Source organism: Vibrio sp. Y176, assembly GCF_033438945.1.
This window is the reverse complement of the sequence record NZ_JAWOQS010000004.1, coordinates 304,373-361,632: the sequence shown is the minus strand read 5'-3', so window position 1 is coordinate 361,632 and position 57,260 is coordinate 304,373. Positions and strand designations below refer to the sequence as shown.

General features: G+C 41.7%; 58 protein-coding genes (1 of these 58 cut by a window edge). 40 read left to right on the top strand and 18 right to left on the bottom strand.

Annotated features, from left to right (window positions below; translation table 11 throughout):
• Positions 1-515: the 5' portion of a nucleoid occlusion factor SlmA gene (slmA, locus tag R7O13_RS12895; RefSeq protein WP_005379386.1), read on the bottom strand. The gene continues 76 nt to the left of window position 1, outside the view; only the first 515 of its 591 coding nucleotides appear in the window; it begins with the start codon at positions 513-515; its stop codon lies off the left edge, out of view.
• Positions 516-686: 171 nt separating this feature from the next.
• Positions 687-1,886: a bifunctional phosphopantothenoylcysteine decarboxylase/phosphopantothenate--cysteine ligase CoaBC gene (gene coaBC, locus R7O13_RS12890; RefSeq protein WP_154204912.1), complete on the bottom strand. Its 1,200-nt coding sequence runs from the start codon at positions 1,884-1,886 to the stop codon at positions 687-689.
• Positions 1,887-2,079: 193 nt separating this feature from the next.
• On the opposite strand from coaBC, the gene R7O13_RS12885 reads away from it, so the two are divergent.
• The 8 genes from R7O13_RS12885 to R7O13_RS12850 all read left to right on the top strand — a co-directional run bounded on the left by R7O13_RS12885 (position 2,080) and on the right by R7O13_RS12850 (position 8,417).
• Entirely contained in the window at positions 2,080-3,753 is a 1,674-nt protein-coding gene (locus R7O13_RS12885; protein ID WP_213869616.1) for a methyl-accepting chemotaxis protein, read from the top strand.
• Positions 3,754-3,867: 114 nt separating this feature from the next.
• Complete coding sequence (radC, locus tag R7O13_RS12880) at positions 3,868-4,542, top strand: RadC family protein (protein ID WP_025768320.1); 675 nt, start codon at positions 3,868-3,870, stop codon at positions 4,540-4,542.
• A gap of 302 nt (positions 4,543-4,844) precedes the next feature.
• A complete protein-coding gene (gene rpmB, locus R7O13_RS12875; protein WP_005384783.1) occupies positions 4,845-5,081 on the top strand; it encodes a 50S ribosomal protein L28 in 237 nt (78 codons plus the stop codon).
• Positions 5,082-5,094: 13 nt separating this feature from the next.
• Positions 5,095-5,265, top strand: coding sequence for a 50S ribosomal protein L33 (gene rpmG, locus R7O13_RS12870; RefSeq protein WP_004410866.1), 171 nt, complete (start codon positions 5,095-5,097; stop codon positions 5,263-5,265).
• Between the two features lie 272 nt (positions 5,266-5,537).
• Complete coding sequence (locus tag R7O13_RS12865) at positions 5,538-6,014, top strand: hypothetical protein (protein ID WP_047103885.1); 477 nt, start codon at positions 5,538-5,540, stop codon at positions 6,012-6,014.
• 102 nt (positions 6,015-6,116) lie between these two features.
• Positions 6,117-6,926: a bifunctional DNA-formamidopyrimidine glycosylase/DNA-(apurinic or apyrimidinic site) lyase gene (gene mutM / locus R7O13_RS12860; protein WP_213867105.1), complete on the top strand. Its 810-nt coding sequence runs from the start codon at positions 6,117-6,119 to the stop codon at positions 6,924-6,926.
• An 86-nt stretch (positions 6,927-7,012) separates the two neighbouring features.
• Positions 7,013-7,495 carry a pantetheine-phosphate adenylyltransferase gene (gene coaD, locus R7O13_RS12855; RefSeq protein ID WP_017820709.1) on the top strand — a complete coding sequence of 161 codons (483 nt, stop codon included), beginning with the start codon at positions 7,013-7,015 and terminating at the stop codon, positions 7,493-7,495.
• Positions 7,482-8,417 carry a glycosyl transferase family 90 gene (locus tag R7O13_RS12850; protein ID WP_065275023.1) on the top strand — a complete coding sequence of 312 codons (936 nt, stop codon included), beginning with the start codon at positions 7,482-7,484 and terminating at the stop codon, positions 8,415-8,417. The genes coaD and R7O13_RS12850 overlap by 14 nt, the downstream gene beginning before the upstream one ends.
• Positions 8,418-8,448: 31 nt before the next feature.
• Here R7O13_RS12850 and R7O13_RS12845 read toward each other — a convergent pair whose 3' ends face one another.
• The 3 genes from R7O13_RS12845 to R7O13_RS12835 are packed head-to-tail and all read right to left on the bottom strand — an operon-like array spanning position 8,449 to position 11,092.
• On the bottom strand, positions 8,449-9,237 hold the full coding sequence (locus tag R7O13_RS12845) for a glycosyltransferase family 2 protein (protein ID WP_017634986.1): 789 nt from the start codon (positions 9,235-9,237) through the stop codon (positions 8,449-8,451).
• On the bottom strand, positions 9,234-10,001 hold the full coding sequence (locus tag R7O13_RS12840; protein ID WP_047103887.1) for a glycosyltransferase family 2 protein: 768 nt from the start codon (positions 9,999-10,001) through the stop codon (positions 9,234-9,236). The genes R7O13_RS12845 and R7O13_RS12840 overlap by 4 nt, the downstream gene beginning before the upstream one ends.
• A 35-nt stretch (positions 10,002-10,036) precedes the next feature.
• Complete coding sequence (locus R7O13_RS12835) at positions 10,037-11,092, bottom strand: glycosyltransferase family 9 protein (protein ID WP_318303994.1); 1,056 nt, start codon at positions 11,090-11,092, stop codon at positions 10,037-10,039.
• Between the two features lie 107 nt (positions 11,093-11,199).
• Between R7O13_RS12835 and R7O13_RS12830 the strand changes: the two genes are divergently transcribed.
• The 13 genes from R7O13_RS12830 to R7O13_RS12770 all read left to right on the top strand — a co-directional run bounded on the left by R7O13_RS12830 (position 11,200) and on the right by R7O13_RS12770 (position 21,755).
• Positions 11,200-11,607 carry a diacylglycerol kinase gene (locus R7O13_RS12830; RefSeq protein ID WP_005395798.1) on the top strand — a complete coding sequence of 136 codons (408 nt, stop codon included), beginning with the start codon at positions 11,200-11,202 and terminating at the stop codon, positions 11,605-11,607.
• Between the two features lie 11 nt (positions 11,608-11,618).
• Complete coding sequence (locus R7O13_RS12825; protein ID WP_318303993.1) at positions 11,619-12,329, top strand: 3-deoxy-D-manno-octulosonic acid kinase; 711 nt, start codon at positions 11,619-11,621, stop codon at positions 12,327-12,329.
• Between the two features lie 144 nt (positions 12,330-12,473).
• Positions 12,474-13,538 carry a dTDP-glucose 4,6-dehydratase gene (rfbB, locus tag R7O13_RS12820; RefSeq protein WP_318303992.1) on the top strand — a complete coding sequence of 355 codons (1,065 nt, stop codon included), beginning with the start codon at positions 12,474-12,476 and terminating at the stop codon, positions 13,536-13,538.
• Positions 13,538-14,410, top strand: coding sequence for a glucose-1-phosphate thymidylyltransferase RfbA (gene rfbA / locus R7O13_RS12815; RefSeq protein WP_025504096.1), 873 nt, complete (start codon positions 13,538-13,540; stop codon positions 14,408-14,410). Before rfbB ends, rfbA begins: the two co-directional genes overlap by 1 nt.
• Positions 14,411-14,440: 30 nt before the next feature.
• Positions 14,441-15,529, top strand: coding sequence for a DegT/DnrJ/EryC1/StrS family aminotransferase (locus R7O13_RS12810; RefSeq protein WP_021453859.1), 1,089 nt, complete (start codon positions 14,441-14,443; stop codon positions 15,527-15,529).
• 24 nt (positions 15,530-15,553) lie between these two features.
• On the top strand, positions 15,554-17,089 hold the full coding sequence (locus R7O13_RS12805; protein ID WP_318303990.1) for an amino acid adenylation domain-containing protein: 1,536 nt from the start codon (positions 15,554-15,556) through the stop codon (positions 17,087-17,089).
• Positions 17,090-17,093: 4 nt separating this feature from the next.
• The gene (locus R7O13_RS12800; RefSeq protein WP_031827230.1) at positions 17,094-17,321 is read left to right on the top strand and encodes a phosphopantetheine-binding protein; all 228 of its coding nucleotides are present in this window, start codon (positions 17,094-17,096) and stop codon (positions 17,319-17,321) included.
• Positions 17,322-17,324: 3 nt separating this feature from the next.
• Positions 17,325-18,392: a ketoacyl-ACP synthase III gene (locus R7O13_RS12795; protein ID WP_318303987.1), complete on the top strand. Its 1,068-nt coding sequence runs from the start codon at positions 17,325-17,327 to the stop codon at positions 18,390-18,392.
• On the top strand, positions 18,393-18,608 hold the full coding sequence (locus R7O13_RS12790) for a phosphopantetheine-binding protein (RefSeq protein ID WP_021453150.1): 216 nt from the start codon (positions 18,393-18,395) through the stop codon (positions 18,606-18,608). It abuts the gene before it with no gap.
• A 5-nt stretch (positions 18,609-18,613) separates the two neighbouring features.
• Positions 18,614-19,354, top strand: coding sequence for an SDR family NAD(P)-dependent oxidoreductase (locus R7O13_RS12785; protein WP_033905964.1), 741 nt, complete (start codon positions 18,614-18,616; stop codon positions 19,352-19,354).
• Positions 19,347-20,222 (top strand): formyltransferase family protein, encoded by an 876-nt coding sequence (locus R7O13_RS12780; protein ID WP_213872023.1) that lies wholly within the window; start codon positions 19,347-19,349, stop codon positions 20,220-20,222. Before R7O13_RS12785 ends, R7O13_RS12780 begins: the two co-directional genes overlap by 8 nt.
• A 3-nt stretch (positions 20,223-20,225) precedes the next feature.
• The gene (locus tag R7O13_RS12775) at positions 20,226-20,855 is read left to right on the top strand and encodes a NeuD/PglB/VioB family sugar acetyltransferase (RefSeq protein ID WP_318303985.1); all 630 of its coding nucleotides are present in this window, start codon (positions 20,226-20,228) and stop codon (positions 20,853-20,855) included.
• Positions 20,856-20,894: 39 nt separating this feature from the next.
• A complete protein-coding gene (locus tag R7O13_RS12770; protein WP_318303984.1) occupies positions 20,895-21,755 on the top strand; it encodes a glycosyltransferase family 2 protein in 861 nt (286 codons plus the stop codon).
• A gap of 28 nt (positions 21,756-21,783) precedes the next feature.
• Here R7O13_RS12770 and waaA read toward each other — a convergent pair whose 3' ends face one another.
• The 9 genes from waaA to R7O13_RS12725 all read right to left on the bottom strand — a co-directional run bounded on the left by waaA (position 21,784) and on the right by R7O13_RS12725 (position 30,937).
• Positions 21,784-23,052, bottom strand: coding sequence for a lipid IV(A) 3-deoxy-D-manno-octulosonic acid transferase (waaA, locus tag R7O13_RS12765; protein WP_318303983.1), 1,269 nt, complete (start codon positions 23,050-23,052; stop codon positions 21,784-21,786).
• Positions 23,046-24,101: a lipopolysaccharide heptosyltransferase II gene (gene waaF, locus R7O13_RS12760; protein ID WP_318303982.1), complete on the bottom strand. Its 1,056-nt coding sequence runs from the start codon at positions 24,099-24,101 to the stop codon at positions 23,046-23,048. The genes waaA and waaF overlap by 7 nt, the downstream gene beginning before the upstream one ends.
• Positions 24,098-24,820 carry a glycosyltransferase family 25 protein gene (locus R7O13_RS12755; RefSeq protein WP_053807624.1) on the bottom strand — a complete coding sequence of 241 codons (723 nt, stop codon included), beginning with the start codon at positions 24,818-24,820 and terminating at the stop codon, positions 24,098-24,100. The genes waaF and R7O13_RS12755 overlap by 4 nt, the downstream gene beginning before the upstream one ends.
• The gene (gene lpxM / locus R7O13_RS12750) at positions 24,817-25,803 is read right to left on the bottom strand and encodes a lauroyl-Kdo(2)-lipid IV(A) myristoyltransferase (RefSeq protein ID WP_017634970.1); all 987 of its coding nucleotides are present in this window, start codon (positions 25,801-25,803) and stop codon (positions 24,817-24,819) included. The genes R7O13_RS12755 and lpxM overlap by 4 nt, the downstream gene beginning before the upstream one ends.
• 127 nt (positions 25,804-25,930) lie before the next feature.
• Entirely contained in the window at positions 25,931-26,872 is a 942-nt protein-coding gene (gene rfaD, locus R7O13_RS12745; RefSeq protein WP_005379462.1) for an ADP-glyceromanno-heptose 6-epimerase, read from the bottom strand.
• 141 nt (positions 26,873-27,013) lie between these two features.
• Positions 27,014-29,212, bottom strand: coding sequence for a YjbH domain-containing protein (locus tag R7O13_RS12740; RefSeq protein ID WP_318303979.1), 2,199 nt, complete (start codon positions 29,210-29,212; stop codon positions 27,014-27,016).
• Between the two features lie 2 nt (positions 29,213-29,214).
• Complete coding sequence (locus R7O13_RS12735; RefSeq protein ID WP_318303978.1) at positions 29,215-29,976, bottom strand: YjbG polysaccharide synthesis-related protein; 762 nt, start codon at positions 29,974-29,976, stop codon at positions 29,215-29,217.
• Complete coding sequence (locus R7O13_RS12730) at positions 29,973-30,647, bottom strand: YjbF family lipoprotein (protein ID WP_318303977.1); 675 nt, start codon at positions 30,645-30,647, stop codon at positions 29,973-29,975. The genes R7O13_RS12735 and R7O13_RS12730 overlap by 4 nt, the downstream gene beginning before the upstream one ends.
• Positions 30,648-30,712: 65 nt before the next feature.
• Positions 30,713-30,937 (bottom strand): hypothetical protein, encoded by a 225-nt coding sequence (locus R7O13_RS12725; RefSeq protein WP_054576855.1) that lies wholly within the window; start codon positions 30,935-30,937, stop codon positions 30,713-30,715.
• 649 nt (positions 30,938-31,586) lie between these two features.
• Here R7O13_RS12725 and R7O13_RS12720 point away from each other — a divergent pair.
• From R7O13_RS12720 to galU, 16 genes are all read left to right on the top strand, one after another.
• Positions 31,587-32,102: a porin family protein gene (locus tag R7O13_RS12720; protein ID WP_017634964.1), complete on the top strand. Its 516-nt coding sequence runs from the start codon at positions 31,587-31,589 to the stop codon at positions 32,100-32,102.
• Between the two features lie 66 nt (positions 32,103-32,168).
• Positions 32,169-34,871, top strand: a complete 2,703-nt coding sequence (locus R7O13_RS12715) for an SLBB domain-containing protein (RefSeq protein ID WP_318303976.1) — start codon at positions 32,169-32,171, stop codon at positions 34,869-34,871.
• A gap of 305 nt (positions 34,872-35,176) precedes the next feature.
• On the top strand, positions 35,177-36,148 hold the full coding sequence (locus R7O13_RS12710) for a Wzz/FepE/Etk N-terminal domain-containing protein (protein ID WP_054576857.1): 972 nt from the start codon (positions 35,177-35,179) through the stop codon (positions 36,146-36,148).
• Between the two features lie 164 nt (positions 36,149-36,312).
• Complete coding sequence (locus R7O13_RS12705; protein WP_137281665.1) at positions 36,313-37,017, top strand: cytidylyltransferase domain-containing protein; 705 nt, start codon at positions 36,313-36,315, stop codon at positions 37,015-37,017.
• Entirely contained in the window at positions 37,014-38,057 is a 1,044-nt protein-coding gene (locus R7O13_RS12700; RefSeq protein WP_054576859.1) for an N-acetylneuraminate synthase family protein, read from the top strand. Before R7O13_RS12705 ends, R7O13_RS12700 begins: the two co-directional genes overlap by 4 nt.
• Before the next feature lie 2 nt (positions 38,058-38,059).
• A complete protein-coding gene (gene neuC / locus R7O13_RS12695; protein ID WP_137281666.1) occupies positions 38,060-39,181 on the top strand; it encodes a UDP-N-acetylglucosamine 2-epimerase in 1,122 nt (373 codons plus the stop codon).
• A complete protein-coding gene (locus R7O13_RS12690) occupies positions 39,181-40,305 on the top strand; it encodes a polysaccharide pyruvyl transferase family protein (RefSeq protein ID WP_318303973.1) in 1,125 nt (374 codons plus the stop codon). Before neuC ends, R7O13_RS12690 begins: the two co-directional genes overlap by 1 nt.
• Positions 40,306-40,339: 34 nt before the next feature.
• Positions 40,340-41,596 (top strand): lipopolysaccharide biosynthesis protein, encoded by a 1,257-nt coding sequence (locus R7O13_RS12685; RefSeq protein ID WP_054576862.1) that lies wholly within the window; start codon positions 40,340-40,342, stop codon positions 41,594-41,596.
• Positions 41,566-42,513: a hypothetical protein gene (locus R7O13_RS12680; RefSeq protein ID WP_137281668.1), complete on the top strand. Its 948-nt coding sequence runs from the start codon at positions 41,566-41,568 to the stop codon at positions 42,511-42,513. Before R7O13_RS12685 ends, R7O13_RS12680 begins: the two co-directional genes overlap by 31 nt.
• 84 nt (positions 42,514-42,597) lie before the next feature.
• A complete protein-coding gene (locus tag R7O13_RS12675) occupies positions 42,598-43,662 on the top strand; it encodes a hypothetical protein (RefSeq protein ID WP_054576864.1) in 1,065 nt (354 codons plus the stop codon).
• Positions 43,646-44,410 (top strand): glycosyltransferase family 2 protein, encoded by a 765-nt coding sequence (locus R7O13_RS12670; protein ID WP_054576865.1) that lies wholly within the window; start codon positions 43,646-43,648, stop codon positions 44,408-44,410. Before R7O13_RS12675 ends, R7O13_RS12670 begins: the two co-directional genes overlap by 17 nt.
• Position 44,411: 1 nt before the next feature.
• Positions 44,412-45,329 (top strand): NAD-dependent epimerase/dehydratase family protein, encoded by a 918-nt coding sequence (locus R7O13_RS12665; RefSeq protein ID WP_054576866.1) that lies wholly within the window; start codon positions 44,412-44,414, stop codon positions 45,327-45,329.
• Positions 45,330-45,332: 3 nt separating this feature from the next.
• Positions 45,333-45,881 carry a sugar transferase gene (locus R7O13_RS12660; protein ID WP_054576867.1) on the top strand — a complete coding sequence of 183 codons (549 nt, stop codon included), beginning with the start codon at positions 45,333-45,335 and terminating at the stop codon, positions 45,879-45,881.
• 168 nt (positions 45,882-46,049) lie between these two features.
• On the top strand, positions 46,050-47,996 hold the full coding sequence (locus R7O13_RS12655; protein ID WP_137281669.1) for a polysaccharide biosynthesis protein: 1,947 nt from the start codon (positions 46,050-46,052) through the stop codon (positions 47,994-47,996).
• A 137-nt stretch (positions 47,997-48,133) separates the two neighbouring features.
• The gene (locus R7O13_RS12650; RefSeq protein WP_054576869.1) at positions 48,134-49,300 is read left to right on the top strand and encodes a nucleotide sugar dehydrogenase; all 1,167 of its coding nucleotides are present in this window, start codon (positions 48,134-48,136) and stop codon (positions 49,298-49,300) included.
• A gap of 67 nt (positions 49,301-49,367) precedes the next feature.
• Positions 49,368-50,246 (top strand): UTP--glucose-1-phosphate uridylyltransferase GalU, encoded by an 879-nt coding sequence (gene galU, locus R7O13_RS12645; protein ID WP_137281670.1) that lies wholly within the window; start codon positions 49,368-49,370, stop codon positions 50,244-50,246.
• Between the two features lie 153 nt (positions 50,247-50,399).
• On the opposite strand, the gene R7O13_RS12640 is transcribed toward galU, so the two are convergent.
• The gene (locus R7O13_RS12640; RefSeq protein ID WP_318303969.1) at positions 50,400-51,758 is read right to left on the bottom strand and encodes an MBL fold metallo-hydrolase; all 1,359 of its coding nucleotides are present in this window, start codon (positions 51,756-51,758) and stop codon (positions 50,400-50,402) included.
• 292 nt (positions 51,759-52,050) lie between these two features.
• Positions 52,051-52,821, bottom strand: a complete 771-nt coding sequence (tpiA, locus tag R7O13_RS12635; RefSeq protein WP_005384863.1) for a triose-phosphate isomerase — start codon at positions 52,819-52,821, stop codon at positions 52,051-52,053.
• Positions 52,822-53,090: 269 nt separating this feature from the next.
• Here tpiA and R7O13_RS12630 point away from each other — a divergent pair, with 269 nt between their 5' ends.
• The 3 genes from R7O13_RS12630 to R7O13_RS12620 all read left to right on the top strand — a co-directional run bounded on the left by R7O13_RS12630 (position 53,091) and on the right by R7O13_RS12620 (position 55,709).
• Positions 53,091-53,438 carry a 5-carboxymethyl-2-hydroxymuconate Delta-isomerase gene (locus R7O13_RS12630; protein WP_017820736.1) on the top strand — a complete coding sequence of 116 codons (348 nt, stop codon included), beginning with the start codon at positions 53,091-53,093 and terminating at the stop codon, positions 53,436-53,438.
• 162 nt (positions 53,439-53,600) lie between these two features.
• Entirely contained in the window at positions 53,601-54,023 is a 423-nt protein-coding gene (locus R7O13_RS12625) for a DUF805 domain-containing protein (protein ID WP_033905993.1), read from the top strand.
• Between the two features lie 1,392 nt (positions 54,024-55,415).
• Complete coding sequence (locus R7O13_RS12620; RefSeq protein WP_025768346.1) at positions 55,416-55,709, top strand: GIY-YIG nuclease family protein; 294 nt, start codon at positions 55,416-55,418, stop codon at positions 55,707-55,709.
• On the opposite strand, the gene R7O13_RS12615 is transcribed toward R7O13_RS12620, so the two are convergent.
• The gene (locus R7O13_RS12615) at positions 55,703-56,053 is read right to left on the bottom strand and encodes a DUF3135 domain-containing protein (RefSeq protein ID WP_053303351.1); all 351 of its coding nucleotides are present in this window, start codon (positions 56,051-56,053) and stop codon (positions 55,703-55,705) included. The genes R7O13_RS12620 and R7O13_RS12615 overlap by 7 nt on opposite strands.
• Positions 56,054-56,213: 160 nt before the next feature.
• A complete protein-coding gene (locus R7O13_RS12610) occupies positions 56,214-56,834 on the bottom strand; it encodes a metalloregulator ArsR/SmtB family transcription factor (protein WP_318303966.1) in 621 nt (206 codons plus the stop codon).
• Between the last annotated feature and the right edge of the window lie 426 nt (positions 56,835-57,260).

Genomic DNA, 57,260 nt, shown 5'->3' with positions numbered 1-57,260 from the left:
ACAAAGCGGTTTAGGCTCCCCTCAACTTGTCCCAGAATTTGCGCAGCTAGGATGCGCTCTTCGACAGGGAAAGACTTCCCTTCACGAATCTTACGTTCACGCAGGATTTGGCGCAATTGTGTTTCTATACGCTCAAAGAGTTGATTGATGCGTTCACGTAGACGTTCATTTTCAAACATTAGAGCATGACCCGACAAAATGCGTGTCAGACCTGGGTTACGTTCAGAGAACGCCAAAATAAGGTGCATCACCATACGAATACGCTCTAGTGTATCTTTTTCGTCGTCTAGAATACGGTTGATGCGTGTCATCAAGGCTTCTTCAATGAACTCAATCAACCCTTCGAACATGCGCGCTTTACTTGGGAAATGACGATACAGCGCGGCTTCTGAAACGCCGACTTGCTTGGCCAGTTTTGCCGTAGTAATGCGTGAAGCGCCATCTGTTGATTCAAGCATTTCTGCCAATGCTTGTAAGATCTCTTCACGACGGTTGGATTTTTTACTGCCGGCCATTAGTTACTTCCTTTCAAAATACAAAGTTGAGCGGAGGGGATTATAAGACGCTATTTCGCCTCAAACTAGACCACTAAGGGTGGAATGGGAGATTTAACACCCTTAGTTGTCATTTTTGTACCAAATTTATGCCAGCTTTTGTAAAAAATTGGCAGGGTTTTCAAACGTTAGTTACATCAATTGATGCATTTTTTCGAGAATTTTAAAGCTCAATGCTTCTTTTGATTCTAAAGCGAGCGCAAGTTCACCTTCAGGCCAGTAAAGGGTAATCGCGTTGTCGTTGCTGTTAAATCCTTGCCCTGCAACCGAAACGTCGTTTGCACAGATCATATTGAGGTTTTTCTTTGTTAACTTGCCTCGAGCATAGGTCTCTACATCATTGGTTTCAGCCGCAAAACCGACGGTAAACGGACGCTTCTCCGTCATTGCTGCCACAGATGCAACAATATCAGGATTTTTAACCATATTAATGACCATTTCGTCGTTGTCTTCTGTCTTTTTCAACTTTTGAGACGCGATCGTTTGTGGGCGGTAGTCGGCAACGGCAGCGCAGCTAATAAACGCATCATGCCTGTTTGCATGTGTCATAACGGCTTCGTGCATCTCTTGTGCACTGGAAACATTTATGCGCTCAACACCTACGGGCGTATTTAAACTGACAGGACCGCTCACGAGGGTGACTTTTGCTCCCATCTGCGCTGCGGCGCTCGCCAATGCATAGCCCATTTTCCCAGAGCTATGGTTAGTAATGTAACGCACTGGATCAATCGCTTCGCGAGTTGGTCCGGCGGTAATGAGTATCGACTTACCTTCTAGCAATTTTGGTTGAAAGAACTGTTCACATAGATGTACTAGCTGCATTGGTTCCAGCATTCGACCTGGTCCTACATCACCACAGGCTTGCTCTCCTGCCGCAGGGCCCCAGATGTGCATACCACGACGCGCTAACGTAGCGATGTTCTCTTGGGTTGCGATATTGCGATACATCTGTTGATTCATCGCAGGAGAAACAGCAACAGGGGAATCCGTCGCGAGCACGAGCGTAGTAAGTAAATCGTTCCCCATGCCTGCGGACATGCGTGCGATTAAGTCCGCGGTCGCTGGCGCTAATAGCACTAAATCTGCCCATTTGGCCAATTCAATATGACCCATAGAGGCTTCCGCTGCTGGGTCTAGTAAACTGTCCGAGACAGGACGGCCCGAAACGGCTTGCATGGTTAAAGGGGTAATGAACTCTTTTGCGGCTTTCGTCATTACAACTTGAACTTGCGCTCCTCTCTCTATGAGGCGACGGGTTAGCTCCGCACATTTATACGCGGCAATACCGCCACTGATGCCGAGTAGAATTTTCTTTCCTGCTAGTGTTTGCATGTGAGATCTCCAATTTGATGACCGGATTTTAACACAATTCAAAGTCTGACCGCCCGAGCATATATAACGAGAAGATAATTCACATCAAACTCCAGAGTATTAATCTGACCGAGGAAGGGAAAATTCTCGCCTACCTCACAGACAAGTTGCGCGGAGTTTGCAAGTCTGAAAAGAAAAAGAGGTAGTGGAAACCATGGTGTTGAAAAGTCGAAACAAATTGCTGCTGATAACCCTAATTCCGCTGTTGTTGATCACCACGTTGATCTCAGTGGTGTATTACATCAACAGCAGTAAAAGTTTGGAAGCGGAGCTGGCAAGAGACAGGCAAGAGCTCATCGAAACGAAAAAGAAAGAGTTACAAGCCTATATGATGATGGGCGTGACGGCGATAAAACCGTTATACGACACGGATGTAAATGGAAGTAATAAAGAGGCAGCAAAAGAAATTCTGAAAGCCATGCGCTTTGAAAGCGATGGCTACTTTTTTGCCTACGACTCTCAAGGTGTGAATACGTTGCACGCCATCAAACCTGCATTAGAGGGTAAAAACCTTTACGACTTAAAAGATGAAAATGGGGTCGCAGTTATTGCGGGCTTGATTGACGCTTCTCAAAAAGGGGATGGGTTCCTCTATTTCTCGTGGCATAAACCGACCATTGACGCACAAGCGCCTAAGTTGGGCTATGCAGAATATCTATCGAAATGGGACTGGGTTTTAGGTACTGGCGTTTATATTGATGACATCGACCAGCAAGTTGCGATGCACAGAGAGTTAAAGACTCAAGAGCTAAAAGAGCATACGTTATCTGCCGTGTTGATTTCCGTTATTGGATTGATCATTACCAGTGTTCTCACCAGTATCGTGGTGTCTAAAGGCATTCAGCCATTACAACATGTCGCGGCTTCATTAAAAGATGTTGCCGCAGGCGGCGGTGACTTAACGGCTCGTTTAAAAGTCGAAAGTCAGGATGAAGTCGGTGAAGTGGCGGCCGCGTTTAATGAGTTTATGGATAAGCTGCACCCACTGATGCAGGACATTCATCGCTCTGCGACGACAGTACAGACCGTTTCTCAAAGCCTGAACACTCAGACCAGCCAAGCGAGCGGTCAAATGCAGGATCACTGTTTAGAGACGGACAAAGTCGTGACGGCAGTGACGCAAATGAGCATGACTGCCAAAGAAGTAGCCAGCAATACCAATGCGACCGCGCAGGCAATTGACGATGCCAACAGTCAAGTCACCGCCGCTCAGCATGAGGTCGAGCAAGCAATAGAAGGCATTACCGAACTCGTGACGGAGATAGACAGCACGTCAGATGCAATTTCTGAGTTGAGTTTACAGACCGAAAAAATAACCAAAGTGCTGGATGTGATTGGCGAGATAGCCGAGCAAACGAATTTGTTGGCCCTAAATGCGGCGATTGAAGCGGCTAGAGCCGGTGAGCAAGGTCGAGGGTTTGCCGTCGTTGCGGATGAAGTGCGCTCGTTAGCCAGTCGTACGCAAAATAGTACTCATGAAATTGGCGACATGCTCAAGCAGCTACAAAATGGTGTATCAAGAGCGGTCAGTACGATGTCGGTGAGCCAAAAACGAGGTGTCAAAACGGCGGAAGAATCTGCGCTCATTCAGCAATCTCTTTCTGGTGTTCATCATTCTATCGGAACAATTCGAGATATGGGTATTCAAACCGCGTCTGCCGCAGAAGAACAAAGTGCGGTTGCAGAAGACATCAACCAAAACTTAGTGGCTATTCAACAGATCGTGAACAACATTAATGAGACGTTGCAGCATGCCGAGTCAATCAGCACGCAGCTATCACAGTCTGGAACGGAAATTCACGGCTTGGTTGGCAACTTTAAACTCTGATGAACTGTTAAGTTGCATGGAAAGCACTGATGGTACGAAGAAAGCGAAAGTCATACTCGACTTTCGCTTTTTGTTTTGTGGAATAGGGACACTTTCCATATAAAGAGACATCAGATGATACTGAAAGCTTTGCCAAATGAGTCCATGCCCAGAGAGAAGCTACTGCAACGAGGGCCGCAAGCTTTGACCGATGCCGAACTGCTGGCCATCTTCTTGCGCACAGGCACCCGCGGAATGAACGTGATTGAGCTTGCAGACTTCCTTATTCAAGACTTTGGTTCGCTCAGACAACTATTTTCAGCATCAGAAGAAGAGTTTTGTCGTCACAAAGGATTAGGGCAAGCCAAGTATGTTCAGTTGCAAGCGGTACTAGAAATGACACAACGTTACTTGGCGGAGACGCTAAAGCGTGGTGATGCCTTAACCAGCCCCGACCAAACTAAGTTATATCTGTCTTCTATTTTAAGGGATCGGCAAAGAGAGGCTTTTTATATTCTTTTTCTCGATAACCAGCACCGAGTGATAAAAGATGAAATTTTATTTGAAGGAACGTTGGATGCAGCGTCGGTGTATCCGAGAGAAGTTGTTAAGCGTGCTCTGCATCATAACGCGGCGGCTTTGATTTTGGCGCACAATCACCCTTCAGGCGTTGCTGAGCCGAGCCAAGCTGACAGAAGGATTACAAGGCGTCTCACCGACGCATTAGCATTGGTGGATATTCGTATTTTGGACCATTTCGTCATCGGAGATGGGGAAAGTGTCTCTTTTGCTGAAAGAGGCTGGATATAACTGTGCGTTTTTTAGGTTGTTAGTTGCTAAAAATCTGCTATCATCCACGCCACTAAATTTTTAACTGAATTCAGCTTGGACTGCTAAAAAAATCTGCTGTCTAAAAAAAGATCACGAAAACCTGTAAAAAGGATCTGTTCGGGTCTTGAGCAATGCATATCAAGTTAGTATAATGCGCGACCTTTGATAGCCTTGTATGGATTTTCCATAGCGGTTCTTAACCTCTAACTTCTTTTCGAGAGATAGAGAGGTTCGGCCACCAAGGTTGATATCGAGCTGAAACGATTTTGGAGAAGACATTCATGTCACGAGTATGCCAAGTAACTGGTAAGCGTCCAGTAACGGGTAACAACCGTTCACACGCACGAAATGCTACTAAGCGTCGTTTTCTGCCGAACCTACAAACTCATCGTTTCTGGGTAGAGAGCGAAAAACGTTTTGTTAAACTACGTCTATCTGCTAAAGGTATGCGCATCATCGACAAGAAAGGTATTGATACTGTTCTTGCAGACATGCGTGCACGTGGCGAAAACGTTTAAGAGGAAATAAGCAATGGCAAAGAAAGGCGTTCGTGAGAAAATCCGTCTAGTATCTTCTGCAGGTACAGGCCACTTCTACACAACTGATAAGAACAAGCGTAACATGCCAGGCAAATTTGAGATCAAAAAGTTTGATCCAGTAGTTCGCCAGCACGTTATGTACAAAGAAGCAAAAATCAAATAATTGGTTTCAGTCTCTTTGATGAATTGAAAAACCCAACTTTCGAGTTGGGTTTTTTATTACGTGAATAAAAGTGCTGAAGAAAAGGTTCAGTACGTCATCGGGTTATAAGGCACTGCTGAAGTTATTCTACTGGTCCGACTCTATACTCGAATTTTTGATTGATCGCCTCTGCCGCTTAGTCACCACTCCCTACACACTTGCACACCGTTGTTCTAGTCAAGCTCAATACTCTTTGGTAATTTACTCATAACTATAAGAGAGTAGAGATGGTTATGCGTGTGAGTCCGGCTCGTCGCCGCCGATGGAACAATATTCTTATTCTGGGCATTATCGCGTTTATAGTGATCTTAAATGCGCCGATGTGGATCAAAACTTACCTATTAACAGCCCAAGCAGACCCTTACCCAAATGTACTTCGCTCCGACTATACGGTGGAGTCTTTGTACTATAGTGGCTGGGAGTTTGAACTGCATGATGGACGGTGGCAATCCAACATCAAAGTTGATGCACCGATCAGTGAGCTTGTATCACGCTGGCAATCATTGGAAGGGACCGAGCTTACCTCAGAACAGTACGACCATTTAAAACCTAACCTAGCGGTACCTGAAACGGTAGAAGTCTGGTATCAGGATCTCGAAGAGCCGCAGCGGGTGACTTTCTTTCGTTTACCTGATTTTTGGCTATTTAAAACCTGGCAAGACAAATGGGTCGCTATCTCCGTTGATGAAAACTACCTTATGCCAGAGTAAAGCCTTTTTGCGTCTATACCCCTAATAAGCTTCCCTATTTATCGTTTTTCTTTTCGATTATGCTAGCAGCGAGAACTATTAGCCGGTGAATTGGAGAATCTAATGCCTGAGTTGCCAGAAGTTGAAGTCAGTCGTATGGGGATTAGCCCCCACATGGTTGGACAAACGATCCAGTCGTTTACTTTTCGAACGCCTAAATTGCGCTGGGATATTCCTACAGAGCTTAAAACATTGGAAGGGCAGGTGATCCGTGCGATTAGCCGTCGTGCGAAATACTTACTGATCGAGACAAACACAGGTACAGCCATTGTTCACTTGGGCATGTCTGGGTCTTTACGTGTCCTAGATGCTGACTTTCCGCCAGCAAAGCACGATCATGTGGATCTCAAACTAAGCAGTGGAAAAATACTGCGTTATAACGATCCGCGTCGTTTTGGGGCATGGCTGTGGTGTGCTCCTGGCGAGTCACATGCTGTGCTAGCAAACATGGGGCCTGAGCCTTTAACTGAAGAGTTCAATGCGGAATATGTAGCGGAGAAAGCTAAAAATAAGCGTGTCGCCGTCAAGCAGTTCATCATGGACAACAAAGTCGTGGTTGGTGTCGGAAATATCTACGCGAATGAGTCGTTGTTTAAATCTCGAATTCACCCTTCAAGGCCTGCAGGTAAGCTAACTTCTCAAGAGTGGGGGTTACTTGTTGAAAATATCAAAATGACACTTGAGATTGCCATTACGCAAGGTGGGACTACGCTGAAAGATTTTGCGCAAGCCGATGGAAAGCCGGGTTACTTTGCACAAGAGTTATTGGTTTACGGAAAAGCCGGAGAGCCATGTCCAGAGTGCGGCGAACGACTTCAAGAGCTAAAGATTGGCCAACGTAATACCTTCTTTTGTAGTGAGTGTCAGAAGTAAGTCGAGCTATTATCGAGCTTAAGTTGTTGTAATCTTGCGTTCGAGCCTCAATAATTCAATCAGTTTCGAATAACTTAGTAAATTATATGAAAGTCATTTATCCGGGCACTTTTGATCCAGTGACTAATGGTCACCTCAATCTAATAGAACGTACTCACGAAATGTTTGATGAGGTTGTGATTGGCGTAGCCGCAAGCCCATCGAAGAACACTATGTTTTCATTGGAAGAGCGCGTTGCACTGATGCAGGACGTTGTAGCGCATTTACCTGGTGTGACGGTAAAGGGGTTCTCCGGGTTATTAGTGGATTTCGCGAGAAATGAGAAAGCTAAGGTTCTTATTCGTGGTTTACGAACAACGGTAGACTTTGAATACGAGTTTGGACTGACCAACATGTACCGAAAGCTATTACCAGGAATCGAGAGCGTATTTTTAACTCCTGAAGAAGAGTTTGCGTTTTTATCGTCGACTATCGTGAGAGAAGTAGCGATTCATGGCGGAAGTATCGAACAATTCGTTCCCAAGCCAGTAGCCATCGCGATTGGGGAAAAACTCAATGAAAGACAGTAAGTTCCCTTATTATTTCTCAAACGCTCTCTCGATACTTATCCCTCGCTTTGTATATCGAGCACAAGCCAAGCGTTTACTTTCGAATCTGACCGAAGCAGAGCAGCAACGCTGTCTTGAGCGGGTGAACTATTACAATAAGTGTGAAACGCCGTTTTCAGTTGATAGCCGAGAACAAAGTTACTCGACCATCGATACATTCAAAAAAACGAAAGGCTGGACGTATTTTTTCGATCTTCGCCAAGTTGTACGCTATTTCCCTTCCAGTTTTGCGTTTAACTACATCAACGGCGATGTTACACACATCCCCAATGTACCGAGCTTTATAAAAAGCCGCCCTATTTTTGGTAACAACCAAAATTCAGTGGTGTTGAAACTTAATCAAGTTCGTCATTTTAAATTTATTGATGATCCTGTTCGCTATCAAGATAAAAAGGACATGGTAGCGTGGCGCGGCGTGGGTTTTCAGCCGCATCGTAAAAAGGTGATTCATGCGTTTTACAACCATCCGCAATGCAATATTGGCCAGACCCGCCCGGTAGAAGGGAAACCATGGGAAAAGGGCTTTATGAGTATTGAAGAGCAACTGCAGTATAAGTTTTTGCTCTGTATAGAAGGCAATGATGTGGCCACCAACCTTAAGTGGGCTATGTCGTCTAACTCCTTGGTTATTATGTCAAAGCCAAAATATGAGACTTGGTTTATGGAAGGTAAGTTAGAGGCAGGCGTCCACTATGTTGAAGTGAAGGATGACTATTCGGATTTACCCGAAAAGATGGATTATTACCTAGCGAATGAGCAAGAAGCATTAGCGATCATTGAAAATGCGCACCAGTGGGTTGAGCAGTTCAAAGATAAACGTAAAGAGCGTTTGATCTCATTGATGGTTGCCGATAAGTACTTCGCTTTATCTCAGCAACAATAAAAAAGGGGCGAAACGCCCCTTTTTTATAATCTTAAGCTTCTAGAAATTGATCAACACCATTCTCACAGCGTTTAAGCTTGTTTTTAATGGTGTTCTCTAAAATCTCATCATTTTGTCCGAGTGACGCACGAGAGTTTTCTACGTGGTACAAGTGGTAGCCTACACCTGCGAATTTTAGGTAAAGACGTGACTTACCCGCATTCAACATGCGATGAACAAACTCGCTGTCTTCGCGTCCCCATCCAACAAAATCTTGGTTGAAGCCATTCACCTCGATGACATCTTGTCGCCAAAATGCCATGTTGCAACCGCGAGTGGCTTTATCGTTATTCCGCTCGTAAGAGAACCATTTCGATAGCAAAGCGTTGGTGATGCAGTTTTTACGATTGCGAATGCCTTTGCTGAAGATAGAAGGCACTAAGCCGTTTTCCATGATGGCCTTGCTGCAGCTTTCATCCGTTAACACACGTCCGCCCTGCACAAACCAATTTGGTTTTGCGACTTGCTTATGTGATTCAATAAACGTTTGGGACAGCACCATGTCGCCATCAATCATGATGAGGTAGTCACCTGATGCTTTGGCGATCGCACGGTTGCGGCTCATTGAAAGTTGAAAGCCATTATCTTCGTGCCAGCTATGAATAAGTGGTACTGGAAAGCCGTCACGCAGTTGGTCGATCATTGCTTTGGTATCGTCTCGAGAACCGTCATCTGCAACAATGACTTCGTCAGGCAAAACGGTTTGACGTTTCACGCTTTCTAACACCGCTTTTAATGCTTCTTTCCAGTTGTAAGTGGTGATAATTAAAGTCGTTTTCATGATTTTCTTGCCTGTTCACGTAAGTAGAGATCGATGTATTTTACAAAAGTAGAGTGCATGCTTAGCCAAGCTAGAATGAAGCCATGTTTGCCATCAAGAAAACCTCGTTTGAGCACATACATCTTCAAAAAGCTCGCAAGAGCGTGAACGATAGCGGTCGTTAACCCCGCTTTCTTTTTACCTTCACGTTCATCCGTCCAGGCCTTGAGGTAGCCAGTGGTTTTATTGATGTAATGATGAAGGTGCTCGTAAGTGTAGTGATGCAATCGACCATCCAGTTTTTCAGTTTGATAGTTTTTCTCATCAACTTTTTCATGAACGAGCGAATCATTATATTGCGTATATTCGGTGCGATATAAGCGCACAATCCAGTCTGGAGACCAACCAGAATGGTAGATGAACTTACCAAACGCTGAGCTTAGTCGATTAAGTTTGTATAAAACGTTCGGCTTATTGGCTGATACCGCGTGTAAGATACTTTCTTTTAGCTCTGGAGTGACTTGTTCGTCTGCATCAAGCCACAAAACGTAGTCTGCCGTAACGTATTGCTGCGCAAGTTGGCGTTGTTTACCGAAACCTGGCCAATCTAGATTGGTGTAAAACTTATCTGTGTATTGTCGGGCGATTTCTTCGGTGCGATCGGTGCTGCCCGAGTCTAGAAGGACAATCTCATCGACCCAATCTTTTACTGTGTCTAGACAAGCTTGTAAGTGCTTCTCTTCATTTTTTACAATTAAGGCAACGGCTAAGGTTGGTTTGGACAAGGTCATTTCCTTCTTAACAAATCAAGACAGTAAGTTTACTGGTATTGAGGATACAAATCTTCTAAGACTTGATCGAACATGCTCATTACTTGAGTGCTGGTAATGCGGTTCATTGCCGTTTCATCTTTAGCGCGAGTTCGCCAGCTTAACTCGTGACTGTTTTTACCTGTTTCCGCCAAGATCGTTTCTTCATACACTGAGACAACGTATTTTAGATAACGGTAAGGTCCCACTCGCAGCGGATTATGGTGTGCATAGAGCCCGATGATTGGTGTTTTCATTGCATTCGCCATGTGTGCTGGTCCGGTATCGGGGGCGATGACCATTTCAACCTTATCTATTAACGCAAGCATTTGCAGAATTGAACTTTGTCCAACTAAATTTAGACACGGTTCTTCCAAGCGAGATTGAATGGCCTCTGCCAGGTCCAATTCTACCTGAGCCGGGCTGCCTGCCAGAATCACGTTCCAGCCTTTTGCTCTGGCGTGATGAATCACATCCACATAACCTTCCGCGTTCCAGTTTTTATAAGCTTTGCTCGCACCAGGCACAATCAGCAGGTTAGGTTTACTACGAGAAATATGAGACTCTGCCCAAGCTTGGTCGTGGTCTGAATAAGAAAGTACCCAGTCTAGTTCTGCCTTTGGTACCCCAATTTGATGGGCAAAGGCCATTAAGCCATCTGCGACATGCAGAGATTGCGGGGAAGGCACTTTGACATTGGTAAATAGTGTTTGAAAGTCCTGGCTTCTATCAGAAGAGAAACCAAGTTTGTATTTTGCTTTAATGCCCAACGTTGCGACACTCGCTCGAATCGCGTACTGCATATGCAATAGCGCATCAAACTCTCTGCCTTTCAGCTGTCGCCAAAGTGATTTGTAGCCATCAAGTCCCGCTTTTTTATCAAAAACAATCACTTCTACACCATCGATGGCGGCTAATAACTGGGCTTCAAGTTTACCCGTTATCCAAGTAATCTGGGTCGAAGGCCAGTGTTTCTGAATAGCTTGAATGCTGGCGATAGTATTGCAAACGTCTCCGATAGCGGACAAACGCAAGACGCATAGTGACGATGGGGCAGAAGTAAACATAATTATTGTCTGATTCGATGAATAGAGGCAGGTAAATTATGCAGACATCCCCAATAAATGTAAAATACACGGTTCGAATATAGCTAAGTACTGATAAGTGTTCTGCAATGTCAAAGACAACACCACATCAATCGCAAGAATCTGGCAAGCCGGGTAACACCGGACTAAAGCGCATCGTTAAAGCGACGGGTTATTCGATCCAAGGATTAAAAGCGGCTTTTAAGCATGAAGCTGCCATTCGACAAGAGTTGGCTCTGTTGAGTATCGCCGTGATTTTGGCTTGGCTAGTGGATGTCGGCATGGTTGAGCGTATCTTAATGATCGGGGTCGTGGTATTAGTCTTGATTGTAGAGCTTGTAAACTCAGCGATTGAGGCGGTAGTGGATCGTATCGGTATTGAACGGCATGAACTCAGTGGTCGAGCTAAAGATATAGGCTCTGCTGCCGTTATGGTTGCTTTGGCGTTTGCCGCATTTACTTGGTTGTATATATTAGCCAGCCGGTATTTAGGCTAGAGGGTGAGCGTATGACTCGACAGTATAAAAACAACAACCAAGTGATCTGGTTTGATGACGAGATCATTACAGACCCTAGCCAACCGATATTTGATGAGGAATACTGGCAGTCCTCCGACAAGGTGGTTGGCAGTGCGACGGGGCGAGGCACGACATGGTTTATCCAACTAGAGAACATGCAAGCGGCACTACGTCATTACCGTCGTGGCGGTTTGTTTGGGAAGTTAGTTAACGATCATTATTGGTTCTCTGGCTGGGATAACACCCGTTGTGCGCAAGAGTTTCAGCTTTTGTTGGCGCTAATTGAGGCTGGGGTGCACGTTCCTCGTCCTATTGCAGCAAGAGCCGTAAAGTCAGGACTCTTCTATCAAGCTGATTTATTAAGTGAGCGAATCCCAAACGCCAGAGATCTGGTTAGTATCTTGCAAGAACAGTCTTTATCGGTAGAGATGTATCAGAAAATAGGGCAAGAAATTGCCAAGATGCATCAGGTTGGCGTTAACCATACCGATTTGAATATCCACAATATCTTGATCGACGACAAAGATAAGGTATGGATTATCGATTTTGATAAGTGTCGTTTTGAAACTTCTGGTGACTGGAAGCAACAAAATCTAAATAGACTTCTGCGTTCATTTAATAAAGAGCGTTTAAAGCGACAGATTATTTGGCAAGAATCCGATTTTGAACATTTTCAGGACGGTTATGCTTCTCAATCTTAATTGAGTTTTTTATCATTTTATGTTGATTGCTCTAAGTAAGCCTTCTTGAGTCTAACGATGCTCGAGTGAGTCTATAAACTACAATAATCATTAAGTATTCATGTGTATCTGATGGCACAAAAATTAACGTAGGTAACATTTGTAATGAAAATATTAGTAACCGGTGGAGCAGGCTTCATTGGGTCAGCTGTTGTCCGACATATCATTCGTGACACCCAAGATACCGTCATCAATTTAGATAAACTGACCTACGCAGGGAATCTAGAATCACTGGTTGATGTCTCAGAGAGTGACCGTTATTACTTCGAGCAAGTGGATATCTGTGACCGAACTGAACTAGACCGCGTGTTTTCAGAGCATCAACCCGATATGGTGATGCATTTAGCGGCTGAGTCGCATGTCGATCGCTCTATTGATGGTCCTGCTGCTTTTATTGAGACCAACGTCATGGGCACTTACCATCTTCTTGAAGCGGCGCGTCAATATTGGTCAAACCTTGAGGAAGCGGACAAATCGGCGTTTCGTTTTCATCATATTTCTACGGATGAAGTGTATGGCGATTTAGAGGGTACGGATGATTTATTCACCGAAACCACCTCATACGCTCCAAGCAGCCCATACTCGGCGTCTAAAGCGTCGAGCGATCACCTTGTACGCGCTTGGCAGCGTACTTATGGTCTCCCAACACTCGTAACCAATTGCTCAAATAACTATGGTCCGTACCACTTCCCAGAGAAGTTGATCCCACTGATGATTCTGAATGCCCTCGATGGCAAGCCTTTACCTGTGTATGGTGATGGCATGCAAATCCGAGATTGGCTGTTTGTGGAAGACCATGCTCGCGCGCTTTACAAAGTCGTGACGGAAGGTGAAATCGGTGAGACCTACAACATCGGTGGCCATAACGAAAAAGCCAACATCGAAGTAGTGAAAACCATTTGTGCTTTGCTTGAAGAGCTGCGACCAGACAAGCCGGCAGGTGTTGAGTCTTATGAATCTTTGATCACTTATGTCAAAGATCGCCCAGGTCATGATGTGCGCTACGCAATTGATGCGACCAAGATTGCTCAAGAGCTTAACTGGACGCCAGAAGAAACCTTTGAAAGCGGCATTCGTAAAACCGTGGAATGGTACCTAAACAACCCGCAATGGTGGCAACGCGTGCTTGATGGTTCATACAGTTTAGAGCGATTAGGAGCGGGCGAATAATGAAAGGCATTATTTTAGCAGGTGGCTCGGGCACTCGCCTTTACCCTATTACACGCGGTGTCTCTAAGCAGTTACTGCCGGTTTATGACAAACCAATGATTTACTACCCGTTGTCGGTACTCATGCTTGCTGGCATTCGTGAAATCTTGATCATCACCACGCCAGAAGACCAGGAAGGATTTCAGCGCCTATTGGGTGATGGCTCAGAGTTTGGTATTGAGTTGCAATACGCGATTCAACCAAGTCCAGATGGCTTAGCTCAAGCCTTCATCATTGGTGAAGAATTCATTGGCGATGATTCAGTATGTTTGGTGCTGGGTGACAACATCTTTTATGGGCAAGGGTTCACTCCTATTCTTCAGCAAGCTGCGATGAAGAGCCGTGGAGCGACGGTATTCGGTTATCAGGTTAAAGATCCTGAACGATTTGGCGTTGTAGAATTTGATGCCAATATGCAGGCGATTTCGATTGAAGAAAAACCAGTAAAGCCTAAATCCAATTATGCTGTCACTGGGCTGTATTTTTATGATAACCGAGTCGTCGAATTGGCAAAAAAAGTCAAACCTTCAGCTCGTGGTGAGTTAGAGATTTCGACGCTAAACCAAATGTACCTTGAGCAAGGTGACCTGAATGTTCAATTACTAGGGCGCGGTTTTGCTTGGTTAGATACTGGAACGCATGAAAGCCTACATGAAGCCTCTTCGTTTGTTCAAACCATTGAAAATGTTCAAGGCCTGAAAGTTGCGTGTCTAGAAGAGATTGCATGGCGCAATGGGTGGTTAACAAAAGACCAACTACTCGCTATTGCGAAACCAATGCAAAAAAATGATTACGGGCGTTACCTTTCCGAGTTAGTGATTGAGCAAAAATAATATTGGTCGCTAATTGCAATGAGATATTAAATGATGAGCAGTGAAATTATTCCTGTAACAAAACCATATTTACCATCAAAAGATAAATATAAACAATATGTTGATCGGGTGTACGAGAGTGGTTGGTTGACCAATAGTGGTCCTCTGGTTAATGAGTTAGAATCTCGACTAGCTGAATACCTTGGTGTTAAGCATGTTATATTAGTTGCAAATGGCTCATTAGCACTTCAGGTTGCTTATAAAGCATTAAATCTTACAGGAGAGGTGATCACAACACCTTTCTCTTTTGCTGCGACTACAAGCACGCTTAGTTGGGAAAACTTAACACCTGTTTTTTGCGATATTGAAAATGATAGCTTCAATATTAACCCTGATTTGATAGAAGCCCTTATTACAGAAAAAACGTCTGCAATAGTACCAGTACACGTGTTTGGTAATCCATGTAAAGTCAATGAGATTCAAGCTATAGCAAACAAGCATGGTTTAAAAGTTATCTATGATGCCGCTCATGCTTTTGGTGTGGATCTAAATAAAGAAAGTGTATTAACGTACGGTGATATCAGTACATTAAGTTTCCATGCTACAAAGTTATTCCACACGATAGAGGGTGGTGCTGTGATTACGCAATGTGATGAGCTAGCAGCTAAAGTACGCTCTATGATTAACTTTGGAATAACGGGACCGGATTCGATAGAAGGCGTTGGAACTAATGCCAAGATGAATGAGTTTGAAGCCGCTATGGGTCACTGTGTTCTAGATGATATAGAAAGTATCATGACCAAGCGAAGAGGCTTATGGCAAAGTTATCAAACTCACCTTTCTGGTGTTTTCCAAATGCAAAATTGGTTGGATAGCTCAAAACCTAATGGGGCGTATGTACCAATTGTGTTTGATTCGGAGCAGTCATTACTTAGAGCTAAGGCTAATTTGGAAGCGAATAACATCTTTCCAAGAAGGTACTTTTATCCAAGTTTAGATCTTGTTGATAGTTATGGTCATGAAGGAACTCCATGTGAAGTTAGTCGCTCGACTAGTAAAAGGATCTTATGCTTGCCTATATATTTTGATTTGTGTGAATCAATGGTAAACAAGATAAAACAAATACTTAAAAAATCATGATTGGTTGCAAAAAGAGAGTATAAGATGAGAAACAGCATCCTGAAATATCTACAAGCATCGTCGATGAAACACCCAGAAAATATTTGTGTTTCGGATTCGAGCCACTCTTTGACTTATGCAGAAAGTACAGCAAAGTCATATGCTATCTCATTGCAACTAAGACAGCAGGGAAGTTTAAACAAGCCGATTGTTGTGTTTGCGAAAAAATCTGTAAATGCACTCTCCATGATCTTTTCTGCGACAATGGCTGGAGGGATTTACTGTCCCGTAGACATTAACTCACCTAAAGAACGACTATTAAAGATCTTATCTAACCTTCAAGATTGTCTTGTTCTTTATGATGAAACGTCAGGAAATTTATTAGATTCATTAGAATTAGATAGTTCAATTTCAACTATTAATATCGATGAAATACCGGCATCTAAGCTACCTACGCAAGATATTTGGGCTGATATCGAAAAGTTTAATAAAACCGTTATTGATAAAGATCCATGTTATATAATTTTTACTTCAGGTTCTACTGGTACACCAAAAGGTGTCACTATTTGCCACTCTAGTGTTATTGATTATATTGATTGGGCTAATTCAGCCTATGAAGTGAGCAAAGTTGATATTATTGGTAGTCAAGCACCACTATTCTTTGATAACTCGACTTTAGACATCTATTTGGCGTTGTCTAATGCGGCAGAACTGCATGTTATCCCTGAAAGCGTGTTTATTTTTCCTCAGAAAACACTTGAATACCTGAAAGAAAAAGCAATAACAACGATCTTCTGGGTTCCTTCATTGCTTGTAAATATTGCGAACCTTAAGTTACTTGATCAGTTTCAATTGCCATGCTTGAAGAATGTATTGTTTGCTGGGGAAGTAATGCCAGCGAAGACGATTAAGTACTGGTTAGATAAGCATCCTAATGCTCATTACTCTAACTTGTACGGACCAACAGAAATTACCGTTGATTGCACCTACTATGATGTGCCGTCAGACTGGGATGGGGATAGCTTACCTATAGGGGTCCCTTGTCATAACTCAGGAATTCTAATCCTAGATGAAAACGACCAGCGTAATGATGAAGGTGAATTGTGCGTTCGAGGCTCTAGCTTAGCGCTTGGGTATTGGGCTAACTCAGAAAAAACAGAAGAGGTATTTTGTCAAAACCCACTTCAAGATAAATACATTGATATGATCTATCGTACCGGAGACTTGGTTAGACTTGTTGATGGTTTAATTTATTATATTGGTAGAAAAGACTTCCAGATTAAGCACAATGGCTATCGTATAGAACTTGGTGAAATTGAGTCTCAGATCATGGAGCTAGATGCTGTCGAACAGTGTGTTGTTGGTTATTTATCAGAAGATAAAGTGCTTTATTCTTTTGTTCAATGCAGTAGTTCGATGAGTGAAGTTGAGCTTAAAGTTGCACTGACGAAACGTTTACCAAAGTACATGATTCCAAGCAAGATTGGCTTTGTACAAGAAATGCTTTTTACGCCAAATGGTAAGTTAAATAGAAAAGCTTTTTCAGAGAAAGCACTACAAGAATTTGTAAAGGTTAAATAGTAGTATGTGTGAAAAAATTATAGCAATCTTAACCACAATGAAACCAGAACATGAGTTTGCTAAAGATACTGAACTTTTTGAATCAGGTCTGTTGGACTCTTTTGATTTGTTAGTCCTAGTAAGTGAGATCGAAGCTCAGCTAGCTATTTCAATTCCTGGTGAAGGTTTGGTTCCTGAGAATTTTGTTTCGCCGCATGTTATTGGTGAGTATCTTAAAACGATTCAAGGTTAATTTATGAAAAGTGATATTGGCAATATCTCGCTGAAAGGGATACTCGCAGCCGTTCCAAAGCATATTTCTTACTTTGATGATGAGATAAAAAACTACTCACACACAGAGCAGAGTTCTAAAAAGCTGAAGAAGCTGATGGGATACAATCAACATCATGTTGTTTCAAAAGAAACGGCGCTCACTGATATGATTTTTCCTTTGCTTGAGGACCTGTCAACCACTCTTGGGTGCGACTATCAGGATGTGGATGGAATTTTGGTGGTAACTCAAACTCCTGATTACCCAATTCCGTCAACGGCTTCGATAGTACATGGCGCTTTTGACTTTAAAACCGATTGTTATTGCATGGACATCAACGATGGTTGCAATGGCTATATTCGAGGTTTGTTTGAAGCTTCGAGCCTAGTTCGTAATAGTGATGCGCAAAAAGTGTTGCTAATTGCTGGTGATGTTTTAAGCCGTAAGGTTTCTTTAAAAGATCGTAACTCATACCCTCTTATTGGGGATGCAGTTACTATCACTTTAATAGAAAGAAGAGCGGAAAATGTGAAGGCCCCTCTTGAGATCAAACATGATGGTAAAGGAGCAAAAGCTTTAATGATCCCATCAGGTGGTATGGTAAACCCTTGTACCTCTGATACTGCCGCTCTTGCTGAGGACGAAGAAGGAAATTGGCGTTGTTCTGAGCATTTGGTCATGCAAGGTAGAGATGTTTTTACGTTTACTCAAACAACGGTAATCAATTTTATTAAAGAGTTTATTGAAACGAACACAAAACCAGAAGAGATTGACTACTTTTTCTTTCATCAAGCAAATAAGTTTATCTTGGATCGTTTCCGTTCAGCACTGAAGGTAACGGAAGAGCAGTTACCTTCAGAGGTAGTGACTATTTATGGTAACTCTTCGTCCGCAACTGTCCCAATGTCGATTTTATCATCTTGGATGAAGAATTCGGGCTTTGAGGGTAAAAAAGCACTATTATCAGGCTTTGGTATAGGTCTGAGTTGGGGGGCGACCTTGATTGATGTCAATGAACTTACACTATGTAAACTAATTAAGTTGGATGTATAAATGACTGTTTTTTTGGAAGAACTAGCTGAGATCCTAGAGTTGGAAGTAGAAGAGCTAACTCCTGATTTTGAATATCAAGAAACGGAAGAGTGGGACTCTTTAGCCCAATTATCTCTTATCACTTTATTCGCAGATGAATATCAAGTAGAAATTGGACACGGTGATTTAATCGAACGAAAAACTGTCGGTCAATTGCTCGAGCTACTTCCTCAGTAATTTCGATGAAAAGAAAAGTTCTTATCACAGGAGCGACTTCAGACATTGGCTTGAGTATTGCTCACAAACATGTTCAAAAGGGAAACTTTGTGATCCTTCTTGGACGTAATGAAGAGAGCCTTAAAACCGCTGAGGAATCTTTAGGAAAAGATTCCTCAGCCGCTTATGTTTGGGATTTGAAGTCTCCTTCATCATTAAAACCGCTGCTGAAAAAGATCGTTACTGAGCAAGGTAAAGTTACAGATCTTATCTGTGCTGCGGGCTACCATAAAATCTTGCCGTTGAAGTTAGTATCGGATGAAGAGCTTCTTTTGACTATGCAAACGAACGTGAATAGTCACTTGATCCTTTGCCAGCTTTTTTCGAACGCTTTATATTCAGATAAGTCTCAGGATAGAAGTATTACACTGATTTCTAGCATTGCCCATTTCGTTGGTGAGCCAGGATTAGTTGCTTATTCTGCAGCAAAAGGGGCTTTGATTTCTGCAAGTAAATCAATGGCTAGAGAATTAGCTCCGCGTAAAATCAGAGTAAATACCGTTTCGCCTGGATGGGTTGAGACCAAGCACACAAAAGATGTAGCGGTTGATTTGGGCGAAGCAGCACTTGAAAAGTTACATAACCTATATCCTTTAGGTTTAGGCAAACCTGAAGATGTTGCAGAGGCCTGTTATTTTTTGAGTAGCAGAGCGTCTCGCTGGGTGACTGGTTTAGATCTTGTGATTGATGGAGGGCGCAGTGTCTAAATTAAAGTTTGAAACCGTAATCGTGATCGGTTTTGGTAAGATAGCTCAAGACGTTGCTTCCAAGCTTCTTCAATATGATGTGACGCTGAAATTGTTACAGACAGAGATGCAACCTTTTTCTACTCTTGAGTCATTTGCTCAAAAACACGACGTCGCATATCAATTTAAGCATACGAAAGAAGATATCGAGTCTTCGTTACTCGGGTGGCTGTCTGGTAATACGTTAATCATCAGTGCGAATAATAACTACCTTTTTAAAGGGAAGTTACTGACTTTAAAGAATGTAACTATTATCAATTTTCATAATGCACTTTTACCAAATTTACGAGGAAGAAACGCACCTAGTTGGGCTATTTTTCATCAATTAGAAAAAACAGGTGTCACTTGGCATTATGTTGATGAAGGTGTAGACACTGGTGAGGCTATTGCTTTTTCTGACGTATTAGTTGATAAGCATGACAAAGCATATCAGGTCGCTCATAAATGTATGCATGCCGGATTAGAAGCCTTTTCAAACGTAATTGATGAATTGTTGCAAACAGGCAGTACTCCTTGCTTGACTAAACAGCCATTGAGATACGACTATCTGTACCTGTCCAAAGATATTCCCGGAAATGGCTGGCTAGATATAAAACAATCAACGCTTGAGAACTATCGCATATTGAGAGCATTAGATTATGGACCATTTAAAGTTTTTCCTAAGGCTCTAATTGATAATGATGGTGATAGATACTCTGTACGTGCTTATCAGTTTATTGATGAACCAAGCGATAAATCTGTAAATAGTAGCGAAAATAGCATCGTGATAAATGATGAGTTTGGCTTGTTAAAAATACACGTTGAAAAAATCGAGATTGAGCAGGGGTAAATAATGTCTAATCCAATTATTATATTTGGAGCTAGTGGTCTAGCTGCGGAAGTGTACAGCTGGATACAAGATGTAAATGATATTCGTGAACGTTTCTTGTGTTTTTGTGTGACTGACGAATATTTTGTATCAGGAACAACATTTTATGGCCACGAAGTAAAATCAATCTCCATGCTAGATGATCTTGAACAGTTTGATTTTATTTTGGCATTTGGAGGGGAAGGTCATGCTCGCGCTAGTATTGCCGAAATGCTAAAAGATAAAGGCGGTAATGCTATCTCGTTTATTCACCCTAGTGTTGTGTTGAGTCCATTTTCTTTAATAGGTGAGGGTGTAATTATTAACCCAAACTGCAGCATCTCTCCTGGTGCGGTTATTGGTGACTTTTCGCTCATCAACTGTAATTGTGCTATTGGACATGATGTCAAAATTGGTCGCTATACCTCTTTACTAGGAAGCAATACCATCAATGGTCATGTAGAAATTGGTGAGAGAGTATTGATTGGCTCAGGAGCAACTATCCACCCTAAAGTTAAAGTAGCAGATGATGCGACAGTTGGCATGGGGGCTGTCGTATTTACCAAAGTGAGGTCAAATATCACCGTTCTAGGTAATCCTGCTAAAAAGATATAACTCTTCTTAATTAAATAAAATAGAAGACAGAGGAATAAAATGTCCACCAAAGTCTCGGTTATTTGTACTTGCTATAATCACGAAAAATATATTGAGCAGACACTTTTATCTATACTTAATCAGACAGTAGACTTTGAATACGAGTTGCTTATACATGATGATTGTTCTCCTGACAATAGTCGAAAAATTATCGATAGAGTTTTTAATGAGTATTCTGGGAAATGCCAAATAAAGAGAATTTATCCAGAGGAGAATATATACTCTAAAGGGTCATCAGCTGTACTTTTTAACATGTTGCCTCATGTTGATGGGGAGTTCATCGCTTTTTGTGAAGGTGATGACTATTGGGTTGATGACAACAAGCTTCAAAAACAGCTTGAAGCTTTGGCAAACCATAAGGATATTAATGCTTGTTTTCATCCTTCTTTGACTTTGCTAAAAGACCAGTTGGTTGACAAGAAATACGGATACCAAGGCGATTTAGAAAAGAAAATACCTTATCAGTATGTCATTAAGAAGGGCGGAGACACTATGCCTATGGCATCGATGTTTATTAGAAAAGAGCCGTTTTTTGACCTAATTTATCAACATGAAGACTTTTTCAAGCTTTATGGCGAGCACTCTGTGTTGCAGATTATCAATAGTATCGAGCAAGGCGCCTGGTACCTCCCTGAAAAAATGTCGGTTTATCGTAGCATGCATGAGGGCTCTTGGAGTCTCCAGCAAGCAAAAGACCCAACGGCAGAAGACCGAGAGTTTGAGCAATATAAAATCCGTATTCTTGGTTTGAACAAGATCTATCGCTATAAGTATTGGGTATGCTTTTTAGGTATATATCTGAAAAAATCGAAAAAACATTACCTAAAGAAAATAAAGCGTTGGTTTAAAATTAAAGCTTAAAATAAAGCCGAGTTAATACTCGGCTTTTTTAGATAGAAGAGGTGGCTGTGGTGGTACGTTGTAAGGAGCCTGAGTTTGCTAACATAAAATGAGCAAGCTCTGACGTGATGCGCTCATGAGCTGCGACGTCTTTAATTAGAGCCACGATAGCTCTTGCCAGTTCATCCTCATTTTTCACAATTTTGATGAGGTTGTTCTGCTTCATTTCATGTACGATTTCTTTGAAGTTAAAGAAGCTTGGACCATTGATAATAGGGACGCCCAAAGCAGCAGGCTCCAATACATTGTGCCCACCAACCTTATCTCCAATTAGGCTTCCACCCATAAAGCAGATGTCCACTGCGCCCATCAACGTTAGCATCTCACCCATAGTATCGCCGAGATATACTTGAGTATCCGTCTCTACTGCATGCGTTGAAGTACGACGCGCAGTGTTAAAGCCTTGCTGTTGGCAAAGCGTGAATACATCATCAAATCGTTCTGGATGGCGAGGAACCAAAACGAGTAAAGCATTTGGATGAGATTTTAAAACTTGTCTATGTGCATCTAATACCTGTTCGTCCTCGCCTTTGTGGGTGCTAGCTGCAATCCAAATCGGACGATCGTTTCCAAGCTGGGCTCGCAGCTGCTGTCCTTGTTGTTTCACTTGCTCTGATATTTGAATATCGAACTTAATCGAGCCAGTAACGGATAGTTTCTTTTTCTCAACACCTAAGCGTTCGAAGCGCTCTGCATCTGAATCCGTTTGGCAGAGTACTTGAGTTAGGCATGGATGAAGCTGGTTAAAAAGCCGCTGTATTTTGGCGTAGTTCTGACACGATTTGTCAGATAGGCGCGCATTCACGACAGTTATAGGGATACCCGCTTTGTGAACATTGTGAAGCGTGTTTGGCCACAGCTCAGTCTCAATGATCAACATTTTTTTTGGTTGTACTGCTTTAAGAAAACCTTTGATAGCGAACCCAAAGTCAATTGGCATATAGCGGTGTTCAATTAAATCACCCAACTTAGCAATCTGTTCAGCTCCGGTACTTGTTGTTGTTGTAACTAGAATAGATTGTTCGGGGTTTTGTTTCTTAAGGGCTTTGATTAAAGGTGTTGCTGCTATGCTTTCACCAACAGATACGGCATGTATCCAAATAGGTTTGTCGTTGCTTTTTAGCTTGGGAGTGATACCAAAGTGCTCTTTCCAGCGAGAGCCGAACTTAGGCTTATTTGGTTTGCTCTTGTACAAACCAAATAAAAGCAGCGGTGACGCTAGGGCGAGTAGTAAGGTATAAACAATACGAACTAACATGAGCTTATCGTAATGGCGTCAAGTTTTTGGATACTATCTAGCACTTGCTTAGGCGAAAGTTCTGTCAAACACTTAAGGTGTTTGTATTGACATTCACGCTGGAAACAAGGGCGACAATCAATATCGGTATGAACAATCTCCACTTTTTCTGCGAGTGGGGGGGTGTACTTCGGTGAAGTTGAGCCATACACGGCAACAACATTACAACCAACCGCAGCTGCCACATGCATTAAGCCTGAGTCATTCGCGACAACAGTCTTACATGCAGCAAGTAGATCGACTGCTTCAATTAAGCTGGTTTGGCCTGCCAGAACATGAATGTGCTCATGGAATTGCGTCGGAACAAGTGCGCGAATATTGTTACAAGTCTCTAAGTCCTTTTGAGAACCAAACAACCAGATTTGATGCCCAGATCGAGCCATTTGCGTCGCAACTTCAGCGTAGTGTGTTTCGGGCCATTTTTTGGCGGGACCAAACTCTGCTCCTGGGCATAGTCCAATGGTTGGTTGGTCTTGGGCTAAGTTGAACTTTTTGAGCGTGGCTTGTTGCTCTGCTTCGTTGATTGCAAGGCGTGGGCGAGGTAAAGTTTCAAGCCCGCCAAGAGAGTTAGAATCCACCATTTCTGCTTTTGGATAAGCTAACGCTACATAGCGCTCTACCATATACTGAAAAGACTTCATGTTAGGGCGTAAGTCATTCAATAAACCATAGCGCATTTCTCCCTTCCAGCCAGTACGAAGAGGAATGTTGGCAAACCATGGGATCAGTGCTGATTTCGCTGATTTAGGCAAGATATAGGCGTGGTCATATTGCTTTTCACGTAATGATTTACCAATTTCCCTGCGGCCTAATAAGTTAAATTCACCATGACCGATAGGCATTTCAATAGCTTGGTGGATTTCTGGCATACGCTCAAGAATCGGTTTACACCATCCTGGAGCGATAACGTCAATTTGGCTATCTGGATGACGTTGCTTTAATACGATATATAACGATTGCGACATTACCATATCGCCGACCCACGCAGGGCCAATGACTAAAATCTTCATGCTTTGTTTTTCCAGTATAGGAATTTCAAAATTGACTCATAAGTTCTAAAAAGTTCAGCGTATATTTTATTCGCAAGAGTCATTTTGGATTTATCTTTTCTTTTACCACCAATCGTCGAAGCAATCTCTGCTCTAGTAAAGAGATCTGGAGACACGCTGTAAACTTGAACACCATGTCTCCATGGTTTTTCCATGTAGTCATCGACTGGTTCAATAAACTCTTGAGCATGCATAACAAACTTTGAGGCTGCTTTAGGTGTGACGATATAAGCGGTGGTACCACAAGTGCCTGCTGAGTATCCCCCTAGCATATGATTATCATCAATAGGTACGATTGGGGTGAATACACGCTTCTGAGTGGCAGACAACTTGATGTAGTCATAATTAGAAGTCAATGGAAGGGTATGTTCGAGTACTTGCTTCAGCCCTTCTACGGGGTCGACGTTGTCTTCTAAGATGACGATCGGTTCATCAAGCTCAACACAGCGAACCCACAACTCGTAATGGCTTGCAAAACAGGCGACTTCACTGGTTTTTAATTGATACCCTTTGCGGCGTAGAGTAATGGTAGGACGACTTTTTTCTGAATGAAGAAAACGGTCAACAGAGCCATCTACTGCATCAAAAAATTCAAACGTAATGCCTTGTTGTTTTAACTTTTCTTCAATACGTTCTCGGCGATCTAGCGATCGAGCCAAGCTTACGACAAATACTTTCACTGCACTTTCCAGTCGCTGTTATATCTTGGTTTAAACAAATTGTAATAGTTATTGCCGTCTTCTTGCGAGTGCAGCAACTGTAGTACCCACATATATTGTTCGGGTTTATCACCGACAAAATATTCAATGGCTTCATTACAGGTACGAGCGTCTTGCTCTTCGCCTTTATCCAGCTCAAACGCTGGTAAAATCTCAATATCAAACGTACCATCTTCAGTGTTCATCGACGCAAATAGAGGCAGTACTTTTGAGCGTGATAGTTTCGCAATTTTGCCTAAACCAGGTAGCGTTGCTTTACGTGTTGCAAAAAAATCCACAAACACACTATGCTCTGGGCCGTGATCTTGATCGGGTAGGTAATACCCTACATAGCCATCTCGAATGGATTTCAGGAAAGGCTTAATGCCACCTGAGCGTTCATAAACACGGCCACCGTATTGGACTCTTTGCTTGTGCATTAGCCAGTCAGCAACATCATTCTTTTGTTTCTTCGCCATTGCAGAAACTGGCATTCCCATTGACGCGAGCAAGATAGCAGGCACATCAATTGCCCAAGAGTGGGGAACCATTAAAATCACATTTTCGTTGTTATCAATGTGCTGTCGTAAAATGTCTAGGCCGCGAATTTGGCAACGGTTCTGAAGCCATTTTGGTGAGCGTAAACTTAGTAACCCGAAGCGAAAAAAGAACATGGCTGCTGTGTAGAGTGTTTTTTCTATCAAAGCTTCACGTTCTTGGAACGACTTTTCCGGAAAACACAGCTCAAAGTTAACCCTCGCTCGGTGAGCTGGCCCCTTGTGGGATTTCGACAGTTTTTTGGCTATGGTTTTCGCCAACCACTTTTGTAAACCCAGTGGCATTAATGATAAAGGTAAAAATAAGATAACACCTAACCACGTGCCCCAGTACTTAGGCGACAGAAAGTGGCGCTTAAACTCAGGGTTATATGCTTTAGGGTCGAAGTCATCACGTTTTATGGTCATGGCGTGTCTAGTTACCTATTCGTGTACGGGCGAAGTGGTTTAAATGAGAAAAAAGATAGTTAGGAATGATACAGGCTATTGCATTTGAGTAAAGGTGGCAGGTTATGGTTCTACCACCTTGTGGTGCTTAACTGTTTTGGATAGTCAAGTATTCGGCAACGCCTTCTGCAACTGTCTTGAATTCAACATCACAGCCTGCGGTGCGCAGTTTGGTCAGATCCGCTTGTGTGAATTCTTGGTAAGCGCCTTTTAGGTGCTCAGGGAATGGGATGGTTTCAATTTGGCCTTTGCCATGATGCTTGATAACTGCTTTTGCTACCTCTTCAAAAGATTCAGCACGGCCAGTACCACAGTTAAAAATGCCTGATACGCCGTTTTCTAAGAACCACAGGTTTACTTTACAGACATCACCAACGTAAACAAAGTCGCGTTTGAATGATTCGCTGCCCGCGAACAATTTAGGATTTTCACCTGCGTTAAGTTGGTTGTTTAGGTGGAACGCAACTGATGCCATGCTACCTTTGTGGTCTTCACGTGGGCCATATACGTTGAAGTAGCGGAAGCCGGTGATTTGAGAAAGGGTCTCACCATGTTCTTCAGCGTCTTGCCATAGGCGACGAACGTAGTTATCAAACTGCTGTTTCGAGTAACCGTATACATTCAGTGCGCCTTCGTATTCGCGTTCTTCAACGAAAGTCTCTGTATCGCCGTAAGTGGCTGCGGAAGAAGCGTATAGGAATGGAATCTCGCGATCTAAACAGTAATGAAGCAGCTCTTTAGAGTACTCGTAATTGTTTAACATCATGTACTTACCATCCCACTCGGTCGTTGCAGAACAAGCACCTTCGTGGAAAATTGCCTCAATCGGACCAAAATCATCGCCCGCCATAATTTGGGTCAGAAAGTCGTCACGATCCATGTAATCTGTGATGTCCAGATCAACTAAGTTCTTAAACTTTTTGCCATTTTTTAGGTTGTCGACAACCAGGATATCGTTAATACCAGCTTCGTTTAGTGCTTTAACAATGTTGCTGCCGATCATGCCAGCGCCACCAGTTACGATGATCATAGAACTTCCACCATAGATTAAAATTTTCTCAGGAATTCTAGCAAGAAACAGAAATTAGCGCTATTGGAAGGAAAAGGAAAGGTATAGAGCACTTGGGGGAGGAATAAACAAAAGGGAGCCGAAGCCCCCTCAAGTAGGCTGTTATTTAGCGTTTGACGTATTTGGGCGTTGATACCAAGGATTACGCTCATCCGTCAGCTCAATCAAGCTGTACTTACGACCTAGCTTCTGACCGCCATCGCGAGTCAATGGTTGCCAGCTAAAGAACGCACGGTTGTTGCTTGGCTTAACGGTCATGATGTCGAATGGGATCGAAATGTAGAAGCCTTTAGTAAAGCTACCTTCACCGAATTCGTCAGCCGACAAATCACTGATTGATGCGAATGCACCTGCAATGACACCACTCTTGAACTGTTTAGATACATTCACTTGTGTACCGATATCACCCGCTAGGAACTGACCAACATCAACTTGAATCATCAAATCTTGTAGGAAATCCCATTGAGGGTAGTAATAACTCGACACAAAACCAGTAAAGCCTTTATCTACAACTTGGAACGGGCGTCCATATTCTGGCACATTTTGCCATTTCTCATCGTAAACACCGAAGTAACTTTGTGGATCACGTTGAGAAATTAAGTTGACGTCAGCGCCAATCGCCCAGTTAGCTCCTTGTGGTCGGTAAAGAAACTCGGTACCCACACCCGCGAACATACTTTCTAGATAACCAGCGTAGAACTGCTGGTCCATGGTATCTGAATACTCTTGGAACCAAGTTAACTGCAGGTTGGACATGGTTACAGCATGTTCATTTTGATAAGCACGGAACATGGTACGTACCCGAGGAATCGAAGTGCCATCCGGTGGGGTTACGTAGTTAAACTTGTCGTAGTTGTTGTACCAATCCCAGTATAGCGAGCCACCAATTTCTAGGTTATCTGTCAGCCAGTAAGAGGCGCTGCCACTTAGACCAACACTGAACAGGTAGAACTCTTCTGGGTTGCCCAAGGTCTGAGCCAGTTTTGGTGAGAAGCCCCAATCAAAGCGCTCAAAACCATCGTAAGCAGGTTTGCCTTGCGGTTTATCACTTGAGGTTGATGTTGCATCTTCGATATTTGGATTGATGTAATTAACTTCTGCAAAGTCACGGTATTTCTCTTTTGAAATAACCGTTTGATCGCCGATCAGACCACGACTGCGTTCATTGATAGTAAAGGTATCAATGTTGTCTGGCATTTCGTTATAAAGGACTGCCGCCGCTTTTTCATGAGCTTCATTGCGATCACGATACTTTTTCTGCTCGCCAACAACTGAAACGGTATTCTCCTCAACGTAGAGTTGGGTATTTTGGTAGCCAGCAATCTTATCTAGCTCCTCAGTAACACGTTCCCAATCTACATCAGACAGTTGCTCTGGTTGCTTGTCTTCAACTTCTGGTGTTGGTGTATCACGCCAAAAAGACGGCATATCATTGAAGTTTGTGTAAAGGCTTACGCCTGCAACTAACGTATCGCCTCGCTCGTAGCTCAAGCGCAAATCTGCCATATGTCCTAAGCGATACAAAACACCAAAGTTCCAAGGCGTATGAGGTGTCATGTTTACACCACCACGTACTACAGGGAAATCTTCGCTGTAATCGTTGCTGTCGTATTCAAGCTTAAATCGCAGTGGCGCGTGCAAAGTTTGATACTCGACACCACCAAAGAGTGCAGCAGGACCTTTGAAGAAACGGTCTGCGTTTGTTGTCCCACCAGTGGAAACGCTATCGATTGGTCTTTGGCAAAAACTATCGGATAGCTTACAAGCTGGGTTGCTGATGTTGTCGCGCGTACCTAAGTAGCCCCAGCCCATGCCTAAAGTGAAATCAAAGGTACCAAGGTTTGGGTTAGAGTAACGTTTTGTTGCAGCAACAAACTCACCATCAAAAAGACCGGTACCTGCAAAATCACGCACACCAACAGAAAGCTCTGGCCGGTACTCGGATTCTTCTAACAAGCGAACTTTAAAGTCGATTCCCTTGTCGGTGTACTTGGTATCACCCGAAAAGCTCGGATCGTTACTGTAGAAAAGATCGTTCACCATGGTGTAACGAATGGTCGTTTCTAGCCATGGCATCACTTGCAAAGTCACATTGTAAAATAGGTACTCGTCGCTACCAGTAACAGCAAAGTTAAACTCGCCTTCAGGTGCCATACGACCTGTAGGCATCTGTATTAAGCCGACACCACCAAAGTCCATTTGTGATGGTTGCAATGGCGGTGCTTCGAAAAGCATGTCTTGAGCCCACACCAACGCTGGACCCATTAAAGAAAGAGATAAACTGGTTCTGATCAGGTTCATGTTTAGTTCTTCGATGAGGTTGGTTTACGTTGTGCAAGCAGAGCGACAATGTCTTTATCCATTTGTGATGTTTCGAACTCATCAAATGGGATGTACACCAAAGTAAGTGGTGGCAAGTAATATTGAGTTGTTAACCAACTGCCATGGTGAGGATGAACGACCTTGCCATCCGGATAAATTAGGATTGGCGGATAGGCAAGCTCATTAATATCACTTGAACGTAGATTATCGATCTGCTCATGCAGAGCGATACCCGTTTGGTTTTCTACCGCGTAGATTTTTTCCAAGTTACCCACATACAACACTTTTTCTTCACGTTTTGGTGCATTTAACGCAAGTTGACCTTGTAAAAGAGGGTTATCAAATTTATCTAGACGGATGCGATCAACATCAATGGCCGACAGCACGCGAGGTGCAAACTGGCTTCGTTGGATAAACTTGTAAAATGGGTGCGCAACTAAATTATGTTGAATCATTTGGTTCAACACCGAATTCTTTAAGGCAGTACTTCTTTGCACTGCTGTTTCGGAATTATCAAATAGAGTCACCGCTAAAGGGTATTGCAGGGCGATTTGTTGTTCTTGTGCATGCTTAAGTACGCTCTCTAAACGTGCCGCGTGCTGGAATTGCAATGCTTTGCCCGTCCCGACAAGTTCTATAGTGAGCGGTGGTGAGGTGTGATTTTGAGCTTGAATGGCAGTAGGTATCGCCAGAATCGTTGCCGTTAAACTTAGGCTTAATAAAGAGAGCAGTCGCTTATTCATGATTTGCTGTACCCTTTCAGAATCGTCAATTCAACAGGCACCATGTTTGGACCTAAGTATTGACGTGTTTTCACTACTTCTCCTTTACCGTTTACCCAGTATTGGTTTTCTACAGTCTTTTCTAAGCTGGTAAACGTTACAACCTCGGTATAAACATCAGTAGAGGTAGAAGAAATAGGGGTTATGACGGTTTCTTTACCTTGACGAGAGCGTTGGACTTTAGCCGGGAACCCATAACGGTATTTGTCAGCCCAATCGTAAGAAAGAGAATATTGCACAGAGGGTGCTGAGTAGGCAGGAACGTTGCCACAAATACCTGCTAAATTGGTGGTTTGCAAACCAATAGTTTTAACGATATGACCGTTCTCTGTTACTACCATTGCTTTGTCTGCACTGACCCACTTTAGTTGGGTATTACCGGTTAATGGATTTGGCTCGGCGAAGGCTAACACTACAAAAACCTGTTTTTGGTTGCCTATTTTCAGGTAAGCACTGGCATAAGGAACCGCTTCAATTTCTTCTGGCGTTAGTTCAACATCGATGTAGTTACCATAGGCTTCTTGGACTGTCGCTGAGACATCATTAAACTTTTGAGTACATCCAAAGGTAAGGCTTAATGTTGGTAAAACAACAAGTAAGCGCATCCAATTTTGTGATAGAAAGGTATTCATTATTCCCTCATACAAATAAAATCGCCCTGAAATAGTTCAGGGCGATTATTACAACTACTTGTTGATTACTGTTGAGCTGTTGCTGTCGCAGAACCAGAAGTCGTTGTCGTAGATGAGTCGCTGTCTGACGCTGCAACTGCTACTACAGTTACTGCTGCTGCTGCACCTACCGCTACTGCAGTTGTACCAGTTGCAGACGCAGATGCTGCACCAGCAGAACCTGCTTCTTCAGCTGCAAATGCAGTTGATGCGCTTAGAACCATAAGAATGGCTAGAGCTGTGTTCTTCATTATTAATCCTTGTATTTCAGATTTTAAAACATCGATGTTTGGTCTGTTTAGAACATACCATTGTTCATTTTAGTTAAAAAACAATCAGCATGTAAACAGTTTCCTATGTGAATTTACCTAACGTTAAAGAAAAATTGTTGCAAGACTGAGAATTGAGAATAGTGAATTGCTTAGGTTTGATAGTTGTATTTAATCAAAATGCTTATTTTTACTGTGTTACTTCAAGCCACCTCTAAGTTTACGCAGACGTTCACATTTTTTATTCAATGCATCCGTAATGGTGTTCTGTTTTAAGCGGCTGACAGCCAGTGTTTTTCTCATTCGTGAGAATTTACGAACCATAAACGGAAATCTGAGACGTTTTTGCCCCCTTGCCGTTTTGCGCTAATACATGCATAATTTGCCGGCTTTTGTGTTGCGTTTATAAAAGATTGTTTTTTTGAACGGTTAGTCGCAAAAGTGAGGCTTAAAAAGAATGTTTATATCAATAAACCGAATAGATCGGGAATCAGCGAACAGTGGCTAACGCGTAATGCCGCCGGGCGGTAGCGTGTAAACGCACAAGCGAAATTGACAAAAGTTAACAGACATTCACTGCGCGCGTCGTTCATAATGTGCAGCGGTCAGTCGACACCCAAGGAACACTTACGTGATTAATAAACGACCATGGCTAGGGGCGTTGAGTGCAATCAGCTTAGGCTTGTGCTCATTTTCTGCCTCAGCAGATTTTTATGCTGGTGCGTTAGTAAGTTACTCTAACGCTGAATTTCATCATTCCTCTTCTCCAGTAACCGAGGGAAACCCTTTCCTTCTTCAAGCGCAAGCTGGTTACTTCTTCAATGATTACCTCGCTTTTGAAGCACGTTACGGAACTTCTGTACAACGAGATAGCGGACTTGCACTAGATAGTCTTGCGAGTGGTTTTATTAAGTTGAATATGCCTGTCTCCGAGCGTGTAGCACTTTACGGACTTGCCGGTTATTCTAGTGTCCAGATCGACCAACAAAATGTAGGCTCTAATAAAGATCAAGGTTTTAGCTTTGGCTTGGGTATGCATTATGCTTTGGACAAGCAGAATGCAGTTGTCTTTGAGTTTGTTGATAGCACATCTGAAGACCAGGCACGCTTGAACGCACTTACTCTTGGCTTTCAACACCGATTTTAATTAAAGACCTAGCGCCTAGTTTTGTGGCTAGGATTTTTAACTCCTGACTTTAAATAGCGAATTATCATGCTCAAAGGATATTTCTCGATAGGTGCTTGCATTCTAGCAAGCCTATTTGCGCCACTTACTCATGCGCAGACTCCAACCCCAGAACAAATTCAAATGTTTCAGAACTTGCCAGCTGACCAGCAACAAGCATTGGCGAGTCAGTATGGTATCTCTATTCCTTCCGGCGCTTCTTCTCAGCCAAGTAGTTATCAAAACCCTCAAGTGATTGAGCAACGCCCGACTGCTAGTAGTGCTATTGAGGCAAAAGCTAACGACTCAGAAGACTCAGAAAAAGGTGAACAAGGTTTAAAGCGTTTTGGTATAGATTTATTTGCTGGTTCACCGACGACGTTTGCACCAATCAGTGATGTACCTGTGCCTGCTGACTACACGGTAGGAGCTGGTGATGAAATCGTTATCCAACTTTTTGGTAAAGAGAACGCAACGCATCGTCTTCGTGTTAATCGTGCAGGTATTATCAACTTCCCTTCCCTTGGTCCTGTTCAAGTGGCCGGCATGACATTCTCTGATGTGCGTGATTCTCTAAATCAGCGAGTAAAAGAACAAATGATTGGTGTGCGCAGTGACATTTCGCTAGGTGAAATGCGCACCATGCAAGTTTTTGTTATGGGGGATGCCTTCAAGCCAGGAGCTTACACTGTTAGTGCACTAACAACGATCTCTCAAGCCATTTATTACAGTGGTGGTTTTGGTGAGAGTGGCGCATTGCGTAACGTGCAGCTAAAGCGCAATGGTCAGGTGATTCGTAAGCTTGATATGTATGACCTATTGTTGAAAGGCGATGCACGTAACGACATCCGCTTGTTACCAGGTGATGTGGTATTTATCGGCGCATTGGGTAACACGATTTCGATTGATGGTGAAGTAAACCGCCCCGCAATCTATGAAATCAAACCAGGTGAAACCTATAAGCAAGCGATTCAAATGGCTGGTGGTTTTACGGCTAACGCTTATAGCGATCAAATCGAAGTGAAGCGTTACGCCGCTAAAGGTGCTCGCGATGTATTAACACTGAACTTTAGCCAGTCACATGACCAGCAAACTAAAGTCAAAGATGGCGATGCGGTTAATGTGCTTAAGAAAAATGAAGAACTGACCCGTTACGTACAAATTGAAGGTGATGTTCGTCATCCGGGCTTTATTGAGTGGAAGAACGGTCTGCGAATCGCAGACTTATTCCAATCCGTTGATACCTCATTTAATTCTACTGCAGATGTAAACTATGCCGTTGTTGTTCGTGAGGTTAACCCACAACGTGACATCGAGGTTTATCAAGTAAATCTTGCTAACGCGATTCTTTCGCCGAGCAGCAAAGATAACCTAAAGCTAAACTCACGTGACCGAGTGCTGGTATTTAACCGTTTCAACAATGAAGATTTAGATACCCTTGCAGATCAAGATACGGTTACGAAAGCGAAAACGCTTGAGCAAGCACAATTTAAAGCCGAGCTGGATCAACAAAAAGAGCAAGAAGTTATGAGCTCTTCTGTTGCAATATCTTCAGCGACAGACAATATGTCGAAGGGGCAATCTTCAACTGAAGAATCAGAACAGCCGAAAATCATATTCCGTGGCAAAGAAATTACCAAAGAAGACTTTGAAGTATTAAAACAAAATACGCGCCGCACGTTACTTGCTCCTGTTTTGCTACAGCTTCAACAGCAATCGCGTTTGGGTTTGGCTCCGCAGATTACAGAAGTCTTCGGTGAGGTAAAACACCCAGGGCGTTACCCAATTACCCCTCGTATGACGATTTCTACCTTGATTGAAGCTGCTGGTGGTCTAACTTATAACGCATTCACCATTAACGCCGAGTTAGCTCGTACAGTAATAAACAATAGAGATGAGCGCGCTTCTATTGATGTTGAGCGTATTGATTTACGCCAAGCTATCAAGGGTAGCTCTGCTGACGATGTCGTTATTGCTGGTCGTGATCGCCTAAACATTCTTGAGAAGCCAAATGTCAAACTCCAAAGCACAGTAACGTTGCAAGGCGAAGTTCGCTTCCCTGGTACTTATACTGTCCGTCAAGGAGAGACCTTAGGCGAGTTACTTGAACGTGCTGGTGGTCTAACCGAATTTGCACATCCGCAAGGGGCTATCTTTACTCGTGAGGCTTTACGCCTTAAAGAGCAAAAGCTATTAAACCAATATGCCGCAGATATGCGAGCAGAAACAGCGAAGAAAACCTTCCGTGCTGATAGCAACATGGGCTCGGTGATTTCTGACCCAGATAAAACATTGAAGTTTGTTGAAGAGGCAAGTCGCAGCAAAGCTCTTGGACGTATGGTTGTGCAGCTTAACCGCATCTTAAAAGATGAGCGCTCTGCGGACTTTATGTTAGAAGATGGTGACTTCTTATTTGTACCGACCTTCCGTAACACGATTTCCATCATGGGTGAAGTTCAAGTTCCAATTACATATCTGCTGGATAACAAGCTAGATGTGGATGATTACCTGAACAAAGCGGGGGGCGCTAAAAAACAAGCAGACGAAGACCGTATCTTCGTTGTACGCGCAGACGGGTCGGTTTACAAACCAAGGACAGGATACTGGTTTGGTAACAACCATGAAGAGCTGAAATCTGGTGATACTATTGTTGTACCAATTGATACCGACTACCGCGATGCATTAAGTACTTGGACTGCTGCCACGCAGATTCTTTACCAAACAGGTGTAGCGATCAACGCGTTGAAGTAAGGAACGACAAGGTTATTCCGATCAGCTTAAAACAAGATTAGAAATACAATAATAGTAAGAGCTTATGTAACGATTGAAGTTACATAAGCTCAGTTTTATGAACATTATTAATCAAAACGGCAAATACTACTCTGAACATCAATAGTGGCATTATTCAGCCGTAGCCCGTCATTCCAGCGAGCCGAAGCGAGACTAGGAATTTTGTCACAGCGCGGTTTTGTTTTGAAAGTCGGAGAACAATCTACCAAATTTCACCAATCTCTGAGTCCAATATAAAGAACCTTAGAGCTTAGGATTAAAGACCAATGGAACCACAAAAAGAACCCAATCCAAACTACCTACCATATCCACCCCAATCGCAGCCCACAGGTGATGAAATCGACCTACGCGAACTTTTCAAAGCGTTATGGAAAGGTAAGTGGATCATCATCGTGACCACATTTGTTTTTGCTGCCAGTTCAGTTCTTTATGCACTTAGCTTGCCAAATATCTACAAATCTGACGCATTACTCGCGCCGGCAGAGAGCTCAAATGGTGGAGGTCTCTCGAAAATGGCAGGTCAGTTAGGTGGTCTTGCGGCACTAGCAGGCCTTAACCTTGGTGCAGGTGAATCTTCTCAAACGGATTTAGCTGTGCAAGTAATGAAGTCTCGCCAGTTTGTTGAAGCATTCATCAAAAAGCATGATTTGCTCGTCCCTTTAATGGCGGCAAAAGATTGGAATTTAGCGAACAATAAGCTCATTTTGGATGAAGAGCTCTATAACCCGAATACAGGTGAATGGCTGCGTGAACCCAATGGCCTGCGTGGTTCAACCCCAACTGCGCAAGAAGCGTTTGAAGTATTCAATAAAGAAGTGCTGAGTATTAGCCAAGACAAAGATAGTGGTTTATACACAGTGTCAGTAAAACATTACTCCCCATATGTAGCTCAGCAATGGGTGAATTGGTTGGTTGAAGATATCAACAAAGTAATGCGTGAACGTACGATAGCAGAAACTTCACAAAACCTAGCTTATCTCAATACTCAGCTGCAGAAAACGGCGGTGGCTGATATGCAAAGCACGTTCTACAAGCTGATTGAAGAGCAAACTAAAAGCCTGATGTTAGCTGAGGTTCAAGAAGAGTTTGTATTTAAAATAGTCGATCCTGCAGTTGTACCAGAATTAAAAGATAGTCCCAAACGTGCGCTAATTTGTATACTAGGTATATTGTTGGGTGGGATGCTTGGGGTTGCAATTGTTATAGTGCGCTTTGCCTTTCGGAAAGAAGATACTTAGGAGCTAGGATTTCGTTTTACCTATTGAGACTAGTTTTGTGAAACTCTTTCCGGACAAAATTTAAAAAGGATCGAGTGAAGAGTAATATCTCAAAATGCTGAAAGTTGTCTCATGAAACTGTTGAATAGACTGAGATAAGTTAACAAAATAGTAATGGCTTAATTATGTTGTATGAATATATTGCCCTTATAACTGCCAGAGGTGGCTCTAAGGGACTTCCACGTAAAAATGTACTTCCTTTATACGGAATACCGTTGATTGGATGGACAATAAAAGCAGCACAAGGCTGTTCTTACATAAGTAAAGTTCTTGTTTCAACAGATGATGATGAAATAGCTCGCGTTAGTAAAGACTTTGGCGCTGAAGTGATTGATAGACCCGATGAGCTAGCTACGGATACAGCGAGTAGCATAGATGTGATCTCACACGCAATTTCTTGGCTAGAGCAAAAAGAAGTTCAAAAATACAAAGGTATGATTTTACTGCAACCGACCTCTCCACTTCGTACTTCACATCATATTAAAGACGCAATTGAATTATATGAAAACACAACTGCCAATATCGTAATTAGTGTATTCGAGCCAACACACACACCAATTAAAGCATATCTAGAAAACGAAGACGGCACGCTATCAGGTCTGTACAGTAACGAAGCCCCGTATCAAAGGCGGCAAGATCTACCGAAAGCATACCAGCCAAATGGGGCAATCTATGCTTTTTCCATTGATGAATTCAAATTAAATAACCACTTTCCTCGAAATAAGGTATTTCCTTATGTGATGTCAGAAGTCGAATCTACAGATATTGACACGCTTGAAGACCTGAAAAAAGTAGAGATACAACTGAAACTTAAGGACGCTAATAAATGACAACTCCTGTATTTGAAATTTCCGGGCGAAAAATTGGCCTAGATTACGACCCATTGGTGATTGCAGAAATCGGTATAAACCATGAGGGTTCTCTTAAGGTTGCGTATGAAATGGTTGATGCGGCGATTGAAGGGGGGGCGGAAGTCATTAAGCACCAAACTCACGTAGTTGAAGATGAAATGAGCGGGGAAGCGAAAAGTGTTATCCCTGGCAATGCTGATGTTTCTATTTATGAAATTATGGAGCGTTGTTCATTAAATGAAAAAGATGAGACAAAGCTGAAAGATTATGTTGAGTCCAAAGGTGCTATATTTATTAGTACGCCTTTCTCACGAGCTGCAGCCCTTCGTCTTGAAAGAATGAATGTTCCAGCATATAAAATTGGCTCGGGGGAATGTAATAACTACCCGCTGTTAGATCTAATTGCTAGTTTTGGTAAACCAATCATTCTTAGTACCGGAATGAACGACATACCATCTATTGAAAAAGCAGTTAATATTTTCCGAAAACACAATACGCCTTTCTGTTTATTGCATACTACCAACTTGTACCCTACTCCTGACCATCTAATTCGAATTGGCGCAATGGAGCAGTTACAGGATGCATTCCCCGACGCAGTTGTCGGACTTTCTGATCACAGTATTGATAACCTTGCTTGTCTTGGTGCGGTTGCAGCAGGTGCTTCAGTTCTTGAACGTCACTTCACTGATAGCAAAGATCGCCCTGGTCCTGATATTGTATGTTCAATGGATGCTAAAGAATGTGCAGAACTTATTGCCCAATCCAAGCGTATGTCAAAAATGCGTGGTGGAAAGAAAGAAGCCGCAAAAGAAGAGCAAGTAACCATTGATTTTGCTTATGCAAGTGTAGTTACTATTGCTGAGATCAAAGAAGGTGAGACATTTACACGTGACAACCTTTGGGTGAAGCGTCCAGGCACAGGTGATTTCTTAGCTGAAGATTACGAATCTCTTATTGGTAAAGTTGCATCACAAGCAATCCCATCAGATGTTCAATTGAAGAAAGAGTGCGTTCAATAGTCATGAAAAAAATATTGTTTTTGACAGGTACACGCGCTGACTTCGGTAAATTGAAAAGCTTGATTAGAAAAGTAGATCAGCACTCCGATTTTGAGGCACATATTTTTATTACTGGCATGCATATGATCACAAAATATGGTATGACAGCACGTGAGGTTGAGAAAGCGGGCTTCAAGTCGCTTTATAAATACATCAATCAAAATGGTTATGATTCGATGGACGTAGTTCTTTCCAAAACAATTCAAGGACTATCGGATTATGTAAAAGAGCTTCAACCAGATATGATTGTGGTGCATGGTGATCGTGTCGAGGCTATGGCTGGAGCAATAGTAGGAGCTCTGAACAATATTTTGGTTGCCCATATTGAAGGTGGAGAAGTTTCAGGGACGATTGACGAGCTTATTCGTCACTCAGTTTCAAAAATGTCTCATCTTCACTTTGTGTCGAATCAAACAGCGAAGTCTCGCTTGCTGCAACTTGGCGAGTTAGAGTCTAGTATTTTTGTTATAGGCTCTCCTGACCTAGATATAATGAACTCTGAGGAATTGCCTTGCTTAGATGACGTAAAATCTAGGTATGGCATTGGTTTTGAAGAATACGCTGTATTTATGTATCACCCTGTTACAACGGAAATCGATGAATTAGAAACTAATATTTCTGAGGCAGTTACTGGTATCATTAACAGTGGGAAGAATTATATTGTTATTTATCCTAATAATGATCATGGTTCGGAGGTGATTATCAAGCATCTTGACCGACTTAAAGATAATGAACGATTTAAGGTTTATCCGAGTATTCGCTTTGAGTGCTTTCTTACGATTATTAAGCATGCAGAATTTATGGTTGGTAATTCTAGCGCAGGTATACGTGAAGTACCATTTTATGGTAAACCTACTATCAATTTGGGCTCGCGACAAAATAATCGATCAAATGCAAAATCAATTATCAATGTTAAAGAAGATGCTAAGTTAATTGTCGAAGCAATAAAGCTTTGTCATAAACAAGATTTTATTTCGGTAAAAGAATTTGGTGAAGGCGAAAGTGACAATCTTTTTATAAAGTCTATTGAAAATGAAAAAACTTGGGATACAAGTAGACAAAAAATATTTATGGATCTGAAGTAATGAAAATACTACATATTGCAGCATTTGAAGGTAATATTGGTGATAATGCTAGTCATCTTGGTTTTATAAGTATACTGGAAAGACTTCTTGACTCTTATACAATTGATCGTTTAGAGATTCGCAAAGCTTACAAAAATTATACAGGTGAAGATAAAATAGAGTTTGATGATGACTTTGCTCACTTGGCGAACAGTTATGATTTGGTTGTATTTGGGGGGGGGGGATTTTTAGATTACTGGGTAAAAGACTCTAGTAACGGTACTACAATTGATATAGAGATCGAAGTATTAAAGAAAATTCGAACCCAAATCTTAATTACAAGCGTGGGTTGTAATCCTCATCGTGAAGTTCCAGATGAAAATTTTGGCAAGTTTAAGCGATTTTTAGACCATGTAAAGACCGCCGAGAATATACAAATTGCCTTGAGAAATGATGGTTCTGTTGATTCCATCAGAAGAGACTTTGGTGAAGAGTACCTCGAGAGTTTGGTTGAAATCCTAGATCACGGCTATTTTTATGAACCCAAAGATGACTTTTTATTACCGATTGATTGTAAATATATAGCTATAAACGTTACTGATGACCAATTAAATATGCAGGGTGGGATTTCTGAGAATAGAGATTGGTACTACAAAGAAATACAAAAAACAATTGAGTCAATTGTTTTAATCGGTTACAAGATTGTATTTGTTCCTCATATTCATCAGGATATAGAAGCGATAGGTACGATTTTAAGCAAGTTGCCTAATAATCTTGTTAGAGCTCATACTATTATTGCCCCGTGTCTACAAAATGATAAAGGCACAGACATTGCCTTTAATCTTTACAAGAATGCAGATTTTGTAATTGCATCTAGATATCATGCTAACGTTTGTGCGATTAAGTTTGGTGTTCCAACAATTGGTCTTTCTCCACTCAAAAGAATTGAATATACACACAAACAACTTCTTTCAAAATGCACCAATGTTGAAATAACGGAAGGTTTTTCTCAAGTAATATTACAGTTAATAAAATGCTTTGACTTTGAAGATATTGCTTATGATTCTATTCTAAAAGACAAAAAAGCTGAAACTATTGAGTTTTATCGAAGTTTTTTTGAAGAGAAAGTCAATTTATTTAATTGAGTATAAGGTGGGGGAGCCCACCTTTTAAAAATTTATGAACAGAAATGCATTATATTACATATTTTCAAATGTTTTCATAGCGTTAGTTCCATTCATACTTCTTCCTATATTGACTCGCTCATTGACTGTTTCAGAGTATGGTTTACTATCAATATTTTTGGCCGTTGTATCAAGCACTGCTTCATTTATTGGCTTGAATGCTGTAAGTGCGGCGAATAGGTTTTTTTTTGATGATATAGATTGTGACACTATATCAAAATATAACGGCATTTGTTTTCAAGTTATCCTTTTAGGACTCCTAATTTCTCTATCCTTAACTATTTCGGCTAGAAACTATGTAAGTACTTATATTGGTATTGACTTTTATTGGGTAGTTTCTGCTCTACTTATAGGTTTTTTTCATCAATTAATATTGCTTAGGTTAGGCCAATGGCAAATCAGGCAATATGCAATCAGATACTTTTTTTTCCAGTTTAGCCTAGGTGTTGCCTTAATAATATTGACACTAACGTTATTGAAATATGTCGGAAATGAAGTCGAGGTTGTCATATTTTCGAGGATTTGTGTTTTTGCTGGTTTTGCTCTGATTAGTTTATATTTATTATATAAAGACAAACTGATACGTTTTTGGTGTTTTAATCAAACCCGTCTTAAAGACGTAATTAAATACAGTTTGCCACTTCTTCCTCATACTGTTGGGCTGTACTTTATATCATTTTTGGATAGATTTTTTGTCTTTTCTAAGTTTGGTTCGGAAACCGCTGGTTTCTATATGATTGCTGTTCAGTTTTCAATGGTGATGATGCTGATATTTGATGCGCTAAATCGAGCGTTTACCCCAAAGTTATATCAATTGTTAAAAAAAGAAGATATTGAAAAGATGGCATTGGTCGTTCGTGCTAAATTGATGTTTGTTGTTTTTTCGGTAATTATTCTACCATTTTTTTATTATGTTTCACCAAAGGTAATTGTTTACTTTGCAGGCGATAAATATTTAGAATCGGTTTCTATTCTAAATATACTAGTCATCGGGCAAATATTTGGTGGCTTATATCTTTTGTTCACTAATTACATATTTTATGCTAAGGCTACGTCAAGCTTGGCTGCTGTGACTATCGTTTCATTTTCGCTACATCTGGCTTTGCTAATATTTTTACCTAAAGAATTTGGTGTGGAAGGTATTGCTTGGGTTTTTGTTGTAACAAAATTCAACCAATTTTTATTGACATTCCTACTATCTAGAAAATATGTGGATCTACCGTGGAAGAAGGGAGTTTGCTTTTGGCAATGAGTAGAGATAAAGTATTTAATATAGTTCTCGTTGAGTCACATTTGCAGTTTGAATGTGCCTTGAAGTATGTAACTGAAAAAAAATCGTCAATAGATTTAATCATAATTAGAAAAAACAATGTTTATGCTAATGATCTTAATTTAAATAAATATATCTCAGGCAATTCACGTTTGATTAATAAAGTTATCTACTTAACTGCATCCCCTAAGAATAAAAAAGAATTGATTAAAGGAGTCCTAGAAATAATAGCCTTGAACTTTGTTTATTTTATAAAGGCTAGACAGGTTTTGATTGGAGATCATCGCTCTAGATGGATGGAATTAATTGCTTGTATAACAAGAGGGGAAAGGTTTTATTTAGATGATGGTTTAGCGACGATTTCTCATTATCATGATATTATATCTAGTGATATAAAGAGAAAACTGATAACAAGTTTTGATCTTGATAGTAATGCAAACTGTCTTGTCTATAAGTTGAACAAGATAAAAATCGAACCGTTCTCTCTAGTTGAAAATTCAATTGCTATTGTTGGTATGCCTATTCTAGAAAAAGAAACTCTACCTAAAGATGTGTACCTTGAATATTTATCGGAAGTAAGCCGGAAGTTCGATTCTTTCGATATATATTACTTCCCACATCGATACGAAAGTGATTTAAATTTAGAGCTATATAAGAAAGAATTTAACTTTAAGGTTCCTGAAATAGAATGTTCAATAGAGGATTTTTATAAAAAAAACGAAGCTCCAAAGTGTTTAGTTGGTCTATACTCAACAGCATTAATTAATATTAAAGAAGGGGTTAAAGGAGTTAAGGTTTATAAAAAAGTGATAAATGTTAATTGCTTTCCCGAAAGTAGAAGAGTTGAGATATTACGTATATATGACTATATGTCTCACGCAAAAATCATTGATATTTAAATTTATATGCTGACGTTTATTTATTTTGTTTTATTTTCCATTTATCTTCTTTGGTATATTAAATTTGGCTATAGAAGAAACATAATGATGGTTCTAGGGTTGCTCTTTGTTTTCAGTGGGCCGTTATTTTATATTGACGTATTGCAGGGCGAAAAATACAACGATTATACACAAGGTGGAGTAGATCTATTTACCTTTCTAGGTGTTGTGACAATTATTCTCATTTTTTTTTCAGACGTTGTTCTGTTGAAATTAAAGAAATTAAGTGTAGTTAGTGAGGTTGATACTAAGTTTTGGGGACAGTTTTTGTTTTGTTTTTTTTTGATGTCTCTTGTTTATTTGGTCTTGAATTTTAGTAAATTGCCAATTTTTTCAATTATTACTGGAAGTGCATATATTCGACCTGATATTGTATCAACTGATTTGAGAGGTTTTTTTAGTTTCAGTATTATATCTAATGTTATCTTACCTCTTTGCTTTATTTATTTATTTAATAATTCAAAAAATAAGTGGATATTGTTCTTCTGTTTTTTATATGTTTCATTTTGTTTTGTTGTTGGTGGAAATAAAGGCGGACTGTTTTTCTTTATAGTGTTTTGCTTATTTTTTCTTTTCGATAAAAAAAATATACTTACAAGTGCAGTAGTGATCACTCTCATTTTTGGTTTATATGCACTAATTAAAATGAGTGAAGGTGCTACCATTACTCTTGAATATCTTTTATCTTCGATGTTTGAGAGGTTGTTTGTTGTACAAGGAATATCCCTTCCTAATATTCTTACAAGTTATGTAGATGGTTTAGACTTTTACAGTCTTAGCTCAAATGAAATAAAGAGAATGGTGTTTTTTAATGTCTACGGTTACTCTCCAGGTTCAATGCCATTATATTTTTATACTGAAGTGCTTATTAGATTTGGTTTGATGGCGTTTTTTTCTCTAATTTTGTTTTACTTTATCTTTAATACTATTTTACTCCACGTATCAAGCAAATTTAATAGTCGTTCTGTTTCATGGCTTATATATAGCTTTCATACTACAATTGTTATTGCTGGAGTTAATGAATCGAGTGTTTTTAGATTTTTAACCGTATTCGTCTTGTTTTTCGTTTATTTCTTAATGGGGGCAAAAAAAAATGAAATCGTTAAGTGAAAAACCTCTAGTTAGTATTGTTATGCCTTCGTTTAATTCTAGTGATACTATTGCCAAATCGATATCCAGTGTCCTAAGTCAGACTTATGATAATTGGGAGCTCGTAATAGTTGACGATTTTTCAAGTGATGACACACTAGATAAGCTTAAGCAATTTAATGATCCGAGAATAAAAGTTGTCGCATTACCTAGTAATTCAGGGTCACCAGCATATCCAAGAAATATTGGTATAGAATACTCGAATGGAGATTATATTGCCTTTTTGGATTCTGATGACTTATGGAAAGAAAAAAAATTGGAAGTGCAACTTAAAGCAATGACTAGTAAAGGGATAAACTTCTCTTGTACAGGGTATACTGTTTTAAAAGATGGTAATATTACAAGGAGTTTTACTCCACCAGAGAAAGTTCATTATGATCAACTACTCTGTAACAACAGTATTGGTTGCTTAACAGCTATGGTGAGTAAAGATCTGATGGGTGATTTACGTTTTCCACTTTGTGGTCATGAAGATTTTGCATTATGGCTGAAGTTATCAAAGAAAACAGATTATGTTCTTGGAATAAAAACACATTTGGCTGAGTATAACTTAGTCGATGGTTCGGTTAGTTCTGCAAAATCTAAATTGATTCCTTTTTTTTGGAATATATATCGTAATGAAGAAGGCTTTTCTAGGACAAAAAGCCTCTATTATTGCTTTTTGTACTTGATTCATGTGTTATTTTTTAAATATAAGAAAATTATTTAAAATGAAGAAACTGCTTTTAACTGGAGCTACAGGATTTATAGGTGGCTTTCTTTCTCTAGGTTATAACAATCTCAGGTGTGTAGTTCGAGAAACTGAGACGAATATATTTGATGATTGTTATCGCATTGATAGGATAGATGGTCGTACTTGTTGGAAAAAAGCTTTTTATGATGTTGATGCTGTAATTCATCTAGCGGGACTCGCTCACTCTGGTGACTTTTCTTACGCAGAATACAAGGAAGTAAATGTTGACGGTAGTATTAACTTAGCGAAAGCAGCCGCAAGTTTTGGTGTTAAGCGCTTTGTGTTTATTAGTTCAATTGGTGTAAATGGTACATCTACGTGCGAAAATCCATTTAAATATGACTCGTTGCCTAATCCTCACAATGTATACGCTCAATCTAAATATGATGCAGAAATTGGATTGAAAAAAATTGCGGAAGAAACTGGCCTTGAAGTCGTTATAGTTAGACCTACCTTAGTTTATGGACTTGAAGCTCCAGGGAATTTTGGTATGTTAACCAAATTAGTAAGTAAATTACCATTTTTACCTTTTGGTTCAACGAATAACAGAAGGGATTTTATCGCAGTTCAAAACTTAGCAGATCTATTGGTTACCTGTGCAACACACCCAGATGCAGCTGGGCATACATTTTTAGCGAGTGATGGTGAAACGGTCTCTATTAAGCAGTTTACTAATGCCATTGCTGATGGACTAGGTAAAAAAGTGATTCAGCTTCCAGTGCCAGTGAGTGTAATGCGCTTAGCTGGTAAACTTACTGGAAAATCATCCAAGATTGAACAACTTTATGGAAACTTAGAAGTTGATTCTTCTAACATCAAAGACGTTTTGGGTTGGACCCCGCCGTTGACTATGAAGCAAGCAATGTCGACTTTGTGCGATTCTGGAGTTAAATAGTAAATGATCCGTTTTATTGATTTTCTTGCAGCCTTTTTGGGATTGCTTTTTTTATGGCCTGTACTTCTAATCGTTATCATTGTAGGTTTGTTTGACACTGGTTCCCCAATTTTTGTTCAAGAGCGTGTTGGGCGCAATAAAAGACCGTTTAAGCTGATCAAGTTTCGTACTATGTCGGTGGAAACTAAGTCAGTGGCTAGCCATTTAGCGAACACTGCTTCCATTACCAAGCTTGGTGCTTTTTTGCGTAAAACCAAGATCGATGAGCTCCCACAATTAATAAATGTGTTGAGAGGGCAAATGAGTTTAGTTGGGCCGCGTCCAAATTTGTTCAATCAAGAAGAGCTTATTGCTGAACGAGATGCGGTGGGAGTCTATAGCGTTTTACCCGGCATTACTGGCTTAGCCCAAGTTCAAAACATCGATATGTCAACACCAGCTTTGTTGGCAAAAACAGATAGAGAGATGATCGACTCTTTAACATTGAAGAGTTACTTCAAGTACATCATTATGACTGTTACTGGTAGCGGTTCTGGAGATGCCGTAAAATAGTAATAAAGAGCGGCGAAAGTCGCTCTTTTGGTCTTTGTAACCTTTATTACCTCTTCCCAGGGAGGGGCTCATAAGAGGATTCTTTGTCAGAGCTTATTACGACGAAGTTTATACTTTTATGTTAAACTATATCCCGTTTTCCGGATACACCCACAAATAAGAATTATTATGCAACGTCTACAATTTATATGGCAGCTTTCTAGAACGCATAAAAGAATTGTCAGTGTTCTGATCGATGTAGTTCTGATCTCTTTGTCTTTTCATTTGGCGATATTAGTTCGCTCAGGTGAAACCAACTACTTCACATATCCTACTGTTTGGGGGATTCAAATTGGCGTGGCGATTGTTACAATTGCCGTCTTTGCTCGACTTGGGCTCTACAGAGCAGTGCTTCGTTACTTAACGTTTCAGGCTCTGTTTGTCGTGACTGCTGGCGCCATTATATCCGCAACGCTTGTGGCAGCTTTAAGTTTCTACATGAGTGACCCATTCCCAAGAACGGTTCCTGTTATTTATGCTGCGTTTCTTGCTCTTTTTTGTGGTGGCCCTCGCGTTATAGTCCGCTCTTTGATTGCACAGAGCTACTCTGCACAGAGCAAAGAGGTTCTTATTTATGGCGCGGGATCCGGTGGCCGACAACTCGCAATGGCATTGAGAAGTAGTGGGGACTATCGTGTAAGAGCGTTTATTGATGGCGATTCAACACTATGCAATACAATGATTTTGGGCTTACCTGTTATTGCTATTGAAGATGCAATGCCAATTATTAATAAATACGATGTTGCTCAAGTCTTACTCGCGGTACCTAGTGCTAAACGTTCTCGTCGTAAGATCATTCTTGATGAGTTGGCGAAACTGCCTGTTGAAGTGCTTACTGTTCCTGATATGACGGATATTGTCTCTGGCAAAGCAAAAATCGATGAGCTGAAAGATGTTGCTATTGAAGATTTACTTGGACGAGATCCAGTCGCCCCACAGCAAGTATTGTTGGAAGCGAACATCAAAGACAAAGTTGTAATGGTGACGGGGGCTGGTGGTTCTATTGGTTCTGAGTTGTGTCGTCAAATTGTAGAGCAGTCACCTAAATCTATTATTCTATTTGAATTGTCTGAGTTTGGTTTATATCAGATTGATCGTGAACTAAATCAACTTAAGATTGAAAAAGAGCTAACCTGCGACATTATTCCTTTGTTGGGTTCTGTTCAGCGTCAACATCGTCTAGAAACGACAATGTCTTCTTTTAAAGTTCAAACGGTATATCACGCTGCAGCATATAAACACGTTCCATTAGTCGAATTTAACGTAATTGAGGGGGTGCGTAATAATATTTATGGTACCTATTATACTGCGTGCGCGGCGATTAAAGCTGGTGTTGAATCATTTGTATTAATCTCTACAGATAAAGCTGTACGCCCTACTAACGTAATGGGTACAACTAAACGAATGGCAGAGCTTGGCCTACAGGCTCTTGCTGATCAAGAAAATGCAAAACCAAATGGTACGCGATTTTGCATGGTAAGATTTGGTAATGTCCTTGGCTCTTCAGGCTCCGTTATTCCCGTATTCAAAAAGCAAATTGCATCAGGCGGACCAGTAACCGTTACTCATCCAGAGATCACTCGTTTCTTCATGACCATTCCTGAAGCTGCACAGCTAGTTATTCAAGCTGGAGCAATGGGCAAGGGAGGCGATGTATTTGTTTTAGATATGGGCGAGTCAGTCAAAATTACAGACTTAGCAAGTAATCTTATTCAGCTATCTGGTCTGGAAGTAAAATCTGAGGCTAATCCTCATGGTGATATTGAGATTCAATTCTCAGGGCTTAGACCTGGTGAGAAACTGTATGAAGAGTTGCTTATTGGCGACAATGTAAAACAAACCGCACATGAGAGAATCATGACGGCGCATGAGGTTCATTTACCCCTAGAAGAATACGAGCTGTTGTTGAGCGAGCTCGACTTTGCCTGCCATAGTATGGATCACGAGAATATCCGTACATTATTGTTAAATGCCCCTACCGGTTTTAATCCTACAGATGGTATTGGCGATTTAGTCTGGAGCCATAATCAATTGGAATTAAATCTGGTTCATACAGAGCTCGTTGTAAACGAATAGAATAAAATGAATACTTAGTGTCCGTTTGTTTTTATCGGCTGATGCCGCTTAGCTCCTGATAACAAAGATCTTTAGATTGCTTAAGAGTTGTACTGCTTAGTTCTAATAAGTATAGCTCTTAGAACTAGGGTAAAATTATGAAAATTGCTGTTGCTGGTACAGGCTACGTAGGGCTTTCTAATGCAATGTTGTTAGCTCAAAACCATGAAGTGGTTGCACTAGATATCGTTCTTGAAAAGGTTGAATTACTTAATAAAAAACAATCTCCAATTGTTGATACTGAGATTGAAGATTTCCTTAAAAATAAGGAACTAAACTTTACCGCTACAATAGATAAGCAGAAAGCTTATCAAGGTGCAGAGTATGTTGTGATCGCAACGCCAACGGATTATGACCCAGTCACGCATTACTTTAATACATCTTCTGTTGAAGCTGTGATTAAAGATGTTATGTCTATCAATCCAGATGCAGTAATGGTGATTAAGTCTACTGTTCCTGTTGGTTATACTGCTCGCATTAAGGAAGAGTTGGAGTGTAAAAATGTCATCTTCTCACCTGAGTTTTTGCGAGAGGGCAAAGCGCTTTATGACAACCTTCACCCATCACGTATCATTGTTGGTGAGCGTAGCAAGCGTGCGGAAGTATTTGCTAGCTTGCTAGTGGAAGGGGCAGTAAAAGACGATATTCAAGTTCTTTTTACTGACTCTACAGAAGCTGAAGCAGTAAAACTGTTTTCAAACACCTACCTTGCAATGCGTGTTGCGTACTTTAATGAGCTGGATTCTTACGCAGAAGCTCACGGTTTAGATGCTCGTCAGATCATTGAAGGTGTTGGTTTAGATCCTCGCATTGGTAATCATTACAACAACCCATCATTTGGTTACGGTGGTTACTGCTTACCAAAAGACACTAAACAGCTTTTAGCCAATTACCAAGATGTACCAAACAACATCATCGGCGCGATTGTGGATGCAAACCGTACTCGTAAAGACTTTGTGGCGGAGTCAATCCTCAAGCGTGAACCAAAAGTGGTTGGTATCTACCGCCTCATTATGAAGGCTGGCTCTGATAACTTCCGTGCTTCTTCTATTCAGGGCATCATGAAGCGTATCAAGGCGAAAGGTGTTGAGGTCGTGGTTTATGAACCTGTACTCAAAGAAGAAGATTTCTTCAACTCTCGAGTGATTACAGACCTGAGTGAATTCAAACAAAGTGCGGATGTTATTGTTTCCAACCGCATGGTGGAAGAGTTAGCTGACGTTGCGGATAAAGTTTACACGCGTGACTTGTTTGGCAGTGATTAAATTTTTAGTATAACGATAATATGGCCCTCATGCATGAGGGCCTTTTTTACAGTTGGTGAATTGAAAAATGATTAAAAAATGTCTTTTCCCTGCTGCAGGCTACGGTACTCGTTTTCTACCTGCAACAAAATCCATGCCGAAAGAAATGATGCCAGTGGTGAACAAGCCATTAATTGAATACGGTGTTGAAGAAGCCATTGAAGCGGGCATGGATGGAATGTGTATTATCACAGGTCGTGGCAAACATTCTTTGATGGACCACTTCGACAAAAACTACGAGTTGGAACATCAAATCTCAGGCACAAGTAAGGAAGCACTGTTAGATGATATCCGCTCTTTGATTGATTCAGCGAGTTACACTTACATCCGTCAGCGTGAAATGAAAGGCTTAGGTCACGCTATCCTTACGGGACGTGAATTGGTCGGTGATGAACCGTTTGCTGTAGTGCTTGCGGATGACCTTTGTGTGAATAAAGACAAAGGCGTTCTAGCGCAAATGGTTGAGCTGTACAAACAGTTCCGCTGTTCAATCGTTGCGGTACAAGAAGTTCCGGAATCAGAAACGCATAAATACGGTGTGATTGCTGGCGAGATGATCAAAGATGACATCTTCCGCATTGATAACATGGTTGAAAAGCCAGAGCCAGGTACTGCACCTAGCAATCTAGCGATTATTGGTCGTTACATTCTGACCCCTGATATCTTTGAGCTGATTGAAAATACAGAACCGGGTAAAGGTGGCGAGATTCAAATCACCGATGCGCTGATGCAACAAGCTCAATCTGGTTGTGTTTTGGCATACAAATTTAAAGGTCAGCGTTTTGATTGCGGCAGTGTAGAAGGTTACATCGAGGCGACAAACTACTGCTACGAGAACCTATACAAAAAAGCGTCTAGTGCTGAGCTTCCTAAAACACCAACTGTAAAGGTTGCTGAACCTGCATAGTTGTTCAGTCTCGTTACTAACGTGCTTTAACATGGCTTTCTGACGTACAAAGCTTAGTTAAAGCACGTTGATATTCAAATTCTTATGTTGTTTTAACTCATTAACAATAAGTAAGAACTAGGTTGTATCGTTCTAATGTCGGCTGATATTAGTTTAATAAACAACCTCAATTCCCTTTACTTCCAACTTTTCTCCTAACTCTTTTTTTGCTTCTTTCTCCCCATGTATCAAATGCACGGCTTTTGGTTGTTTAGAAACTCCAGTAACAAACTTCAATAAATCGCTTTGGTCTGCGTGTGCGGAATATCCAGAGATGGTATGGATCTGCGCGTTAGCTTCGATTGGTTGGTTATCGATATCCACCGTGTGGCTGCCTGATTGGATTTCTCGACCTAAGGTTCCTGGCGCCTGATAACCCGCAAACAACACATCATTTCTTTCATCCGGTAAGAGTACTTTTAAGTAATTGACGATTCTTCCACCTTCGCACATACCGGATGCCGCGACGACAATCGCAGGCTCATCGGTGGAGGCTAGTCGATTCACTAATGCTTGATGTTCTCGATGGTTTTCTACAGTAATGCATTGTTCAAAAGCGAGGGGATGACGATGATTGTTGAGCTTTTGTTTTGCTTCTTTTCCCCATAGTTTTTTGAAACGGCGGTAGGTCTTCGTGACTCTTTTCGCAAGTGGTGAGTCTAGGATAATTGGCAAAGAAGACGACAAGTCGCGTTGGTGAATCAGCTGTTCAATATCGAATAACAGTTCCTGCGTACGTCCTGCGCTGAAAGCAGGGATCAGAACAACACCACCGTCTTGTAGTGCGTGATCGATAATGGCGTTCAAGCGCTCAGTTCGAGTTGTAATGTCTTCATGCTCTTTGTTGCCGTATGTGGACTCGATGAACATATGGTCGGCACGCTTTGGCGGCTTTGGCGGCTTTGGATCGGGTAAGAGCGGGGTATTGGACGGACCTAGATCGCCGGAAAACACAATGACTTCATGATTGCGGAGTTTGAATTCTACGTAAGCGGAACCAAGAATGTGCCCTGCTGGTTGAAAGCGTAGATAACATTGTTTACCAAGTGGCAGCCATTGTTGGTAGTCATGGGGTCTCAGCTGTTTTTTAATGACATTGAGGACTTGTTGACGCTGATGGTAGTTCAAAACCAGTTGCAGCTTTAATCCATCTTCTAACATGAGCGGTACGAGTTCGGCTGTTGCTTTGGTGCAATAAATGGGGCCTTTAAATCCAGCAGTCAGTAACCAAGGTAGGCGTCCAATATGATCGATATGAGCGTGAGTCAGGGCTAATGCTTTGATGTGTTTAACCGGAAACTCAATATCCAATGATGCCCTGCGGTTGCCAAAATGGATGTCTTTGCCTTGGAAGAGTCCGCAATCGATCAAGATGCTACCGTGTGGCAGTTTCAATTCATGACAAGAGCCAGTGACGGTATGTTTCCCACCAAGGTGAATCACATTGGCGATGTCTGATATGGGTGTTTTCATGTCGATTGCTCCTCCTTGAACAAGTATCAGTAACTATAAATCCAGTGGGCAGGCTAAGTGAATAGAGTTCGTTGGTCGGATGGAATTGAGTGGGAATAATCGGAAGTGCGATTAGGTTCTTTGTTTTGATGTAAGGCGTTTTTCGTTACTTAACTTTGGGTTTGACACATGCGGTTAGTAGATTCCTGATGTCGTTGAGCTCCTTGGAGTGACAAAACTCATTAGATCGTAAGCAAACAAAAGGGATGCATGATGCATCCCTTTGTTATTTTTACTCTCAGTAAAAACGAGATTAAGCTTTTGCTTTAGCCGCTGCTTTAGCGATTGCTGCGAAGCTTTTCGCGTCTAGAGAAGCGCCGCCAACTAGAGCGCCGTCGATGTCTGGTTGTGAGAAGTAAGCTTCAGCGTTTTCTGGCTTAACAGAACCGCCGTATTGGATGATTACTTGTGCTGCAACTGCTTCGTCTTTCGCTGCGATTAGTGCGCGGATAGAAGCGTGGATGCGTTGTGCATCTTCAGCGGTTGCTGCTTTACCAGTACCGATAGCCCAGATTGGTTCGTAAGCGATGATTGCGCCGTTTAGAGCTTCAACACCGTAAGTGTCGATAACTGCGTTGATTTGACGTGCACATACAGCTTCAGTTTCGCCAGCTTCGTTTTGCGCTTCAGATTCACCGATACAGAAAACAGGTGTTAGACCGTTTTCTTTTAGGAAGTTGAATTTCTTAGCGATGAACTCGTCAGATTCGTTGTGGTATTCACGACGCTCTGAGTGACCGATGATGATGTGAGTAGCACCGAAATCTTTCAGCATTTCTGGAGACATATCGCCAGTGAACGCACCGCTGTTGTTTAGGTCAGTGTTTTGAGCACCTAGGATGATCTTGTTACCGCCTTCAGCGATTACGCGCTCTGCTAGGTCGATGTAAAGTGCTGGTGGAGCGACTGCTACGTCAACACCTTCAACGCCTTCAAGTTCAGCGTTAAGACCAGTTAGCAGCTCAGTTACCATTGCTTTGCTGCCGTTTAGTTTCCAGTTACCCATCACTACAGGACGACGCATAGGAATATCTCCCTTATCTTTAATGTAAATAGTCAATTAATGTAAAAAATCTACGTAGGAATATAACAGAATAATGTGAACAGATCATGATTGGCGTCATGTCTTGTCCGGCTTTCTTTGTTGATTCGACCAAGCATCGATCCTGTTATTTTTGTCAAAAGCAACCGATTGGTGATCGCGTAGACAGAATGATAGTTCATTCCTCGGAAATTGCTGCTGAGATTGGTATTACTACGCGCTGGAATTAATTGTTGTAGAAAGGAATCAAAATGCCAAATCTCGTTTTAGAGTATTCAAACTCGGTGGAAGAACGCGTCAATGTTCAGGGGTTACTGGAGGATTTACATAAAACGGCGTTAGAAAGTGGCCTTTTTGAACTCGCGTCAGTGAAATCTAGAACGCTCCGGTGCCACAATTGGTTAATAGGAGAGGAGGGAGATAGCCTCGACTTTATCCATATCAACTTTGATTTGTTATCTGGTCGCTCCCAAGAACAAAAGCGAGAACTGTCACGAGCCTTGATGGCGACTCTTCAAGAGCAAGCCAGTCACGTGCACAGTTTAACGGTCAATATCCGAGACATGGATATAGATAGCTTCCAAAAGGTAGTGAACTAGGTTGCGCTAAATTGCCCGAGAATAGCGAGGGGTTATTGTTACGAATTCTCAGCCTGGCTCTGCTTGTTATATGGGCGTTGTGGGCACCCAAGCTATCGGTGTCCTTTCCAAACTATATCGACTCGGCTAATCTATAACCTTTCTACTTTGGGGTAAAATTTGATGTCGACTAAAGAGTTACTGTTTTCTTTTCAAGGACGTATAGACCGTAAAACCTACTGGATTTGGAACGTCATTTACTATGTGTCCATTCTAGGCTTTGGTGCCGGTATCAGCCAGCTGCTTCCTACTCTCTCCTATGTGCTTCTTCCTATTTTCTTGGTGGTTCTGCTGATCCCTGATTTGGCGATCACCACCAAGCGTTGGCACGACCGCAACAAATCGATCTATTGGCTAGCACTGAATATTCCGTTGATTATCGGACGAATTGCCACGCCAATGACCAGCCCTGCCGCGCAAGAGCCGTCGACCCCACAGATGTTCGTTGCTTCCATTTCTCTGATTTGTGGTTTATGGATTCTAATTGAATGTGGTTTCTTAAAGGGAACATCAGGACCAAATCAATATGGCCCTGAGCCGGAGTAATCGCTTCAAGTACCGTGCGTGCTGAAAGTAGATTCTTAGTCTCGCTGAGGCTCGCTAGAATGACGAATTCTTTTGATTTAGAGGCTGATAAAGTCATCGTTATTCTGAGCAGAGAGATGCGAGTGTGGTTCAGAATCTATCATCCGATTGTACGGTGGTTTAGGTGAGCGGGAGAGAATAGGAGCTTGCTGATACCAGATTCTTAGTTTCGCTGAGGCTCGCTAGCATGACGAACTCTTTTGATGTAGAGGCTGTTAAAGTCACCGTCATTCTGAACTGCGAGGGACGAGTGTGATTAAGAATCTATCATCCGATTGTGCGGTGGTTTAGGTGAGTGGGAGAGAATAGGAGCTTGCTGTTACCAGATTCTTAGTTTCGCTGCGGCTCGCTAAAATGACGAACTTCTCTGGTTTAAAGGCTGTTAAAGTCACTGCCATTCTGAACAGAGAGGTGCGAGTGTGGTTCAGAATCTATCATCCGGCATGAGCATTGGCTAAGGTGAGCAGGAGAGAATAGGAGTTTACTGTTGGCAGGTTCTTAGCCTTGCCGAGGCTCGCTAGAATGACGCTCCCCTTTGGTTTAGAGGTTGTTAAAGTCATCGTCATTCTGAACTGCGAGGAACGAGGTGATTCAGAATCTATCATCCGGTTGAGCAGTGGTTAAGCTGAGCGGGAAAGAATAGGAGCTTGCTGTTACTAGATTCTTAGTCTCGCTGAGGCTCGCTAGAATGACGAACTCTTTTGATATAGAGACTGTTAAAGCCATCATCATTCTGAGCAGCGAGGAATGAGCGTGATCCAGAATCTATCATCCGATTGTGCGGTGGTTTAGGTGAACGGGAAAGAATAGGAGCTTGCTGTTACGAGATTTTTAGTCTCGCTAAGGCTCGCTAGAATGACGAACTCTTTTGATTTAGAAACTGTTAAAGCCATCGTCATTCTGAATAGCGAGGAACGAGGTGATTCAGAATCTATCATCCGGTTGAGCAGTGGTTAAGCTGAGCGGGAAAGAATCGGAGCTTGCTGATACCAGATTCTTAGTTTCGCTGCGGCTCGCTAGAATGACGGACTCTTTTGATTTAGAGGCTGTTAAAGCCACTGTCATTCTGAACAGCGAGGAATGAGCGTGGTCCAGAATCTATCGTCCGGTTGAGCAGTGGTTAAGCTGAGCGGGAAATAATAGGAGCTTGCTGTTACCAGATTCCTAGTTTCGCTAAAGCTCGATTGAGTGACGAGCTCCTTTGATTTAGAGTCTGTGAAAGCCATCGTCATTCTGAACAGCGAGGAACGAAGTGATTCAGAATCTAGGCGCAGAGTGCTCTGAGATTGAAATAAACTGCCTGAGCTTGCGAATTACAACGGAAAAGTAACAGCGAATAATGAAGGAGAATGAATCATCGATAAGACACCTTGCGTTTATATCCTAACGTCAAATAACAACGCCGTTCTCTACATAGGTGTTACCAGTCAGCTGCCCCAAAGAATATGGCAACATAAAAATGGAGTAGTGGAAGGATTTACTAAGAAATACAACGTTCATAAGCTCGTTTACTTTGAGTTATTCGACGATATGGCTAATGCTATAAACCGAGAAAAGCAGCTCAAGCAGTGGAAGCGTGAGTGGAAGTTAGCCTTGGTAAGAGAAACGAACCCTAACTTTCTCGATCTATCTACTGAGTATCAGTAAAAATCATCCCTATCTTTAAACGCATTTAAGCTAACCACATCCGCTTTTTGTGTCGGTGCCGCTTCCCCTTCTAGCGCTGCTTTGAACTTTACGACCTGTTTTTGCAACTCGTTCATCAATACCACATTGGTGTGATGAGGGTTTTTACACGTGCTGATGACTCTATCAATGTGGCTTTGTTGAGCCCACAATCTTTCTTTCATATCTTCTGATGCGCTCTCGATCATCTCTTTCGCCATCTCATGACGAAATTGCTCAAAAGCTTCTGGGTCTCGCTCTGCCATTCGAACCATTTCATCGAATGGAGGAAGCGTTTGGGATGGGATATGACGTAGATTAGACATCGATGCTCTCCAAATCCTTATGGAAATTGCCTTTAGTTACTAAAAGCCTATACCACTAGAAAGAGGAGAGAGGATGAATTCTTCAGCCGTCTCACTTATAAGAGAAGCTTTCAAGCTGGAGATTGAATAAGTGCGGCATGTCGATGTTTGGTTGTGGTGGTTACTGCAGTTGTTGGATGCGGTAAACGCAGCGTCTTTGGCCGCTAATGATGTGTTCGGTACGCTCTACTTTGGTGTCACGTCCAAGTAAAGACTGAAAGACACTCAATTCTGATTGGCACAAGCTTGGGCAGCGAGTTGCGGCTTTACAAATCGGACAGTGATTTTCGATTAAAATAAATCCGTTCTCATCTTTCTCGAGTTCAGCCATATAGCCTTCTTGCTCTCTTAATGTGATGAGTGTTTCTAGTTTGCTTTGCAGAGAGTCGCATTGCTCAAGGTGCTGACGATAACTTTGTAACGTGAGTTTTTCCCTCTCTGATGTGACTTTTTCCAGTCCATCTTTGCCAAAGATATGTTCGACAGCTTCTATAAACTGAATGGTCAACTCACCGTGACGGTCAGCAAATTGCTCATGACCTTTTTGAGTGAGAGACCAATGACGAGCAGGGCGACCAACTTTTACTTTTACGTCATGGATAGAAAGAATGCCATCATCTTCTAAACTTTGCAGGTGCTGACGAGCCCCCATGGTTGTCATACCTAGCTCAGAGGAGAGTTGTTTTGCAGTGACGGAGCCATCACGCTTAACGATTTGCAATATCCTATCTACGGTCTTCATATACCCACCATTTATACGTCAGTACATATTATGCGCGATAGGGTTAGTAAAGAAAAGTGTTGACTTAATTTGAGTGTGGATTTGTAGGGGGCTATGTTCATATGAGCCAAGATATGTCGTCATTCTGAACGGCGAGGAATGAGGTGATTCAGAATCTATCGTCCGGTTGAGCTGCGGTTAAGGCGATCAGGAAAGAATAGGAGTCTGCTGTTACCAGATTCTTAGTCTCGCTGGAACTCGCTAGAATGACGAGTTCTTTCGATTTAGAGCTTATTAAAGTCTCCGTCATTCTGAACAACGAGGAACGAGGTGATTCAGAATCTATCTTTTGGTTGAGCAGCGGTTAAGGCGAGCAGGACAGAATAGGAGTCTGCTGTTACCAGATTCTTAGTCTCGCTGGAGCTCGCTAGAATGACGAGTTCTTTT

Excerpts from the sequence above, each read along its gene's own strand:
- coaBC (WP_154204912.1), bottom strand. The coding sequence starts at position 1,886 with ATGCAAACACTAGCAGGAAAGAAAATTCTACTCGGCATCAGTGGCGGT.
- R7O13_RS12885 (WP_213869616.1), top strand. The coding sequence starts at position 2,080 with ATGGTGTTGAAAAGTCGAAACAAATTGCTGCTGATAACCCTAATTCCG.
- radC (WP_025768320.1), top strand. The coding sequence starts at position 3,868 with ATGATACTGAAAGCTTTGCCAAATGAGTCCATGCCCAGAGAGAAGCTA.
- rpmB (WP_005384783.1), top strand. The coding sequence starts at position 4,845 with ATGTCACGAGTATGCCAAGTAACTGGTAAGCGTCCAGTAACGGGTAAC.
- rpmG (WP_004410866.1), top strand. The coding sequence starts at position 5,095 with ATGGCAAAGAAAGGCGTTCGTGAGAAAATCCGTCTAGTATCTTCTGCA.
- R7O13_RS12865 (WP_047103885.1), top strand. The coding sequence starts at position 5,538 with ATGCGTGTGAGTCCGGCTCGTCGCCGCCGATGGAACAATATTCTTATT.
- mutM (WP_213867105.1), top strand. The coding sequence starts at position 6,117 with ATGCCTGAGTTGCCAGAAGTTGAAGTCAGTCGTATGGGGATTAGCCCC.
- coaD (WP_017820709.1), top strand. The coding sequence starts at position 7,013 with ATGAAAGTCATTTATCCGGGCACTTTTGATCCAGTGACTAATGGTCAC.
- R7O13_RS12850 (WP_065275023.1), top strand. The coding sequence starts at position 7,482 with ATGAAAGACAGTAAGTTCCCTTATTATTTCTCAAACGCTCTCTCGATA.
- R7O13_RS12845 (WP_017634986.1), bottom strand. The coding sequence starts at position 9,237 with ATGAAAACGACTTTAATTATCACCACTTACAACTGGAAAGAAGCATTA.
- R7O13_RS12835 (WP_318303994.1), bottom strand. The coding sequence starts at position 11,092 with ATGTTTACTTCTGCCCCATCGTCACTATGCGTCTTGCGTTTGTCCGCT.
- R7O13_RS12830 (WP_005395798.1), top strand. The coding sequence starts at position 11,200 with ATGTCAAAGACAACACCACATCAATCGCAAGAATCTGGCAAGCCGGGT.
- R7O13_RS12825 (WP_318303993.1), top strand. The coding sequence starts at position 11,619 with ATGACTCGACAGTATAAAAACAACAACCAAGTGATCTGGTTTGATGAC.
- rfbB (WP_318303992.1), top strand. The coding sequence starts at position 12,474 with ATGAAAATATTAGTAACCGGTGGAGCAGGCTTCATTGGGTCAGCTGTT.
- rfbA (WP_025504096.1), top strand. The coding sequence starts at position 13,538 with ATGAAAGGCATTATTTTAGCAGGTGGCTCGGGCACTCGCCTTTACCCT.
- R7O13_RS12810 (WP_021453859.1), top strand. The coding sequence starts at position 14,441 with ATGATGAGCAGTGAAATTATTCCTGTAACAAAACCATATTTACCATCA.
- R7O13_RS12805 (WP_318303990.1), top strand. The coding sequence starts at position 15,554 with ATGAGAAACAGCATCCTGAAATATCTACAAGCATCGTCGATGAAACAC.
- R7O13_RS12800 (WP_031827230.1), top strand. The coding sequence starts at position 17,094 with ATGTGTGAAAAAATTATAGCAATCTTAACCACAATGAAACCAGAACAT.
- R7O13_RS12795 (WP_318303987.1), top strand. The coding sequence starts at position 17,325 with ATGAAAAGTGATATTGGCAATATCTCGCTGAAAGGGATACTCGCAGCC.
- R7O13_RS12790 (WP_021453150.1), top strand. The coding sequence starts at position 18,393 with ATGACTGTTTTTTTGGAAGAACTAGCTGAGATCCTAGAGTTGGAAGTA.
- R7O13_RS12785 (WP_033905964.1), top strand. The coding sequence starts at position 18,614 with ATGAAAAGAAAAGTTCTTATCACAGGAGCGACTTCAGACATTGGCTTG.
- R7O13_RS12775 (WP_318303985.1), top strand. The coding sequence starts at position 20,226 with ATGTCTAATCCAATTATTATATTTGGAGCTAGTGGTCTAGCTGCGGAA.
- R7O13_RS12770 (WP_318303984.1), top strand. The coding sequence starts at position 20,895 with ATGTCCACCAAAGTCTCGGTTATTTGTACTTGCTATAATCACGAAAAA.
- waaA (WP_318303983.1), bottom strand. The coding sequence starts at position 23,052 with ATGTTAGTTCGTATTGTTTATACCTTACTACTCGCCCTAGCGTCACCG.
- waaF (WP_318303982.1), bottom strand. The coding sequence starts at position 24,101 with ATGAAGATTTTAGTCATTGGCCCTGCGTGGGTCGGCGATATGGTAATG.
- lpxM (WP_017634970.1), bottom strand. The coding sequence starts at position 25,803 with ATGACCATAAAACGTGATGACTTCGACCCTAAAGCATATAACCCTGAG.
- rfaD (WP_005379462.1), bottom strand. The coding sequence starts at position 26,872 with ATGATCATCGTAACTGGTGGCGCTGGCATGATCGGCAGCAACATTGTT.
- R7O13_RS12740 (WP_318303979.1), bottom strand. The coding sequence starts at position 29,212 with ATGAACCTGATCAGAACCAGTTTATCTCTTTCTTTAATGGGTCCAGCG.
- R7O13_RS12735 (WP_318303978.1), bottom strand. The coding sequence starts at position 29,976 with ATGAATAAGCGACTGCTCTCTTTATTAAGCCTAAGTTTAACGGCAACG.
- R7O13_RS12730 (WP_318303977.1), bottom strand. The coding sequence starts at position 30,647 with ATGAATACCTTTCTATCACAAAATTGGATGCGCTTACTTGTTGTTTTA.
- R7O13_RS12725 (WP_054576855.1), bottom strand. The coding sequence starts at position 30,937 with ATGAAGAACACAGCTCTAGCCATTCTTATGGTTCTAAGCGCATCAACT.
- R7O13_RS12715 (WP_318303976.1), top strand. The coding sequence starts at position 32,169 with ATGCTCAAAGGATATTTCTCGATAGGTGCTTGCATTCTAGCAAGCCTA.
- R7O13_RS12710 (WP_054576857.1), top strand. The coding sequence starts at position 35,177 with ATGGAACCACAAAAAGAACCCAATCCAAACTACCTACCATATCCACCC.
- R7O13_RS12705 (WP_137281665.1), top strand. The coding sequence starts at position 36,313 with ATGTTGTATGAATATATTGCCCTTATAACTGCCAGAGGTGGCTCTAAG.
- R7O13_RS12700 (WP_054576859.1), top strand. The coding sequence starts at position 37,014 with ATGACAACTCCTGTATTTGAAATTTCCGGGCGAAAAATTGGCCTAGAT.
- neuC (WP_137281666.1), top strand. The coding sequence starts at position 38,060 with ATGAAAAAAATATTGTTTTTGACAGGTACACGCGCTGACTTCGGTAAA.
- R7O13_RS12690 (WP_318303973.1), top strand. The coding sequence starts at position 39,181 with ATGAAAATACTACATATTGCAGCATTTGAAGGTAATATTGGTGATAAT.
- R7O13_RS12685 (WP_054576862.1), top strand. The coding sequence starts at position 40,340 with ATGAACAGAAATGCATTATATTACATATTTTCAAATGTTTTCATAGCG.
- R7O13_RS12675 (WP_054576864.1), top strand. The coding sequence starts at position 42,598 with ATGATGGTTCTAGGGTTGCTCTTTGTTTTCAGTGGGCCGTTATTTTAT.
- R7O13_RS12670 (WP_054576865.1), top strand. The coding sequence starts at position 43,646 with ATGAAATCGTTAAGTGAAAAACCTCTAGTTAGTATTGTTATGCCTTCG.
- R7O13_RS12665 (WP_054576866.1), top strand. The coding sequence starts at position 44,412 with ATGAAGAAACTGCTTTTAACTGGAGCTACAGGATTTATAGGTGGCTTT.
- R7O13_RS12660 (WP_054576867.1), top strand. The coding sequence starts at position 45,333 with ATGATCCGTTTTATTGATTTTCTTGCAGCCTTTTTGGGATTGCTTTTT.
- R7O13_RS12655 (WP_137281669.1), top strand. The coding sequence starts at position 46,050 with ATGCAACGTCTACAATTTATATGGCAGCTTTCTAGAACGCATAAAAGA.
- R7O13_RS12650 (WP_054576869.1), top strand. The coding sequence starts at position 48,134 with ATGAAAATTGCTGTTGCTGGTACAGGCTACGTAGGGCTTTCTAATGCA.
- galU (WP_137281670.1), top strand. The coding sequence starts at position 49,368 with ATGATTAAAAAATGTCTTTTCCCTGCTGCAGGCTACGGTACTCGTTTT.
- R7O13_RS12640 (WP_318303969.1), bottom strand. The coding sequence starts at position 51,758 with ATGAAAACACCCATATCAGACATCGCCAATGTGATTCACCTTGGTGGG.
- tpiA (WP_005384863.1), bottom strand. The coding sequence starts at position 52,821 with ATGCGTCGTCCTGTAGTGATGGGTAACTGGAAACTAAACGGCAGCAAA.
- R7O13_RS12630 (WP_017820736.1), top strand. The coding sequence starts at position 53,091 with ATGCCAAATCTCGTTTTAGAGTATTCAAACTCGGTGGAAGAACGCGTC.
- R7O13_RS12625 (WP_033905993.1), top strand. The coding sequence starts at position 53,601 with ATGTCGACTAAAGAGTTACTGTTTTCTTTTCAAGGACGTATAGACCGT.
- R7O13_RS12615 (WP_053303351.1), bottom strand. The coding sequence starts at position 56,053 with ATGTCTAATCTACGTCATATCCCATCCCAAACGCTTCCTCCATTCGAT.
- R7O13_RS12610 (WP_318303966.1), bottom strand. The coding sequence starts at position 56,834 with ATGAAGACCGTAGATAGGATATTGCAAATCGTTAAGCGTGATGGCTCC.